This window comes from Shimia sp. (assembly GCF_041624275.1).
GTDB lineage: Bacteria > Pseudomonadota > Alphaproteobacteria > Rhodobacterales > Rhodobacteraceae > Shimia.
The window spans coordinates 1-42244 of sequence record NZ_JBFJVE010000003.1 but is presented as its reverse complement, the minus strand read 5'-3'; the positions used below and the strand labels follow the sequence as shown (position 1 = coordinate 42244).

General features: G+C 69.6%; 29 protein-coding genes. 16 read left to right on the top strand and 13 right to left on the bottom strand.

The genetic code is table 11. The annotated features are described in order from the left end of the window. Nucleotides 1–214: hypothetical protein (locus ABZD10_RS00670; RefSeq protein WP_372884172.1), on the top strand; the 214-nt coding region annotated here is incomplete at its 5' end. Beyond that, a complete protein-coding gene (locus ABZD10_RS00665; RefSeq protein ID WP_372884171.1) occupies nt 201–1088 on the top strand; it encodes a sulfotransferase in 888 nt (295 codons plus the stop codon). The genes ABZD10_RS00670 and ABZD10_RS00665, both read left to right, overlap by 14 nt. On the opposite strand, the gene ABZD10_RS00660 is transcribed toward ABZD10_RS00665, so the two are convergent. Then, nucleotides 1079–1984, bottom strand: a complete 906-nt coding sequence (locus ABZD10_RS00660) for a sulfotransferase (RefSeq protein ID WP_372884170.1) — start codon at nt 1982–1984, stop codon at nt 1079–1081. The genes ABZD10_RS00665 and ABZD10_RS00660 overlap by 10 nt on opposite strands. A 491-nt stretch (nt 1985–2475) precedes the next feature. Here ABZD10_RS00660 and ABZD10_RS00655 point away from each other — a divergent pair, with 491 nt between their 5' ends. From ABZD10_RS00655 to ABZD10_RS00645, 3 genes are read left to right on the top strand one after another with little or no spacing between them, the layout of a single operon-like run. Beyond that, nucleotides 2476–3339: a sulfotransferase gene (locus ABZD10_RS00655; protein WP_372884169.1), complete on the top strand. Its 864-nt coding sequence runs from the start codon at nt 2476–2478 to the stop codon at nt 3337–3339. Next, nucleotides 3339–4733: a hypothetical protein gene (locus ABZD10_RS00650; protein ID WP_372884168.1), complete on the top strand. Its 1395-nt coding sequence runs from the start codon at nt 3339–3341 to the stop codon at nt 4731–4733. The genes ABZD10_RS00655 and ABZD10_RS00650 overlap by 1 nt, the downstream gene beginning before the upstream one ends. A 57-nt stretch (nt 4734–4790) precedes the next feature. Then, nucleotides 4791–5345 carry a hypothetical protein gene (locus ABZD10_RS00645; protein ID WP_372884167.1) on the top strand — a complete coding sequence of 185 codons (555 nt, stop codon included), beginning with the start codon at nt 4791–4793 and terminating at the stop codon, nt 5343–5345. A gap of 39 nt (nt 5346–5384) precedes the next feature. Here ABZD10_RS00645 and ABZD10_RS00640 read toward each other — a convergent pair whose 3' ends face one another. Both ABZD10_RS00640 and ABZD10_RS00635 read right to left on the bottom strand, forming a co-directional pair. Further along, a complete protein-coding gene (locus tag ABZD10_RS00640; RefSeq protein ID WP_372884166.1) occupies nt 5385–7166 on the bottom strand; it encodes an HlyD family secretion protein in 1782 nt (593 codons plus the stop codon). Between the two features lie 235 nt (nt 7167–7401). Further along, nucleotides 7402–8280, bottom strand: coding sequence for a hypothetical protein (locus ABZD10_RS00635; protein WP_372884165.1), 879 nt, complete (start codon nt 8278–8280; stop codon nt 7402–7404). Between the two features lie 412 nt (nt 8281–8692). Between ABZD10_RS00635 and ABZD10_RS00630 the strand changes: the two genes are divergently transcribed. The 7 genes from ABZD10_RS00630 (at nt 8693) to ABZD10_RS00600 (ending at nt 26998) form a co-directional block, all read left to right on the top strand. Beyond that, nucleotides 8693–9106 (top strand): hypothetical protein, encoded by a 414-nt coding sequence (locus ABZD10_RS00630; RefSeq protein ID WP_372884164.1) that lies wholly within the window; start codon nt 8693–8695, stop codon nt 9104–9106. 77 nt (nt 9107–9183) lie between these two features. Then, the gene (locus ABZD10_RS00625; RefSeq protein WP_372884163.1) at nt 9184–17589 is read left to right on the top strand and encodes an SDR family NAD(P)-dependent oxidoreductase; all 8406 of its coding nucleotides are present in this window, start codon (nt 9184–9186) and stop codon (nt 17587–17589) included. Then, nucleotides 17586–21461 carry a type I polyketide synthase gene (locus ABZD10_RS00620; RefSeq protein ID WP_372884162.1) on the top strand — a complete coding sequence of 1292 codons (3876 nt, stop codon included), beginning with the start codon at nt 17586–17588 and terminating at the stop codon, nt 21459–21461. Before ABZD10_RS00625 ends, ABZD10_RS00620 begins: the two co-directional genes overlap by 4 nt. A gap of 126 nt (nt 21462–21587) precedes the next feature. Continuing rightward, nucleotides 21588–21869, top strand: a complete 282-nt coding sequence (locus ABZD10_RS00615) for an acyl carrier protein (protein WP_372884161.1) — start codon at nt 21588–21590, stop codon at nt 21867–21869. 37 nt (nt 21870–21906) lie between these two features. After that, complete coding sequence (locus tag ABZD10_RS00610) at nt 21907–23511, top strand: alkaline phosphatase family protein (RefSeq protein WP_372884160.1); 1605 nt, start codon at nt 21907–21909, stop codon at nt 23509–23511. A 108-nt stretch (nt 23512–23619) separates the two neighbouring features. After that, the gene (locus ABZD10_RS00605) at nt 23620–24525 is read left to right on the top strand and encodes an alpha/beta fold hydrolase (protein ID WP_372884159.1); all 906 of its coding nucleotides are present in this window, start codon (nt 23620–23622) and stop codon (nt 24523–24525) included. A 184-nt stretch (nt 24526–24709) separates the two neighbouring features. Then, nucleotides 24710–26998 carry a M10 family metallopeptidase C-terminal domain-containing protein gene (locus tag ABZD10_RS00600; RefSeq protein ID WP_372884158.1) on the top strand — a complete coding sequence of 763 codons (2289 nt, stop codon included), beginning with the start codon at nt 24710–24712 and terminating at the stop codon, nt 26996–26998. A gap of 45 nt (nt 26999–27043) precedes the next feature. Here the strand turns inward: ABZD10_RS00600 and ABZD10_RS00595 are convergent, their stop codons facing one another. The 8 genes from ABZD10_RS00595 to ABZD10_RS00560 all read right to left on the bottom strand — a co-directional run bounded on the left by ABZD10_RS00595 (nt 27044) and on the right by ABZD10_RS00560 (nt 35213). Then, nucleotides 27044–28075 (bottom strand): PHB depolymerase family esterase, encoded by a 1032-nt coding sequence (locus ABZD10_RS00595; RefSeq protein WP_372884157.1) that lies wholly within the window; start codon nt 28073–28075, stop codon nt 27044–27046. A gap of 11 nt (nt 28076–28086) precedes the next feature. Next, complete coding sequence (locus ABZD10_RS00590) at nt 28087–29577, bottom strand: hypothetical protein (RefSeq protein WP_372884156.1); 1491 nt, start codon at nt 29575–29577, stop codon at nt 28087–28089. Between the two features lie 17 nt (nt 29578–29594). Continuing rightward, the gene (locus ABZD10_RS00585) at nt 29595–29933 is read right to left on the bottom strand and encodes a hypothetical protein (RefSeq protein WP_372884155.1); all 339 of its coding nucleotides are present in this window, start codon (nt 29931–29933) and stop codon (nt 29595–29597) included. Between the two features lie 5 nt (nt 29934–29938). After that, entirely contained in the window at nt 29939–30895 is a 957-nt protein-coding gene (locus tag ABZD10_RS00580; protein ID WP_372884154.1) for a sulfotransferase, read from the bottom strand. Between the two features lie 127 nt (nt 30896–31022). Continuing rightward, nucleotides 31023–31607: a hypothetical protein gene (locus ABZD10_RS00575; RefSeq protein ID WP_372884153.1), complete on the bottom strand. Its 585-nt coding sequence runs from the start codon at nt 31605–31607 to the stop codon at nt 31023–31025. Between the two features lie 72 nt (nt 31608–31679). Then, a complete protein-coding gene (locus ABZD10_RS00570; RefSeq protein ID WP_372884152.1) occupies nt 31680–32903 on the bottom strand; it encodes a hypothetical protein in 1224 nt (407 codons plus the stop codon). A 291-nt stretch (nt 32904–33194) separates the two neighbouring features. Continuing rightward, nucleotides 33195–34025, bottom strand: a complete 831-nt coding sequence (locus ABZD10_RS00565; RefSeq protein WP_372884151.1) for a sulfatase-like hydrolase/transferase — start codon at nt 34023–34025, stop codon at nt 33195–33197. A 108-nt stretch (nt 34026–34133) separates the two neighbouring features. After that, nucleotides 34134–35213: a tetratricopeptide repeat protein gene (locus ABZD10_RS00560; RefSeq protein ID WP_372884150.1), complete on the bottom strand. Its 1080-nt coding sequence runs from the start codon at nt 35211–35213 to the stop codon at nt 34134–34136. Nucleotides 35214–35506: 293 nt separating this feature from the next. Here ABZD10_RS00560 and ABZD10_RS00555 point away from each other — a divergent pair, with 293 nt between their 5' ends. After that, entirely contained in the window at nt 35507–36799 is a 1293-nt protein-coding gene (locus tag ABZD10_RS00555; RefSeq protein ID WP_372884149.1) for a M10 family metallopeptidase, read from the top strand. 110 nt (nt 36800–36909) lie between these two features. Here ABZD10_RS00555 and ABZD10_RS00550 read toward each other — a convergent pair whose 3' ends face one another. Beyond that, entirely contained in the window at nt 36910–37569 is a 660-nt protein-coding gene (locus ABZD10_RS00550) for an ABC transporter ATP-binding protein (RefSeq protein WP_372884148.1), read from the bottom strand. A 5-nt stretch (nt 37570–37574) separates the two neighbouring features. Beyond that, nucleotides 37575–38798, bottom strand: coding sequence for a capsule biosynthesis protein (locus ABZD10_RS00545; RefSeq protein ID WP_372884147.1), 1224 nt, complete (start codon nt 38796–38798; stop codon nt 37575–37577). Between the two features lie 88 nt (nt 38799–38886). On the opposite strand from ABZD10_RS00545, the gene ABZD10_RS00540 reads away from it, so the two are divergent. The 3 genes from ABZD10_RS00540 to ABZD10_RS00530 all read left to right on the top strand — a co-directional run. After that, a complete protein-coding gene (locus ABZD10_RS00540) occupies nt 38887–39711 on the top strand; it encodes an ABC transporter permease (RefSeq protein WP_372884146.1) in 825 nt (274 codons plus the stop codon). 9 nt (nt 39712–39720) lie between these two features. Next, entirely contained in the window at nt 39721–40719 is a 999-nt protein-coding gene (locus ABZD10_RS00535; RefSeq protein WP_372884145.1) for a glycosyltransferase, read from the top strand. Nucleotides 40720–40832: 113 nt separating this feature from the next. Further along, nucleotides 40833–42244 (top strand): hypothetical protein (locus tag ABZD10_RS00530; RefSeq protein ID WP_372884144.1); only part of this gene is annotated, 1412 nt, incomplete at its 3' end.

The window sequence follows — 42244 nt, the reverse complement described above, 5'->3', positions numbered from 1 at the left end:
CTATGAGGGCGGCTTTCCGCTGTGGCGCAGCCGCGACGGCATCGACTGGCAGCTGGTCACCGGCGACGGGTTCGAAGCCAATCCCGAGACCGGCGGCGCGCGCTTCCTGCAGCCCTCGCCGGTCGGGCTGTTCCTCGGCACCGCCTCGAGCGGCAAGAGCGCGGAATTCGGCGGCGTTCAGGTCTGGTGGGGAGCCCAAGATGAGCCAGCATAGTGCCGGTAAACAGAACGCCGCCGCGCCCCCGGCGCCGATTTTCGTGCTGGCCCCGCCGCTGGGGCTGGGGGGGCATCTTGCCGCCTGTCTCGGCCGCCATGCGCAGCTGCAGAACCTGCCGGCCACCCAGCTGCTCTGCGCCGACAGCCCGGCGGCGCTGAGCGCGCGCTGGGAGGGGCGGATGCGCTTTGTCGACCACGGGCTGATCCGCGCCGTGGCCGGGCTGGTCTTCGGCGGCGAGAGCCCCGAGAACGCCGCCCGGGCGCAGGCCTGGCTGGCGGCGCGGCGGCAGGCGCCGAGCGGCGAGATCTTCGCCGCCCTCTGCGCCGCCGCGGCGCCGCGCCGGCTGGTCGACGCGAGCTTTCTCTACCCGGTGGACGCCGGCGCGCTGGCGCGTCTGGCGGCGCTTTACCCCGAGGCGCGCTATATCCATTTCCTGCGCCATCCCGGCGCCTGTTTCGACGGCCCCGAGGCGGCGCAGAGCCGCAGCGAGGCGCTGTGGCTGAAACCGCATCTCGCGATCCACGCCTTCCTGCAGGAGCGCCCGGCCGGGGCCTGGATCCGGCTGCGCCAGGAGGCGCTGGCCGCGGCGCCCGGGGCGCTGCTGGACGGGGTGCTGGCGTGGCTCGGCCTGGCCGCGCCTGACGGGGCGGCGGGCGCGGGGGAGGCGCTCACCGATCCCGGCCGGCCGGCGGATTTTGCCCGCAGGGGCCCCGAGCCGAGCCCCTATGGGGTCGACCCGGAACTGGTCGCCGACCCGGAGCTGGCGCGGCTGTTCGACACCGCCGATGCCGAGGCCGCGGCGCGGGGCTGGGAGGCGGCCGGCTTCGACAATGAGACCCGGCAGATGGCGCGCCTGTTCGGTTACCTGTAGCCGAGCTGGTAGCCGAGCCGGGCGATGGTGTCGCGATAGCCGCTGGCGCCCGGCGAGCTGGTGTCGAAGGAGATCGGCTTGGCCACCACCGGCTTGCCGGAATATTTCGGGTTCTCGATGAAGGAGCCGGAGAGGCCGCCATGGGCATTGTCGGGGCCGCGATGGGCGAAGGGGTTGTTCTCGGGGTGCATCATGCCCTCGATGATCGCGTCATCGGCATCGAGACCGGTCCATTCGCAGATCTGCCGCAGGTAGGGGGCGGCATCGGTGAGGAACTCTTCGCCATGCAGGTTCATGCAGCGGCCCTGGGGCAGGGTCTCCATGAAGTCGAGGATGGTGCTGGTGAAGCGCAGGTAGTATTCGTCGAGGCTGAACTTCTCCATCATCCGGCCGTATTTCTTGCCCTTGCCCTTTTCCAGGGCGTCGTCGATGCGGTTCTGCATCGAGTTCATGATGCTTTCGGGCTGGCGGGTGATATGCAGGTAATAGGCATCGGGCCAGGCCTCGCGGACCCGGTTCAGGGTGGTGGTGTCGCGGCAGGTCGAGATGCTTTTCTCGACGATGCCCTGCGGCGCTGCCTGTTCGGCGAGGTAATGGGCGATCTCGCGGTAGGACCAGTCGGCGCGGGCCTCGAGGAATTCCTCGGCGGCGGCGATGGTCTCGTCGGTCTGCGCGCCCTCGTGGAAATGGGCGATGCTGCGCAGCAGGCCGGCCAGGCGGCGGCGGTTGGGGCCGCGGCCGAAGCGTTTCAGCATCGCGCCCAGCGTGTCGTCGCGGAAGATATTGGTTTCCGGCAGGCCGATCAGGTCGGGGTGTTCGCCGATCATGCAGCAGATCACCGAGGTGAAGGAGCGGCCGGTGCCGAGGATGATGATGGGGGGGGGCGTGCTGGACAAATGAAATCTCCTGAAAAGGGGTGCGGCGGCGCGGGCGGGCGCGGCACCGGGCCCATTCTGGCCCATTCTGGCCTGTTGTGGCCCGTTGTGGCCTGTCGTGATCGGCGGCGGTTCGGGTGGTCAATCTCGAACCGGACTATGCCCCGGCGGGCGGATTTCGGCAAGCGCGCAATCCCCCGGCAATCCCCCGGCGATCCCCTGCCGCGCGCCCCGGCATTCTTGTGCACAGCCGGATTGAACATGACAAGCGTATTGGAGTAGGGTGGCCGGGGATTGTATTGAAGCAGGGTGTTCACGGGTCGCATCGGACCTGCGCCCGGATTGGGCCTGGAAGAGATTGCGAGAAGACCCCTGTCGACAAGCGGCCATGATCGCCCGTGCCATGCGACCCCACCGGGGTGCGGCACCGTGCTGAGCAGACCCCGTGCCCCCGCCCGAGATGCCGCCGCCCCGGGGCGGCCCCCCCGTTCCCAGCAGACACGGAGCCTGTGATGTCGGTTTTCATTCTCTGTACCATGCGCTCCTATTCCTCGCTGATCTGCGCGATGCTGGGCGAACACCCCGAGCTCTACGGCCTGCCCGAGATCAACCTCGCGGTGGCCGAGGATATCGGCGGCATGATGGATTTCTACCAGCGCCGCCCGCACGGGCTGCACGGGCTGATCCGCAGCGTGGCCCAGCTCAGGAGCGGCGCCACCAATGACGACACGGTGGCCGAGGCCGAGGCCTGGATCGCGGCCCGGCGCGACTGGTCGACGCGGCGGATGCTGGACTGGATCGAGGCCGAGGTGGCGCCGCGCCGGATCATCGACAAGAGCCCGGTGCTGGTGCGCGCGCCGGCGATGCTGGAGCGCCTGTACCGGATGCGCCCCGAGGCCCAGTTCCTGCATGTCGTGCGCCAGCCGGCGGCGGTCTGCCGCTCGATCGACCGGCTGAACGCGGCCATCGACGCCGAGACCGGCAAGTCGCTGAGCCGCCGGGTCGACGCCGAGCAGGTCTGGCTGAAATGCAACAACAACGTGCTCGAGTTCCGCAAGCGCTGCGCCCCGGGCCAATGCCTGACGCTGCAGGGCGAGGCCTTTCTGGGCCAGTTCGACCGCTATGCGCCGCAGCTCTGCGAATGGCTGGGCATCCGCAGCGACGCCGAGGCCATGGCGGCCATGCTGCACCCGGAACGCTCGCCCTATGCCTGCCTCGGCCCCGAGGCGGCGCGCTATGGCAATGATCCCAATTTCCTCAAATCGCCCGCCTTCACCCCGCGCCCGATCGAGATCGAAGCGGTCGCCGACGGGGTCGACGGGCGGGCCTTCAAACCGCGCACGCTGAAGATCGCGCGCCAGCTGGGGTATGCGTGATGCTGGATCCGACCACACTTGAAATCATCGGCGATCATGGCATCGGCAACCCGCGCAGCCGCGTCGCCCACAGCTGCGCCGTCTTCCGCGACCGGCTCTATCTCGGGGTCACCCACCCCAATGGCGAGGGCCCCGAGGACGCGGCGCGCATCCTGAGCTATGATTTCGCCGCCGGCGACTGGCAGGAGGTGCACCGCTCGCCGCTGCGCCCGGCCGACGAGCGCGCCTTTGCCGCCGATATCCTGCGCCCCGGCGGCGGCCGCCGGGTGGTGGCCCCCGAAGGGGTGCCGCGCGAGCGCGGCTTTCGCGGCATGTGCGTGTTTCAGGGCGCCTCGGACCCGGCGCCGGCGCTTTATGTCAGCACCATTTCCAACTGGGGCGGGCTGATCCTGCGCAGCGCCGATGGCGAGAACTTCGAGGTGGTCTCCGAGCCCGGTCTGGGGGACAGCCGGCTGCTGTCCTTCCGCGCCCTGGTGCCCTTCAAGGGGCGGCTCTTCACCACCCCGATCGGCTCGATTTCCGAGGGCAAGCTGGATCGCAACGGCACCATCGAGCCGACCATCTTCACCAGCGACGACCCGGCCAGGGGCGGCTGGCAGCGGGCCAGCGCGCCGGGCTTCGGCGACAGCCGCAACGGGGTGGTGTTCCAGCTGGCGCCGCTGGGGGATTATCTTTATGCCGGCACCGGCAACCCGACCCGCGGCTTCGAGATCTGGCGCACCCGCGCCGAGGGCAAGCCGCCCTTCAAATGGGAGCGGGTGCTGGCGCGCGGCGCCGGGCGCTTCTCGCTCAATGCCAGCGTCGCCTCGATGGTGCCCTTCAACGGCGCGCTCTATATCGGCACCGGGCTGCCCGGGCTGGGCCGCGACCGGGCGCATGACATCGGCCCCGCCGCCGCCGAGCTGGTCCGCCTGTGGCCGGACGGGTCCTTCGAGGTGGTGATGGGCGAGCCGCGGTTCTCGGACAGCGGCCTGCAGGTGCCGCTGTCGGGGATGATGCCGGGGTTCGACGATGCCGCCAATTCGGTGATCTGGCGCATGGCGGTGTTCAACGGCACCCTGATCGTCGCCACCCACCACTGGGGCATCTACCGTTTCCTGATGGGCAGCGACGCGGCGCCGCGCGGCGGCTTCCACCTCTGGGCCTCGACCGACGGCGAAACATTCACCCCGATCACCACCGACGGGTTCGACGACCCTTTCGCGGTCGGCATCCGGGCGCTGGTGCCGACCGAGCACGGGCTGGTGATCGGCACCGACGACCACGGGGTGCTGCGCCAGCGCGCGGCGCGGCAGGGGGCCGAGGTCGATCTGGGCGAGGGCAGCGGGCTCAGGATCTCGCTGTGCCAGGACCCGGCGCCCCACGGCGCCCCGGCGCTGGGGCCCTTCGGCTAGTTCGCGCCCGGCCCCGGCAGGGGGCGGGCCCCGTTCCACAAATCTGGAGAATGAGAGATGAGCGATCAAAAAGGCTCGGATGATGCAAAGAAGCGGCTCGACCGGCTGAAGGCGATGCAGGCGCGCCACGCCAGGCAGCAGCCGGCGGAACCGGCCCCGGCGGCAGAGGCTCCGGCCCCTGCACAGGCCGCCCCGGCCGCCCCGGCGGCTGCCGGCGGGCGGGCCCAGAACCCGATCGTCCAGAAGCTGCGCAAGGCGCTCTCGACGCCCGAGGGCGGCATCGACGAGCGCAAGGCCAAGATGCTGCTGCAGTTCATCCGCACCCAGGCCCAGGACCCGGCGGCGCCGCGCCACGACATGGCCAAGAAACTGCTGGATGTGGTGCAGAACATGGACCCCGAAAAGCGCCGGCGGCTGCTTGGCGCGCTGGGTCAGGGTGGCAAAGGCGCGGCCGGGCAGGGCGCGGGCAAGGGGCTGGGCGCCATGCTGCGCGGCCGCGCCCAGGCCGGCGGTGGTGCCAAGGCCGGCGCCGGCAAGACCGGCAAGGCAGGCGGCGGCGATGAGACCGCCACCGGCGAGCCCTGGTTCGACGATCTGGTGAACGGTCTGTAACGCGCCGGGCGGCGGCCCGGAGGCCGCCGCCTGCCGCCTTTACGGCACCCAGGACCAGACCTCGACGTCGAAGAAACGCACGATGAGCCGGGTGAACACCACCCAGGCCGGGAAGACCCCGGCGTCGATCTTGGCCTGTCCGGTCATATTGGCATTCAGCTTGCCATCGGGGTTGGGCACCTCGACATGGACCCGCACCACGCGGCCGAAATCACGCTCTTCGGCGCGCGGCGCCAGGCGTTTGACGCTGCCGTAGACACTGGTGCCGGTGTCCGACCACAGCCGCATCTCGACCCGGGCATCGACCCGCACGTCCTCGATCGAGGTCTCGGGCACCTCGATCATGGCGATCACGGTGCGGTTGTCCTCGAGCTCGGCGAACAGCCCGCCCTCGGGCAGGTAGGTGCCGATCGGCACCTCGGTCATGGTGCTGACCACCTGGCCGCTGACCGTGGCCCGCACATAGGTCTGTTCCAGCTTCAGCTCGGCGAACCTCAGGTCCTCGAGGTTGCGCGCGATCTCGGCCTGGGCCGAGGCAATTTCCTGCGGTGTCGCCTGTTCGCTGACCAGGGCGAGGCTGGATTCCTGCTCGGCCACCCTGGCGGCGGCGAGCCGGTGGTTGGCGCGGGCATCCTCGACCCGCGAGTCCGAGATCACCCCGGCCTCGAGCAGCTGTTCCTGGCGCTCGAGCGCGGTGGCGGCGATCTCGAGCTGGATCTTGGCGGTGGCGACCCGCTGTTCGGCGACCGCGATCTCGCTTGGCTTGGGGCCCTCGATCAGGGCGTCGAGCTCGACCTCGAGGCGGGTGATCTCGGCCTGGCGCACCGCGACGTCGCGTTTCTCGTCCCAGTTCGACAGCACCGCCAGCACCGCGCCGGCCTCGACCCAGTCGCCCTCTTCGACATCGACCTGGACGATCTCGCCGTCGGTGCGGGCGCGCACCTCGGCCCGGTCCAGCGGCTGGATGATGAATTCGCCGCCGACCTCCATCGCATAGGGGCGGGTGAGGGCGAAGATCAGCAGCCCCAGCACCGCCAGCCAGAACAGGCGCCGGAACCACGAGCCGCGGGCGCCGCCGCTGCGGGCCTCGACGCGCAGCACCCGGTCGAGATCGTCGCGGGCCCGGTCGGGGGCGCTCTGCCGCGGCCGGTCGGGAAGATCGGCTTTCTTCTTCTTGCGCCGCCGCGCCGGTGTCGCGGGCTCGGCGCGCAGGGCCGGGGGCGGGGGGCTGCCGGCCGGGCTGCCCTTGGCGCGGCCCGACGGGCGGTCGGCCTTGCTTTCGGCCCCGGTTGCTGCCCCGGTTGCTGCCCCGGTTTCTTCCCCTGTCTCGGGTTTGGTTTCGGCCCCGGCTGCATCTCCGGCCGCATCCCCGGTTCCGGCGGCGGTGTCGGCCCCGGTTTCGGCCACGGTTTCGGCCCCGGTGTCAGCCCCGGTGTCGCCGGTAGTGTCCGGCGGCGCGGCCTTCCCGGTCACTGTTTCGGTCTCTGCCCCGCTGTCGGTCTCTGCCCCGGTCTCTGTCCCTGTCTCTGTCCCGCTGTCGGGGCCGCTCTCGGGGGCCTCGGGGGCCAGCAGATCCTCGAGCGCCGAGGAGAGGTCGTCGATCTCCGCGTCTTCGGCGTCGAGGGCCAGCAGCGCCTCGAGCATGTCCTCGGCCGCCTGGTCGGCGGCGCTCTCGGCCGCCGCCTGTTCGGCGGGGCTTGGCGATGGTGTCGCCGGCGTCGCCTCGCGCAGCGGGTCGGCATTGGCCGCGCGGGGGGATTTGCGGCCCCGCCTGCCGGGGGGCTGCGCCTTGGCACTGCGACGATGATCGCTTGAAGTCATGTCTGTCTCGTTCACTTGATGTCGCGCCGGGAAGAGCCTGCTTGCAAAGACCCGCCCGGATGCGGACTGCCCGGTGCCGCCTCTACGGCTTTCGGGCCACTATATCGCATTTGTCCTGCCTGGTGTAACCGCCTGGCGGCGCTTTCGCCGCGATGACGCATTTTTACCCGTCTTCTTGCCCGTCTTCTTGCCTGTCTCCTCGCCCGTGTTCCCGCCCGTGTTCCCGCCCGCCGGTTCAGCCGGTGCGGGCCGGCTGGCGCCAGTTCCTGCGGCTGACCAGGAAGTGGATCGCCGCGGCCAGCACGAAGCAGAAGATCAGCACCCCGGCGCCCTGGAACTGCGCCTCGAGCGTGCCCGCCACCACCGACAGGACCGAATAGAGCAGCACCGCCGTGAAGACGATCGAGGCCAGCGCATAGAGCACCATCACCCGCTTCAGGCGCGGGGTCAGCCCGTCGGGGGCGGGGCGGCGCGTCGCCAGCATGTAGGTCAGGCGGAAGCTGTCGCGGTGCAGCGTCGGCCGGCCGAGCCGGGCGCAGAGCCAGTTGCTGCCGTCGAGCGGCAGCAGCGGGTTGGCGACGAAGACGAAGGAGCCGAAGCCGGTGATGCCGAGCGCCAGCAGCACCTCGGCGGCGCCGCTGCCGCTGCGCCGGACGATGGCCCAGCCCAGCATGCCGACGGCAAACAGCACCACCTTGGCCAGCAGGGTGGCGGCATAGCAGCTGCGGCGCTGCGCCAGCGGCAGTTTGCGGATCGGGCTGCGGTCGACGTAAAAGCGCGGGATCAGCCCGAAGCGCAGGGTGACGCCGAATTCCTGCGGATCGCCGCGGAAATGGCCCAGCACGATGCCGAGGGCCAGCTTGCTGGCCAGGTTGCTGCTCAGCATGCTGGCCACCATGCTCTGCCAGAAGCTCAGCTGGAACATCACCCGCTCGACATGGGCCAGCATCTCGTACCAGCTGAAGGCGGCGGCGAGGCCGGCAAAGAGGGCGCAGGGCCAGATCAGCCAGACCATCCAGCGCAGCGGCGCCAGGCCGTCGGCAAGGAAGCGGAACAGCCGCGTCGGGTTGAACCAGACCCAGGTATAGGGCCGGCTGGCGCCCTGCCGCGTCATCGCGGACCGGCCTTTGCGGCGCGGCCGACTGTGGTATTCTTGACGCCCATCAGGGAAACTTCCCCTCTCGTGTTGTGCCTGAAAAATGTCACCAATAGAAATCAAACGATACGGCAGGACCACCCTTTGCACCGGCGCTGTCGCCAGCGCAAATGATGTGGCAATTTTTATTAACGAATGTATAGTGTCCTATGACGCGGAACGATGGCTGGAGATTGTAAATATCGATATGTATCGGGAGGTTAACGCCTTCCGACGCAGATTGAATGTTGTTTGAGGTATTTTGCAACTTTCGAATATGCTGTTCATTATGCTGTTCATGTCGCCAGACATTTGTGAAGAGGGGTCGGCCAGGGGAGGAAACGCCGCGCCCGTCGAGGAAAGTGGAGCTTTGTGAAAGATGGTGGAAAAAGTGAAAGATCAGAACCGGGATGCGGCCGAAGGGTCGTCGAATTTCAAGTCGAAACTCAAGGGCCGCCTGTCGGATGCCGACAAGGGCAAGAAGGACCGGCTGATGCAGTTCACGCTGAAGCTGCGCGCGGTGCTGGTCAACACCCCGGCCGACAGCCAGGGCATGGTGCCCGACACCCCCTTCAGCCAGGCCGGCGTGGTGCGGATGATGGATCTGCTGAACCAGCGCGCCGGCAAGACCGACAGCAGCGGCAGCAAGGTGGCGGCGCAGCTGATCAAATACCTGCAGCCCAAGGACGACAAGGATCCGGCGATTGCCGGGGTCAGCATCGAGCGGCTGCAGACCCTGAGCCGGCGCACCGACAAGGTCTATGATCTGAGCATCGCCAAGAGCGTGCGCGGCAAGCGCGGCTAGCGGCCGCGCGCTGCCGCGGGCCGGGCGGCCCGTGGCGCGATGCCGGGAGAAGGGTGTCTCGGGGAGTATTGAGAATCATGGGTGTTTCGCAACCACAAGCCATTGCCGGGGCGCCGTCCGGCGGCGGCGACCGTTTGGCCTCGGACTGTCCGGTTCTGGACTGTCTCGTGCTGGTGCCGCGGGGGCTGGACGGCCGCCGCCTGCTGCGCGCCGCCGAGCGCGCCGGTGGCCTGGGGCTGCTGCAGCCGGGCGCCGGGACGGGCGCGGCAGAGATGGGGGCAGAGATCGCGGCGGCGGTCGCGGTCGGCGTGTCGCGGCTTGGCGTGCTTGCCGCCGCCGCCGCCGATCTGAAGGCCCTTGCCGGGCTGAAATCGCCGGCGCTGACCACCGCGCTGACCACCGCGATGACCACCGTGCTGGCCCCGGTCGAGGTGCTGCATGCGGCCCGCGCCGAGGCCCGGAAACTGCGCCGGCAGGGGGTGAGGCTGCTGGCGGTCGCCCTCCAGTGCGACGACCGCAGCCTGGCGCTGGCGCCCGAGATCGACGGCTATGTGCTGAAGGGTCATGAATGTGGCGGGCTGGTCAGCGAACAGACCGCCTTCGTGCTGTTGCAGGGCTTTGCCCGGGCCAGCGATCTGCCGCTCTACGTGATGGGCGGGGTGACCCCGGCCACGGCGGCGGCGGCGCGGGTCGGCGGCGCGGCGGGCGTGGTGCTGGGCGACGAGATCATGCTGCTGGCCGAGACCGGGCTGGCGGATGCGAGCCTGCGCAAGCGCATCGAGCGCCTGTCGGGCTCGGAAACCCTGCAGGTCGAACACCCGAGCGGGGATTATTACCTGCGCGGCCTCGGCGGGCCGGGCGCGCGCCAGGCCGATGCGCTGGTGCAGCGGCTGCGCGCGGCGCAGGATGAGGCCGGTGAGAGCGCCGGCGCGCGCGGCGGTGAGACGGGCGGGGAGGACCCCTGCCTGCCGCTGATGGCCGAGATCGCCGAGACCTTCTCCTGGCAGGCCGCGGCCGAGATCAGGCCCGGCGGCATGGGGCTGGCCCTGGCCGGGCCGCTGGCGCGCAAATATGCCACCCTGGGCCGTGTCATGGGCGCCATCGCCGCCGCCGTGGCCGATCTGCCGGGGGCCGCCGCCGCCCGCCGGGCGCTGGCCGAGAACGGCCCGCTGGCCGCGCTGTTCGGCACCCGCTATCCGATCGTCCAGGGGCCGATGACCCGGGTCTCGGAAGTCTCGGATTTCTCGCGCCATGTCGGCGCCGGCGGGGCGCTGCCGATGGCGGCGCTGTCGCTCTTGAAGGGGCCGGATGTCGAAACGCTGCTGGCCGGGACCCGCGATCAGATGCAGGGCATGCCCTGGGGCGTGGGCATGCTGGGCTTTGCCCCCAAGGAGGTGCTGGAGCCGCAGTTCGCCGCCGTCGACCGGGTGCGGCCGGATTTCGCCATCATCGCCGGGGGCCGCCCGGATCAGGTGGCCAAGTTCGAGGATATGGGCATCCGCACCTTCGTCCATGCCTCGACGGTGAGCCTGATCTGCGGCAACCTCGACGACGGCATGCGCCGTTTCGTCATCGAGGGCCGCGAATGCGGCGGCCATATCGGCCCGCTGACCAGCTTCGTGCTCTGGGGCGCGATCGTCGAGGCGCTGCTCGATCACCCGGTGATCGACAAGCAGGGCTCGAAAGTGCAGATCGTCTTTGCCGGCGGCATCCATGATGCGGCCTCGGCGGCGATGGTGGCCACCCTTGGCGAGCCGCTGGCGCAGAAGGGGGTGAAGATCGGCGTTCTGATGGGCACCGGCTATCTCTTTACCCGCGAAATCGTCGCCTCGGGCGCCATCCTGCCCGAGTATCAGAGCGTGGCGCTGGACTGCGACAGCACCCAGTCGCTCTGGGAAGGGCCGGGCTATGCCAACCGCTGCGCCCATACGCCGATCGCCGAGGAGATCCGCCACAAGCGCCGCGAGATGGAAGCCGGTGGCGCCTCGGTGACCGAGGTGCGCCATGCCATCGAGGCGATCTCGCTGGGCCGTCTGCGCATGGCCTCCAAGGGCATTGCCCGGCTCGGCGCCGGCAGCCCGATCACCGAGATCGACCAAGAGCAGCGCTATCGCGAAGGCATGTATATGATCGGCCAGGTCGCCGCCTTTCATGACCAGGCGATCACCATCGGTGAGCTGCACGACAGGGTCTCGGCCGGATCGGTGGCGCATTTGCAGGCATTTGCCAGACCCCTGCCCGCCGTGGCCGCCGAACCGGCACCGCCGCCGGCGGATATCGCCATTGTCGGCATGGGCACGCTGTTGCCCGGCTCGGACACGCTGGCGGCCTATTGGCGGCGCATTCTCTCTGGCGAAAGCGCGATCCGCGAAGTGCCCGAGGACCGCTGGGACCAGGAGGCCTATTTCGACGCCGACCGCAATGCGCGGGACCGCAGCTATTCGCGCTGGGGCGGCTTCCTCGAGGATGTGGAATTCGATCCGCTGGCCTATGGCATCCCGCCCTCGACCCTGGGCTCGGTGGACCCGATGCAGCTGCTGTCGCTGGAGCTGGTCTCGGATGTGATGAAGGATATCTCGCTCGGCGCCGAGGACAGCGGCGATCGGGCGCGGGTCTCGGTGATGCTGGGCTTTTCCGGGGGCATCGGCGAGATGGGCGGCGCCTATGTGGCGCGCACCGAGCTGCTGCGGCTGCTGGGCGCCGATCTGCCCGAGGAGCTGCTGGCCCGCCTGCCGGAATGGACCGAGGACAGTTTCGCCGGCACCCTGCCCAATGTCTCGGCCGGGCGGGTCGCCAACCGCTTTGATTTCGGCGGCACCAATGTCACCGTGGACGCGGCCTGTGCCTCGTCGCTGGCGGCGATCTACCAGGGGGTGATGGAGCTCGAGAGCGGCCGCGCCGACATGGTGGTGGCGGGCGGTATCGACACCCAGCAATCGCCCTTTGGCTATATGTGTTTCGCCAAGACCGGGGCGCTGTCGCCGCGCGGCATGTGCAACACTTTCGACGTCGATGCCGACGGTATCGTGATCTCCGAGGGTCTGGCCGCCATCGGCCTCAAGCGGCTGGCCGATGCCGAGGCGGCGGGCGACCGCATCTATGCCGTCATCAAGGGTGTCGGCGCCTCGTCGGACGGCCGCGCCAAGGGGCTGACCGCGCCCCTGCCCAAGGGCCAGAAACGCGCCCTGCGCCGCGCCTATGGCCAGGCCGGCTATGCGCCGACCACGGTCGATCTCTTCGAGGCCCATGGCACCGGCACCGTGGCCGGCGACCGGGCCGAGCTGGAGACCGTGTCGGACGTGCTGTTCGAAGAGGGCGCCGCCGCCGGCTCGGCCGCCATCGGCTCGGTGAAGACGCTGATCGGCCATACCAAGGCCTCGGCCGGGGTTTCGGGTCTGATCAAAGTGGCTCTGGGGCTGCATCACAAGGTGCTGCCCCCCCATGCGCTGGTCAAGACCCCGAACCCGGCCTTTGCCACCGAGGGCATGCCGCTGTTCATCAGCCAGGCGCCGCGGCCCTGGATCGCCCGGCCGGGCCTGAAACGCCGCGCCGGGGTCAGCTCCTTCGGTTTTGGCGGCACCAATTTCCACGTCACGCTCGAGGAATATGCCGACCCGCTGGCCGAACCGGCCAAGGTCGAGCTGGGCCGCGCCGCGGTGCCGCTGGCGCTGGCCGCCGAGAGCACAGAGGCCCTGCAGGCCGAGATCGCGCGGCTGATCGCGGCGCTGACCGCGGGCGAGGTCTCGACCCCCAGGGCGCTGGCGATGCGCGCCGCCGGGATGTCGACCACCGCGACCACCGGTGCCCCGGTGGCCCCGGTGCGGGCCGGTTTCCTGGCCGACACGCTGGCCCAGGCGCTGGAAAGGCTCGAAGGGCTGCTGGCGCATCTGGCAACCGGCGCCGCCCTGCCGCGCGGGGTGCATTTCTCGGCCGCGCCCGAGCTGTTGACGGGCGGCAAGCTGGCCTTCGTCTATCCCGGCCAGGGCTCGCAATATCCCGGCATGATGCGCGAGGGCGCGCTGCTGGATCCGGTGATGCTGGACCGGTTCGACCGCGCCGAGACGGTGCTGGCCGACACCCCCAGCTTTGCCGACAGGCGGCTGGCGCAGCTGCTGTATCCGGGCGCGGCTTTCGAGCGGGCGCAGAAACAGGCGCAGATGGCGGCGCTGACCGAGACCCAGATCACCCAGCCGGCGCTGGGGGCGGTGGAATCGGCGCTGACCGCGCTCCTGGCCAAGCTCAATGTGACGCCGGACATGGTCGCCGGGCACAGCTATGGCGAGTTCGTCGCCCTGCATGTCGCCGGGGTGCTGGGCTATGAGGATCTGATTCGCCTTTCCGAGGCCCGCGGCCGGGCGATGGTGTCGAACGGCGACCCCGCGCGTCCCGGCGCCATGGCGGCGGTGGCCGCCGACCGCGCCGCCACCGAGGCCGCGATCAAGGGCATGGAAGGCGTCACGGCGGTCAATTTCAACAGCCCCTCGCAGACCGTGATCGCCGGCGCCGCGGATGCGGTCGAGGCGGCGATGGCGGCGCTGAGCGAGGCCGGGCTCGATGTGCGCCGGGTGCCGGTCAGCCAGGCCTTCCATTCGCCGCTGATGCATGGGGCGCGCGATGATTTCGACCGGGCGCTGGCCGGCGTCAGCTGGCAGAAACCGCGGATCCCGGTCTATTCCAACACCCGGGGCGGGGTGCATGGCAAGACCCTGAAGGCGATGCGCGAGACCATGAGCGCGCATCTGGTGAGCCCGGTGGATTTCGTCGGCATGGCCCGGTCCATGGCCGATCAGGGGGCCACGGTCTTTGTCGAAGTGGGGCCGAAATCGGTGCTTTCGAGCCGGCTTTCCGAGATTCTCGGGCCCGAGGCGGCGCGCTATATCGCGCTGGACCGTTCGGGCGGCAGCGCCGCCGGGCTGCTCGACGGGCTCCTGGCGCTGTTTGTCGCCGGGGCGCCGGTGGATTTCGCCGCCCTCACCGAGGGTATGGCGGCGCCCGAGCCGCGCAAACTGCCGGCCCCGGCGCGCCAGCTCTGGCTGCTCAACGGCGGCTATGCGCGCCGCGCCGACCAGCCGCCGCGCAACGTCAGGGCCAGCGCCCCCGCGCGCCTGACCGGCCTGACCGGCCTGACCGGTTTGACGGGGCTGACGGGGCTGGCCCCCGGAACCGAGCAAACCCTTCCTGTGCCCGCTGCCTCGGGCACGTCACCCTCAACTGCAAGGACATTGGAGTTTATGGAGATACGACCAAAACACTTTCCGCAGTTCGATCACGGGGCCGGGAGCCCCGAGGTTCTTGCGAATTTCCACCAGATGATGAGTGATTTCCTGCGGGTGCAGGAAAACGTCATGCTGGCCTATCTCGGCCAGGAGGGCGCCGCCCTGCCGGCGCAGCCCGCCGCCGAGGCCATGGCCGCCGCACAGGTGGCCGCACAGGTGGCCGCGCCGGTTGCCATGCCGACGCCGCAGCCCGCACCGGCGCCCGCACCGGCCCCTGCACCGGCCGCCGCACCGGCCCCTGCACCGGCACCGGCCCCCGCTGCCGTGGCAGCCCCGGCGCCGGCCGCTGCTCCTGCTCCTGCTCCGGCGCCCGCACCGGCCCCGGCGGCCGCGGCGGAGGTCTCGGAAGAGGGGCTGATCGCCGCCTTCATCACCCTGGTTTCGGAAAAGACCGGCTATCCCGAGGATGCGCTGGACCCCGATCAGGATCTCGAGGCCGATCTCGGCGTCGATTCGATCAAGCGCATGGAAATCCTCGGCGCGCTGCAGAAGGTGCTGCCGCAGGCCAAGGCCGAGGCGATGCAGGCCGAGATGGAAACCATCAGCGAGCTGCCGACGATCCGCAACATCATCGAGTTCGTGGTCGCCGCCGGCGGTGACGGCGCCGCAGCCCCGGCGCCGGCAGAGGCGGGAGAAGCGCGCCCTTTTGACCTGGCCGGGGAGGCGGACGACCATGCTCCTGTGGTGCTTCCCCGGTTCGTACAGCAGGCTTTTGCCGAGCCTGCCGATCACGTCACCCCCGACCTGGCGCCCGGCGCCCGGGTGCTGGTGACGGAAACCCGTGACGATTTCCACCTGGCGGTCCTCGGGGCCCTGAGCGAGGCCGGGATGGAAGGGGTGCTGCTGCCCCGCAACATGATGGGCGCCGATGCGATGCCGGCGCTCGGCGCCTGGCTGGCCGAGAGGCGGGCAGAGAAGGCGCCGGAGGCGCTGATCTATCTCGAAGCGCGCGACGATGTCAGCGCCCAGGCGGTGGATTTCGCGGCCTGGCAGGCGCTGCACCGGCGCATTTCCAAGGGTCTGTTCCGCCTGGCCCAGGCGCTGGCGCCGGACCTCAAGGACCGCGGGCGGATCGTCGTCGCCACCCAGATGGGCGGGCTGATGGGCCGCAACGAGACCGCCGATCCGGGCCTGCGGGCGGGTTTTGCCGGCGGCGGCACGGTGGGCATCGTCAAGGTGCTCTCGCTGGAATGGCCGGGCTGCTCGTCCAAGGCGGTCGATCTCGACGTGACCCAGAGCCCCGAGGCGCGCGCCGGCCAGCTGGTGCGCGAGCTCTGTTTCCAGCCCGGGCGGCGCGAGGTCGGCTACCCCGAGGGGCAGCGCATGATCTTCCGCACCGAGCCGCGCTCGATGGCGCCGGCGCGCGCGCCGCGCCCGATGGTCGATGGCGACTGGGTGGTGCTGGCCACCGGCGGCGCCCGCGGCATCACCGCCGAATGCCTGCGCACCCTGGCGCCCTACAACCCGCGGCTGGTGCTTCTGGGCCGCTCGCCGGCGCCGGCGCCCGAGGCGCCCGAGCTGCGCGATCTCGATGTGGCGGGGCTGCGGGCGCATTACCTGGCCGAGGCCAAGGCCGCCGGCGACAGGCCCAAGCCGAGGGACATCGAGGCAAGGGTCAACCGCCATCTCGGCCAGCGCGACATGAGCCGCAACCTGGCGGATCTGGCGGCGCTTGGCGCATCGGTGGAATACCACGCGGTCGATGTCTGCGACGGCGCGGCCGTGGGGGCGCTGATGGAGGGGCTTTACGCGCGCCATGGCCGCATCGACATGCTGGTGCATGGCGCCGGGCTGATCGAGGACGGCTTCATGGAGAAGAAGAGCCCGGAAAGCTTCGACCGGGTCTTCGACACCAAGGTCGACGCCGCCTTCCACCTGGTGAAGAACCTGCGCCCCGAGACCCTGCAGGCCATCTGTTTCTTCACCTCGGTCGCGGGGCGCTACGGCAACCGCGGCCAGATCGATTATGCGGCGGCCAATGAGACGCTGAACCGCCTGGCCTGGGATCTCAGGCGGCGCTGGGACCATGTCACGGTGAAGGCGATCAACTGGGGCCCCTGGGGCCAGACCACCACCGGCGCCGGCATGGTGACCCCGGATGTGCGGGCGCAGTTCCTGGCCCGCGGCATCGGCATGGTCGAGGCCGGCCCCGGCGCCGATTTCTTCTTCAAGGAGATGTTCTGGGCCCCGGCGCGCGAAGTGGAAAGCGTCGGCTGGGTGGCCGATGGCGAAACCATGGAGGACGCGGTCTGCGCGCTGCCCGAGCGCCCCGAGCAGACCCGGGTCGGCGCCGGCCTGCCGCTCTTGTCGCGGGCGGTGAAGCGCGAGAACGGCAAATGCGAGGTGATCTGGCGCTTTGACGCGGTCAATGCGCCCTATGTCGACCATCACCGTTTTGACGGTCACGGGGTGCTGCCCTATGCGGCGATGATGCAGATGATGACCGAGGTGCCGCGCATCTTCGGCCTGACGCAGCCGGTGATCGAGATCCGCGACATGGCGATGCTGAACGGCATCACGCTGGAACATGGCGCCCGGGACCTGCATTTCGAACTGGAAGACGCCGGCGAGGATGGCGGCCGCAGGGTCACCGTGCGCAGCGCGCACCGGCCCGACCGGGTGGCCTATCGCGCCACGATCCAGCTTGGCGAGCTGGCGCCGGCGCCGGCCGATCAGCCGCTGCAGCCGGTGACCACCCCCTGGGACGGGCCCGGCCTGGGCGCGATCTATGCCGGCTGGCTCAGCCACGGGCCGCGCTTCCAGTCGCTGGTGGCGCTGGAGGGCTGCGAGGCGCAGGCCATCCAGGCGCGGCTGCGGCCCACCGCCCGCGCCGCCTTCGTGCCCCATGGCGAGGAGGGCAGCTGGGCTTTCGACCCCAGCCTGATCGACGGGCTGCTGCAGCTGGTCTGGATCTGGTCGCGCCGCTTCCAGGGCGCCTCGACGCTGCCGCTGTCCTTTGCCCGGGTGCGCCGCTTTGCCGGCGGCCCCGACACCGGCCCCGATACCGGCCCCTATACCGGCAGGGTGCAGATCCTCAGCGGCGCGGAGGATTCCAATATCCTCTGCGACCTCCGCCTTTATGACGGCAGCGGCGCGCTGGTCTGCCATTTCGAACAGTTCGCGGGCCTGTCCTCGCCGCAGCTCAACCGTCTTTCCGGCGGCTGGCAGGGCGGCATCAGCCCCGAGAGTCAAAGAGTAGGTGCATGATGAGTGGACTTGAGGATATTGCCATTGTCGGCATGGCGGGGCTCTACCCCAAGGCGCCCGATATCGACGTGTTCTGGTCCAATATCCTGAACAGGGTCGACGCGGTCACCGACAGCCCCGAGGGCTGGCTGGGCAATGGCGCGATCTACGATCCCGAAAGCACCGACATCAGCAAGATCTATACCCGCAAGGGCGGCTTTCTCGGCGACCTGGGGCGGTTCGATGCCCGCGCCTTCGGCACCATGCCGCTGTCGGTCGAGGGCGCCCAGCCGGACCAGTTCCTGGCCCTGAAACTGGCCCATGACGCGCTGGTCGATGCCGGCATGACCCCGGGCAAGTTCGACGGCAGCCGCACCGGGGTGATCCTCGGCATGGCGGTGCATGCCCATCGCGCCAATACCAACGGCATCCAGCAGTTCTGGTTCGAGCCGCAGATGCGCGAGATCCTGGCCGGGCTGTTCCCCGAACTTGCCGGGGCGCGCATCGAGGCGGCGGTGGAGATGTTCCAGAACGCGCTGCCCAAGATCGCCCCCGACGCGGTGCCGGGGCTGATCCCCAATATCCTCACCGGGCGCATTGCCAACCGGCTGGATCTGATGGGGCCGAACTACATCATCGACGCCGCCTGCGCCTCGTCGCTGATCACCATCGACCTGGCGATGAACGAATTGCGCTCGGGCAATGCCGACGTGATGCTGGCCGGGGGGGTCAACACCACCACCTCGCCGCTGGTCTACGCGGTGTTCTGCAGCGTCAACGCCCTGGCCCGCGACGGGCTGATCCGCCCCTTCGGCCGCGAGGGCTCGGGCACGGTGCTGGGCGAGGGCGCCGGCATCGTGGTGCTGAAACGGCTGTCGGACGCGCTGGCCGCCGGCGATCGCATCCATGCGGTGGTCAAGGGCTCGGGCCAGTCCTCGGACGGCAAGAGCACCGGGCTGATGGCGCCGCGCCGCGAGGGCGCCGAACTGGCGGTGCGCCGGGCCTATGAGGGCTCGGGCATCGACCCGGCGACGATCGGACTGGTCGAGGCCCATGGCACCGGCATCACCCTGGGCGAGAAGGTCGAGGTCGACGCCCTGCGCGCGGTCTTCGGCGAACGCCAGGGTCCGGTGCCGAAAGTGGCGATCGGCTCGGTGAAATCGATGATCGGCCATTGCATCCCCGCCGCCGGCTCGGCCTCGGTGATCAAGATGGCGATGGCGCTGCAGAACCGGGTGCTGCCGCCGACCCTGGCCGGCGAGGTCAGCGCCGCCTCGGGGCTCGAGACCACCCCCTTCTATGTCGCCGAGGAGGCCCGGCCCTGGATCCAGAGCAGCGGCCAGCCGCGCCGGGCCGCGATCAACGCCTTCGGCTTCGGCGGCATCAACGCCCATCTGATCCTCGAGGAAAGCCCGGCCGGGCGCGAACGCGATGCCACCGCGGCCTTCTTCCGCCCGGCGCCGGGCGCCGAGACGGGCGAACAGGTCTTTGCCTTTGCCGGCGCCGACCAGGCGGCGCTGCGGGCGCGGCTGGCGGCTTTCGAGATCCCCCAGGCGGCGGGTTTCGCCGCCGCCTCGGCGGCGCTTTGGGAGGCGCTCGCAGAGGCCGGCGGCGGTCCGGCGCGGCTGGCCATCGTCGCCAGCGCCCCCGGCGATCTGGAGAAGAAGATCGCCACCGCGCTGCAGAAGCTCGAGACCCCCGGGGCGGCGCCGCTGCGCACCCGGGGCGGGATCTATTACCGGCCGGCGCCGCTGGCGGGGAAAATCGCCTTCCTATTCCCCGGCGAAATGGCCCAGTACCGGGATATGCTGAAAGAGGCCGCCCAGGGCATTCCGGCGATGCGCAGCTGGTTCGGGGATATCGCCTCGATCTCGGAAGGGCGGCGGGACATCCGCCTGCAGGATGTCATCTACCCGCCCGACAACATGGTGACGGACGAGACGGATCGGATGCTTGACGGGCTGATGCATCAGGTGGACTACGGATCGGAAATGGTCTTTGCCGCGGATCAGGCGATCTGCGAGACCCTGCGCCATGTCGGCATCGAGCCGGAGTCGATGCTTGGCCATTCGACCGGCGAGAACGCCGCCCTTGTGGCCTCGGGCAAGATGGCCATCGACCGCGCCGGGGTGCTGAGCCTGATCGGCGACATGAACCTCGCCTTCGACGCGATCGCCGCCGACGGCGCGGTGCCCAACGGGGTGCTGCTGACCGTCGCCGCCCTCGGCCGCGACCGGCTCGAAGAGATCCACGCCCAGTTCCCCGATGTCCATTTCACCATGGACAACTGCCCCAACCAGGCGATTCTCTTCGGCACCGCCAGCGATATCGACGCGCTGCAGAAACAGGTGGTGGCCGAGGGGGCGATCTGCACCCGGCTGCCGATCTCCTGGGGCTATCACACCGAATTCGTGCGCCCGATGGCGGAACGGTTCCGCGCCCTGTTCACCGACATCCCGCATCAGGACAGCCCGGTCACGCTCTGGTCCTGCGCCACCGCGCAGCCCTTCCCGAGCGGGCGCGAGGAGATGATCGAGACCGCGGTCAGCCAATATGTCAGCAAGGTGCGTTTCACCGAGGCGATCCGCAACCTCTACGAGGACGGCCACCGGATCTTCATCGAATGCGGCCCCGGCGCCAATCTCACCGCCTTCGTCGGCGACATCCTCGGCCCCGGCGACTATCTGGCGGAAGCCGCCGACAACAAGCGCCGCGGCTTTGCCGCCCAGCTGCGCCACCTGGTGGCCCAGGTCTTCGTCGCCGGCCGCGACCTGCGCCCCGCCGAGCTGGCCCGGCCGCCGGAACATCCCGACGCGGCGCATCGCCGCGCCGCCAGCGCCGCCCATCTCGCGGCCCCGGCGCTGCCCAGCGAACTGCCCTTCTGGCACATGCCGCCGGACTTCGCCTCCGGGGTCCGCGAGGCGCTGTTCGACGGTGCGGCCCCGGGGGGCGCCAGCCCCTCGGCCACCGGCTCTCAGCCTCAGCCTCAGTCTGCGTCCGCCCCGGCGGTCCCGGCCGCCGCCGCGGCACCGGCCCCGGTCACGGGGGGAATCACGGGGGCAGCGCCGCAGGGCGGCCGCGCCATGCTCGGCCATATCGGCCTGATGGAACAGTTTCTCGCCGGCCAGGACCGCATCATGCGCGGCGCCCTCGGCGCGCCGGCGTCCGGGCCAAGCGCCGGCGGCGCGCTGCGCATCGAGATGCTCGACCTGGCGCCCTATTTCGACCTGCCCTTCGATTTCCGCGCCTACCTGATGCGCGGCCGGCCCGACCTGGCCAGCATGGCCCCCTATCTCAGCGCCGCCGAACAGGCCGAGGCACAGGGGCTGGCCGGCGGCCGGGCCGAACGCTGGCAGGGCTGGAGCCTGAGCCGGCTGGCGGTCAAGCGCGCCGCCGCCGAGATGCTGACGCCGCATCTGGGGACACGGCCGCCCGAGCGCCAGATCGACATCTGCAAGGGCCCCGAGGGGGCGCCCTTTATCGCCCCGCAGGCCGGCTGGCCGGTGCCGCATATCTCGATCTCGCATCACCGCGCCACCGGGCTCGGCGCCGCCTGCGCGCCGGGCTTTGCCATCGGGCTCGACCACGAGCGCGGCGACCGCATCCGCGATGCCCGCGGCTTTCTCGAGACCATCCTGTCGCCCGAGGAGGCCGCCCGCCTGGCGCCGCGCCCGGATGCGGCCACCGCGGTGGCGCTGTGGTCGCTGAAAGAGGCCGCCGCCAAGGCGATCGGGGTCGGGCTTCAGGGCCGCCCGCAGGCCTTCGTGCTCGGCGATCTCGACCCCGGCAGCGGCCGGGCGACGGTGCTCCACGAGGGCCATCGCGTGGCGGCGCAGCTGGCCCGGATCGAGGGCGGGGTCTGTACGATTGCCTATCGGGAGATAGTTGGATAGATGAGTAAAAATTTCCAAGAAACGCGCGCAGCCCGGGCCGCAAAACCGCATTGCCGGCGCGGTGTCCGAGGTTGAATTCGGCCCCGGCGGGGCCGATATGGGATAGTGAACGAAATGGAGCAACCGATGTTGCAGTCTGTAGATATTGAAAACCGTCTGATCGCGACGCTGCAGGATTTCATCGCCGACTGGGGGGTCGAGATCGACATCGACCGCGACACCACCCTGGTCGCGGATCTGGAGTTCGACTCGATCGACATCATTCAGCTGATCGTCGCCATCGAGACCGAGTTCGGCAAGCGCAGCCCGGGATTCCAGGAACTGCTGATCCGCGACGGGCGCTATGTCGACGATCTCGGTGTCGGCACGATCGCCGATTTCCTGGCCACCGGCACCATCCCCGCCTGAGCCCGGCCAGGCCCCAGATTTAAGCAGGAAAATTGACATGACGAAAACCGTGCTGATCGGCCTCGATGGCGCCACCTTCACCGTTCTTTCGCCCTTTATCGACGGCAGCGCCCCCGAGGGCGTGGTGATGCCCTTCCTCGCCGGCATGGTTGAAAACGGCTTCTCGGCCACCCTGGCCTCGACCGCGCATCCGCTGACCCCGCCGGCCTGGACCACGGTGGCCACCGGGCGCACCCCCGGCGCCCATGGCATCTATGACTTCGTGCGCTTCGAGGACATGGGCGACGACATGTATTTCACCCTCTATGATGCCCGCGACATCCGCGTCGACACATTGTGGGAGATCGCCTCGCAGCAGGGTTCGACCGTGGCCTCGCTGAACTTCCCGATGATGGCGCCGCCGCCGGCGGTCAATGGCACGCTGATCCCCGGCTTCGTGTCGTGGAAACACCTGCGCCGCAACATGTACCCGAGCACGCTTTTCGACCGTGTCGCCGCGATCCCGGGTTTCGACCCCAAGGAGCTGTCGTGGGATTTCGAACGCGAGGGGCAGATCGGCGAGCTGATGGAAGACGGCGAATTGCTGCGCTGGGTCGAGAACCACCTGCCGCGCGACCGCCAGTGGTACAATATCGCCAGCCACCTGATGCAGGCGGACAACCCCGACCTGATGGCGCTGATGCTGGATGGCACCGACAAGATCCAGCACCAGGCCTGGCATATCCTCGACCCCGAGATCTGGAACCCCGAGACCGCCAGCCCCGAGGCGCGGGCGGTGCGCGAGGTGGTGGTGCAGTATTTCCGCGACGCCGACGACTATATCGCCCGGCTGGCGCAGGCCGCCGGCCCCGAGGCGCATGTGATCATCGTCTCGGACCACGGGTTCACCGGCTCCAGCTTCGTGGTGCGCATCAACGCCTATCTCGAAGAGCTGGGCCATCTGAAATGGCGCCCCGCCGATGACAGCGCCGCCGGCAAGCGCCGCGACATGGCCAATTTCGCCAATCTCGACTGGACCGACACCCAGGCCTTCTGCCCGACGCCCTCGTCGAACGGTATCGTCATCCGCCGCCAGTCGGAGAAATGCCCCAACGGCGTGCCCGCCGATCACTACGAGGCCTTCCGCGACCGGCTGATCGAGGATCTGCTGCAGCTGCAGGACCCCGAGACCGGCACCCGTGTCATCACCAATGTGCTGAAACGCGAAGACGCCTTCCCCGGCGCCGCCATGGGCGAGGCCCCGGACCTGACCCTGGAACTGGTCGATCACGGCTTTGTCTCGGTGCGCAACCGCAAACCCTCGGTGGTCACCCGCCCGGTGCCCTTCGGCACCCACCACCCGGACGGGATTTTCATCATGTCCGGCCCCGGCGTCACCGCCACCCGTGGCCGCGCGATGTCGATCGTCGACACCACCGCGATCATGGCCCATTCGATGGGGCTCGAGGTGCCGGCCGAGTTCGAGGGCAAGATCCCGGCCACCCTCTATGATCCCGACTGGCGGGCCGAGAACCCGGTGAAGAAAGCCAAGCCGGTGACCGCGCCGGCGGCGGCGAAACCGCGCCCGGCCGAGGAGGCCTCGGCGGCCCAGAAGGAAGAGATGCTCGCCCAGCTCAGGCTGCTGGGTTACATTGAGGACTGATCCGTGGCAGCATGCCGGCCGGGCCCGGAACCGGGCCGGGGCGGGCTGACCGGGGCCCGCGCGGGATGGCCCCGGGAGAGGGCGGCCCGCTGGTGAAGTGAGGGCCGAATGAGCTTTGTTTCAGTCAACGGTGTCCGGCTCAACGTGGTCGAGATGCCGCAGCGCTCGCGGCGCCGCAAGCCGGGGCTGCCGATCGTGCTGGTGCACGGGCTCGCCGCCTCCTCGGCCTTCTGGTATGCCGCCGGGGCACCGGCGCTGTCGCTCCTGGGGCCCTGCATGGCCTATGACCTGCGCGGCCACGGCAAGAGCGCCCGCCCCGACAGCGGCTATTCGGTCACCGACATGGCGCAGGATCTCGAGGCGCTGATGGATGATCGCGGCATCGAGCGCGCCGACCTGGTGGCGCATTCCTTCGGCGGCATGGTGACGCTGCTCTTTGCCCTGCGCCACCCCGAACGGGTGCGCAGCCTGGTGCTGGTGGATGTCCGGGTGCGCCCGCTGCAGGCCACGGTCGACGTCAAGCTGCCCCGGGTGCCGCCCGGGGTCGCCCGCCGCCTCGAGGCGCTCGGCTTCGACCTCGAGGCCCTGGCCCGGGCCGACGACGGCATGGACTACCTGAATTTCGTCGCCCGCATCCAGCTCGAGGCCGGCCCCGAAGAGGCCGCCGGGCTGCTCAAGGCGCTTTACCGCCATTCGCTGCTGTTCCGCACCCCCAAGGCGGCGCGGCGCTGGATCGAACTGACCGAGCGCGCCTCGCTGGTGGCCGACATCCAGGGTGACGATCCTTTCGACAGGGCCGATCTGCGCCGCCTGCAACAGCCGGTGCTGACCCTGGTCGGCGGCCGCTCGACGACGCTGGCCTCGGCCCGGGGCCTGGCACGGATCTGCCCGCAGGCGACGCTGAAGGTGGTGCCCGATGTCGGGCATTTCTTCCCGGTGTCCAAGCCCAAGCTGTTCCTGCAACCGACCCTGCGCTTCCTGCATGCGGTGGCCCGGAACGAGGCCGACGGCTGAGCCCCGGCGCGGCGCCGGCCACCGCCTGTCCCGCACCCTCTTACCATAATACTGATTATTGGCCTTTCGATTTGCGGTGAATTCTCCGCAAGCTCCGCAATTCGGACACATTGCGGCGACCCGGTCTTAAACCCCGGCTGACAGGCTGAGCGGCACCGAGGAAACCGCGAACCGGGGGGTGCCCGTGCCGGAACTGGAACTGCAGGCCCATGTCGACGATCCCGCCGCCAGCTACCTGGCCGGGATCTGCGACCTCGAGCTTTACCACGGCCCCGAGGGGCTGTTCCTCTATGCCACCACCCGCGGCGGCGGCGGGCTGACGGTCTTCGAGATCACCGGGAGCGGCCTGGTGCTGCGCGACCAGCAGGCGCTGCCGGTCCAGGGGCTGCTGGTGCCCGGCAGCGATCTCGAACTGCTGGAGATCGGCGGCGCCACCACCGCCCTGGTCAGCGGGATCGGCCTGGCCAGCCCGCCGGCCTGGCAGCTGAGCGGCGATGGCGGCTTCGGCGCCGCTGGCGGCCTCGGGCCCGGGTTCGACGGCATGGCGGCGCAGTATTTCGCCGTCGAGGTGGCGGGCGAGACCTATCTCTATGCCAGCTGGGCCGGCAGCAGCCGGATCTCGGCCTATCAGCTGGCGGGCGACGGCAGCCTGACCCTGATCCACGACACGCCGGCGACGCCGGTGGCGGGGATCGGCACGGCGGATTTCGCCAGTCTCGAGGTCGCGGGCACGGTCTATCTGCTGGCCGCGATGAGCGCCGAGGACCGGGTGGTGGCCTATGCGATCGGCGCCGATGGCGCGCTGGTCGAGACCGGCAGCGCCGGCGCCGCCACCGGGCTGCCGATCGCCGACCCGGTGGCGCTGACCGCGCTCACGCTCGACGGCACCGGCTATGTGGTGACCGCCGCCGCCGGCAGCAGTTCGCTGACCGTGCTGCGGCTCGACGCCGAGGGGCAGCTGATCGCCACCGACCAGGTGATCGACGGTCTCGAGCAGCGGTTTTCCGGCGCCTGCCAGCTGGAAAGCCTGGTGGTGGACGGGCGCGCCTATGTGCTGGCGGCGGGCGATGACGACGGGCTGAGCCTGTTCCAGATCCTGCCCGACGGGCGGCTGCTGCATCTCGACAGCCTTGCCGACAGTGACCAGATGGGGCTCGCCGGGGTCAGCGCCCTGGCGATGGGCGAAAACGACGGGGTGCTGGAGATCTATGTCGCCAGCGGCGCCGAGGCGGGGCTGACGGTGCTGAGCTACGACCCCGGCCCGGTGGGGCTGACGCTGAGCGGCGGCGATGCCGGCGAGCGGCTGGCGGGCGGCGCCGATCACGACATCCTCTACGGTGCCGGCGGCGACGACACGCTGCTGGGCGGCGCCGGCGACGACGTGCTGATCGACGGCACCGGCAGCGACCTGCTGAGCGGCGGCGAAGGCGCCGACATCTTCGTCATGACCCATGACGGGGAGCGCGACCGGATCACCGATTTCGACCCCGCCGAGGACCGGCTCGACCTCTCCGCCCTGCCCCTGCTGCACGACGCCGATCAGCTGACGGTGATCCCGGTGCCCGGCGGCGCCGATCTCTATTTCGCCGACGAGCTGCTCGAGATCCGCACCCTCGACGGCAGCAGCCTCGAGGCGGCCGAGGTCGCCGAGTGGAGCCTGGTGCCGCTGGACCGGGTGCCGCTGGCGCCGACGCTGCCGCCGCAGCCGCAGCAGGGCACGCCGGGGCCCGACCGGCTGCTGGGCGGCAGCGGCGACGACATCCTCTATGGCCACGGCGGCGCGGATCTGCTCGAGGGCGGCGACGGCGACGACCGTCTCGAGGGCGGCGAGGGCGACGACACGCTGGTGGGCGGGCGCGGCAGCGACACGCTGCTGGGCGGCGCCGGCAGCGACACGGCAAGCTATGCCACGGCCCCCGGCGCGGTCACCGCGCGGCTTGACGGCGGCGCCGGCACCGGCATGGCCACCGGCGACAGCCTGAGCGGGATCGAGAACCTGATCGGTTCGCCCTATGACGACGCGCTGGTCGGCAGCCGCGACGCCAATGCCCTGTCGGGGGCGGAAGGCGACGACCTGCTGCTTGGCCAGGGCGGCGGCGACCGGCTCACCGGCGGCACCGGGCGCGACATCCTGCTCGGCGGGACGGGCGGCGACCGGCTCACCGGCGAGTCCGGGCGCGACATCCTGCTCGGCGGCAGCGGCGACGACCTGCTGGACGGCGGCCGCGGCGCCGATGTCTTCATCTTCCAGGGCGGCAGCGACCGGATCACCGATTTCGAGGACGACCGCGATCTCCTGGTGCTCGACCGCGCCGCCCTCGGGCTGGCGCCGGACAGCGGCGCCGGCGATCTCGCCGCGCTGGCGACCCCGGTCGCCGAGGGCCTGCTGCTCAGCTTCGCCGACGGCAGCAGCCTGACCCTCGAGGGGGTCGACAGCCCCGCCCTTCTGGCCGATGACCTGCTGCTGATCTGACCCCGGCGCCACAGGGGGCCGGGGGTGCCGGAGGCCGGGCGGCGGCTAATGGTCGAGGAAGAACCGCGCGATATGGCGGCTGGCGTCGAAATCGCGCGAGACATAGATGCCGCGCCGGCGCTGGCGCTCGGTGCGCGCGACCCCCGGCCAGGCATGGCCGCCGCCCTCGACCAGGCAGAACTGCACCCGGGTCTCGCCGGCGGCGTCGCGGAAGCTCTGGCAGGTGGTGTCCGGCGCCGGGCGCGTGGTCTCGGCGGGGCTGTCGCAGCCATTGGCGCGTTTGAAGATCTCCAGCCCCCGCGCCACCGGCGGCCAGTCGGCGCCATTGGCCGAATAAAGCCCGCGCCCGCCCTCGAGCGGCACGTTCTCGTCGTCGCTGCCGTGGATGTGCAGCAGCGCCACCGGCGCCCCCTCGGGGCAGAGATCGGTCGAAAACGTACCCGCCACCACGGCGATGGCGGCGATGCTGTCCGGGGCGGCGCAGGCCAGGCGATAGGCCATCATGCCGCCCTTGGAGACCCCCATGGCAAAGACCCGCCCCGGCGCGACGCCGGATTCGAACCGGGCAAAGCGGATCAGGTCGACCAGAAAGCCGAGGTCATCGACCTTCCTGACCTCGGCGGCGCCGAGCCGGGTCACGCTGTCGGCGTTCCAGCCGCCGCGCCGGGTCAGCCAGGACCAGGCGCCATAGCCCTGCGGGGCGACGATCACGAAGCCATGGGTATTGGCCATCTGCACCGCCCCCACCGCATGGGCGAATTGCAGCGCGTTGCCGCCGCCGCCGTGCAGCACCAGCAGCACCCCGGTGGCGCCGCCGCGTTTCGCCGCCGGCGGCATGTAGAAATGGAACCGCCGCTTGCGCCCGCCCGAGCGCAGGGTCAGGGTCTCGACCCCGAAGCCGGCGGCCTGTTTCTCCAGCGGGCTGAGCCCGCCGAGAAAGGGCGGCAGCGCATCGCCCACCGCATGCACCGTGAGCTGGTCGCCCCCGGGCGGCGGCCGCAGCCGCTGCCAGCCGGCCCAGGCGGCCAGCAGCAGCAGCGCCGTCACCAGTAACGCAAGACCCAGGGTTCCCAACACAGCGCTCCCCTTCATGCCCCCGGTTTCGACGGCGACCCGAGCCAGATCTCGCAGCCGCCGTCGGGATTGTCGTGATAGGCGAAATCCTCGCCGCTCCCGAGGCCGATGCGCGGCCCGAAGGGGTTGACGAAGCCCACCGCCAGCCCGTGCGGCGTCGATTGCAGGGTGCGGATGCCGTAATTGTACCTGTTGCCAAAGCCCCGGCGGTCGACCGGCAGCCAGTTCTCGCCATCGGCGCTGCGGAACAGTTCGGCGCCGCTCTGCACCGCCATGAACTCCTCGAGGCCGAAACGCTCGAGCCCGCGGCGCATGGCGCCGGGCCAGTTGCCCATTTCCGAATAGGGCAGCATCGTCGACCAGTCGAGCGTGCCCAGATAGAGCCAGCCGTCATGGCTGGCCATGCGCCAGAAATAGCCGTTGAAGATGCTGCCGAACCCGGGGCGGAAGGCCGATTTCGGCATTTTCATCCCGTCCATCGTGTAGCGCGGCGAGCCGACGATCAGATCCCAGGAACCGTCCTCCTGGATGCGGATCAGCTCGGGGCCGGCCGGGCCGGTGCCGGTGACCATGTCGACGCCGCCATGCTGGATGCCGCCGCCGGCGTAAAGCGCCCCGTTGTGGACGCAGAACGAGGCCACGCCCTGGTTGAGCGAGCCGCGGAAGGCGCCGTCGAAGATGATCCGCTCCCAGTGGTAGGGCGGCGGCCCCTCGGCGCGCGAGCGCCAGATCTGGAAGCCGTTCAGGGTCGCGGTGCCGGCATAGATGTAATCGCCAAAGCCGATCATCTCGAAGATGCCGAGGTTGCTGGGGTCGCCGAAGGCCGGCGGGTTGGCGATCTGCCACTTGCCGTTGACCGGGTCGTCGCTGACATAGATCGAGGCATTGCCCGACAGGTTGGGATCGCCGCCGGCGCGGCCGGTGGGGCTGGTGAACAGCTTGCCCTTGAAGGGGATCAGCAGCCGCAGGGTGATGATCGACTTGTCGAACCCCTCGGGCATCGGGATTTCCTCGAAGCTGCGGCCATCGAGCGAGCGCAGGATGCGGGTGCCATGGGCGCGCGCCGGGGCATAGGTGGCGACATAGAGACAGTCGTCCTCGTCCGAGGCGCCGCGGAACACGCACATGCCGCGATAGCCGAGCTCGCGCGGCAGGGTCTCGTCGCCGGACTGGATATGCGGCGAGCGCCAGTTCAGCCGCCAGCCGGCGTTCTCGCCGGTGCCCTCCTGATGCAGCGGGTCGTATTCCCAGATCTGCGCCCGCATGTCGAGGTCATAGACATAATCGGGGCATTCGATCGGCCAGCGGTCCATGCGTTTCTTGATCTTGGAGACCTTGAACAGGCACAGGTTCGAGCGGGTGGTGCCGACGATCAGCCGGTCGCGGAACCAGGCCATGGAATGGGGATAGGAATTATAGGCATCGCCGATGCCGTTGCGGGCGATACGGGTGAAATCGGCCCGGGCCAGGCCGGGGCGGGTGATCTGCTTCTGCGCCGGGACCATCGTCAGGGACCCCCGGCTCAGACGATGACGCGCGACAGGTTGGGGTCGCCGCCATTGAGCAGTTCCAGCTCGTCCAGCGTTTCCTCGAGCAGGATCTCGAGCACCAGGGCCATCTTTTCCAGCTTCTCGCGATAGGCCAGCTCCTCGGCATTGGCCTGCTGCTTGGCGCTGGGGCGTTCGGCGGCGAACTGGTCGCGCAGCTCCTCCCAGACCGAGACCGCCAGTTCGGACAGTTTGGGATGGGCCATGATGTCGGTCAGCTTGAGACCGGCGGCTTCGTCACTGATTTCGCCGGCGCCGAACTCGGGGCCGACAAACTCGCGGTAGGCGGGGGCTCTGAGCGGTTTGAATTCCATCGCGGTCAATATCCCAGGGCCTCGGCCAGCGCCACCACCCGGGGGTGCAGCGGCGCCCGGTCCTCGCGCCACGGCAGGGCGCTGTCCAGCGGCGGGCTCTTGACGTTGCCTTCGCGCAGCGCCGGCGCGTTGAGGAAATTGACGTCATTGCCCAGGGGCGCGTTCGAGGGGCCGATGTTGGAATAGGCCGAATCCTCGGGCCGGCGCATGGCGGCGATCGCCTCGGGGGCGTCGGAAATGCCCAGCCAGCGGCACAGCGCCGGCAGGCTGTCGTCGAGATTGCTGAGAAACGCCTCGCCGCGGATGGTGATGAACTGCTCATCGGGCAGACTGTCGAGAAAGCGCAGGATCTGGACCTGGGTGTCGTGCCACATGATCTGCGGCTCCAGCGCCGCCTTGGCGCCGCGGTGATCGACCGAGTTGATCGCCAGCAGCACCCCGACCCCGCCCTTGGCATTCAGCACCGACTTGCACTGCGACACCGGGTTGCGCACCAGATGGATGAAGCGCGCCCCGGGGCAGGCCTCGAGGATGCGCTGCATGTATTCCTGCTTGCGCAGCACCGCCGGGCTCTTCTCGACGATCTGCAGCGGCGCCACCTTGGCGCAGAGCTCGCGGAACACCTCGACCGCGCTCTGGCTCTCGCGCGCCTTCAGCCAGCGCTCGGCCATGGCCACCGACTGCACGGTCTGCTCGCCGGAATACAGCTCGGCCACGGTGCGCAGCAGCCCGTGGCGCATCGCCGCCCAATAGGGCGACTTCTTGCGCCCGTCGGCGCCCTGGCCCGAGTTGAACTCGGCAATGGTCTCGCATTGGAACAGGTTCAGCTCCGGCACCCCGTAAAGCTCGGGGTGCTGGCCGATCATCGCCGCCACCAGCGAGGTGAACGACCGCGGCGCCGCCAGGATGAAGACCGGCCGCGCCATGTCGGGGCCGGCATCGGCGATGGCTATCTCACTCAATTCAATCCTCCGGGGTTCAAAATCCGGTCAGCCTGGCGGCGTGGCGGGCGCGGGCAATATCCGGGCCCGATGATGCATTTAGGGACCGGGGCGGCGAAAACAACGCCGCCGGCGCGGTCCCGGCGGTCTACTTGCCCTTGACGACACGGTTGGCGGCGCCCGAGAGCACGCGCAGCTTGTCGAGGCTGGCGCCGGCGATCACCGCCTCTTCGCCGCCCTTGGGGGTCAGGAAGCTGAGCAGCATCTTGGCGACCTTGGCCCCCTTCTGCTCGGGGTGGGCGGCGCGGCGATGCAGTTTCTGCATCAGGTCCTGCACCCCCTGCTCGCTGAACTGGGTGCCCGGCACCATCTTGGTGTCGCTGCCCGCGCTCTGGGTCAGGATGCCGTAGATCTGGGTCAGGATCTTGCCGTGCAGCTTGGAGGGCGCGCCGCCGCCGAGAAAGGCCGCCAGCCCGCCGCCGCCGCCGCCCGTGCCGTCGTCACCGCCGGCGGCCGCCGGGGCCGGGTCGGGGATCGTCTGCAGCGCCGCGCGCCGCGCCTTCAGCGCCTTCAGCCGGGTGCGCGCATCGGCCGAACGGTCGGCCCGCGCCGCGGCCGGGGCCGGCGGCGTGGTTTCCGCCTTGGCGGCGGCCCCGGTTTCCGTCTTGGGGGCCGCCTTGGCGGCGGCCCTGGGCTTGCGCTTGCTGGTCTTGGTCGTCTTCTTCACCGCCATTGTCTCGGCTCCCTGATCTGCTTGCTTCCGGGCCACGTGCCGCGCCCCGCGATCGGCCTCATCCGGCCGGCGTCACGCCGCCACCGCGACAAGGGTCAGCGGCAGGCCCGCCCTGCCCGGCCCCTCGTGGCCGACCGCCAGCCCCTCGGGGGTCACGGCAAGGCTGGTGACCGCGCCGCAGGTCACGGGCAGCGCCATCTCGACCGCGCTCCATTCGCCGAGATCGCGCGAGACGAACAGCCGCGCCCGGCCCCGGTACTCGCGGAAATCGGCAATGATCGCCGCCCGGTCGTCGATGGTCTCGCCGGCGAAATCCTGCACCAGCGCATAGACCGGCCCGCCCTCCGCGTCCGCCGGCGCCGCGATTGCCTGCACGGCGCAGTTCACCGCCGCGTCGAAACCCGGCCCCTGCATCGAGGCCGGCACCTTCAGCCCGTCGGGCGAGAACCGCGGCTGGCCGACCAGCAGGTCCCAGCCCTCGGGCATCAGCAGCAGCATCTCGCCGCCCCAGTTGCCAAGCATCACCGAGCTGTCGTTCAGCGCCGCCGAGCCCAGCAGCAGCCCCGCGCCGGTCGGGCAGGCGGCGGCATAGGCGGCATCGAGGGCAAAGCGATGCGCGCCGCGCGCCAGCAGCGGCTGCGGCGCCGGGCTGGCCTCGGCAAGGTCGAGGGCGACGACATCGGCCCCGGCGCGCACATCCGCCACCAGAAGGCAGAGCCGCCCCTGCCAGAACACCAGCCCCGAGATCATCCGCCCGGCGCGCAGCTCCAGCGCCGCCAGGTCGGCGCGGCGCACCGCGCCGTCGCCGCCGGCCCAGCTCAGCCGCTGGCACAGTTCCTCGTCCGCGACATATTCCTCCAGCACCGCAAGGGTGCCATCCTGCGCGGCCAGCGCCGAGACATAGCCCTGGCAGGCCGCGCTCAGCGCCCCGGCCGCCGGTGCGAGGCCGGGGTCGATGGCCTCGATCCGGGTCGTCTCGAGCCCGTTGACCACCACCGCGCCGAGATCCCGGTCGCAGAGGCCGAACAGGGTCGCATTGCCCATCGCCAGCCCCGCTTCGCCCAGCCCCGCTTCGCTATGGTCGAAAACCGTCTCTTCGCCGCCATCGGCGCGGCGCAGCACCACCCGCAGCCCGTGGCGCGCCCCCTCCGGGTCGGCGCCCGGAGCGGACCATTGCAGGCAGCAGAGCAGCCCCTCGGGCGTGGCGCGCAGGCCGCGCATGATCACGGTTTCGGCGCGGGCCGCGAAATCTTCGCCCAATTCATTGAAATTGTCTGATTTATTCACTTTTTGCATACCATTCTGCAATTCGGACCATCGGCGGCGCCGCCGCGGGGCCGATCCATTTCAACTCAATCGGGCCCGCAAAGCGCCCTGCCCGGCGTACCAATCCCGGCGCGGGCATCCGTGCTCGCAGAGGGCGCGGCCGCGGCGGGCCGGCACTTTCTGCATTTCGCAAGCAATATGCGCGCAATGGCCCCCTGTCGCAAGCCTTTCCGTGGTTTGCCGGCGGCAGTCCGGGTCCGGGCCGGGTCCGGCCTGCTCAGGGTCTGCTCAGGGCCGGATCAGGGGCCGATCAGGGGCCGATCAGGGGCGGTGCGCCTCGAGGAAGGGCACTTCGAAGACTTTCTCGTGCATCACCGGCCCGTGGCCGAAGAAATCGCCCTCGCCGAAACATTCGCCGTGGTCCGAGGTGATGATGACATGGGTGTTGCGCGGGCATTTGGCCAGCAGCTCGGCGATCAGCCCGTCCACATGTTCGACGCAGCGCACCTGCTGCTCGTGCAGCATCGCCATATCCTCGGCCGAGAAGAACTCGGGCTCGCCGCCGCTGTCGTCCGAGCTGCGCAGCACCGCCCCGTCCATGCCCTTGACCACCCCGTGCACGCCCGAGATGCGCGGCAGCGACTCGTCCTTCAGCATATAGGGGTAATGGGTCTCGCCGAGGTTGAAGAAGTAATAGGAGGGCTGCTCGGCGGAAAACTCGACCAGATCGACCATGGCGGCGAAATCATTGTGATCCGGCATCAGCTGGTAATCGTCGAAAAAGCGCGAGAACGGGGTGAAGGGGTTGAGCACCGGCATCGAGACCCGGCCCACCGTGCGATAGCCTTGGCTCTGCAGCATCTTGGCCAGGCTCAGCTCGGGCACGAAAGAGGTGAACGACAGGTCGGGAATGTCGAGCCGGTCGACCCAGAGCGCATATTCCTGCTTGTAGACCTCCGAGGCCAGCACCTTGGTCGGCGCCTTATGGGCCACCTGGCCGAGAAAGATCGAATGGTGCGAGGGGGCGGTCCAGGAGGCATAGCTCCAGCGGCTCTCGCCGATGGCGAGACGGTCCATGTTGGGGGTTTTGGCGCGCGCGTAGCTGTCATAGCGGCAGCTGTCCATCACGATATAGACAAGGTTGTTGGGCATCTGAGGGTCCGATTGAGCGATCGTTGACACCGCGCGGCTCTGGCGCGGCCTTTGAGCCGGGGACGCCCGCCGCCGCAACAGGGCCGGCGGCGGGCGCGCCTGCCGGCGCTAGTCCGTGGTCCGGCGCTTGCGGCGCAGCTCCTTGAGGCGCGCCATGATCATCTTGCGGGCATGGCTGCTCCACAGCCGGGCGCGCTCCTCGACGCCCTTGCAGCGGGCCTCGGCGCGGGCCGCGACCGGCTCGACCCGGGCCGCCTCGCAGGCGGCGCGATACTGTTCGACCGCCTCGCCGGGGTTGCCCTTGGCGAGCGCGATGTCGCCGCGCAGCTTGCCGGCCACCGGGGTGACGACGCGGCGGTCGCCGAGGGTGGCGATCAGCGCCTCGGCCTCGCGCAGCTGGCGGTTGGCGATCAGCGCCGAGATATAGAGCACCCGGTCGTCGGGGCGGGTCGACCCCTCCTCGATGATATGGCGGTACTGCACCACCGCGGCCTCGGTGCGGCCGGACTGGAAGGCGATGCGGGCCAGGCGCCGGGCGCGGGCCAGATCCTCGGGGTGGTCCTTGGCATCCTGCTCGACGAAGCGATAGGCCTCTTCCTCGCGCCCTTCCGAGCGCATCAGCCGCAGGAAGGCCTTGCAGGCGGTGTCATGTTTGGCATTGCGCAGCAGCACCGATTTCAGCAGCGCGATGGCGCCCTCGCGGTCGCCCTGCTTGAGGTGGATCCGCAGCTTCATCTCCTCGGCCCGCGCGTCATCGGGCTTCAGGGTCAGGATGTGGTCGGCGACCTTCTGCGCCGCGTCATACTCTCCGGCGGCATAGCGGATCGACAGGATGCCGTGATGGGCGCGGCGCGAGGAGGCGTCGAGCGCGATCGCCTCGGCAAAGCATTTCTCGGCCGCCGCGTGGTCCTTCTTGCGCAGGAAGACCAGCCCCAGCCCGTTCAGCGGCTCGACCTGCATCGGTTCGATCTGGCGCGCCTTTTCACAGGCCCGCACCGCGTCGTCCAGCTTGCCCTGTTTCAGCAGGATGCGTGAGAGGACGATGAAGGCCTCGGAGGATTTCGGCTTGTTCTGCAGGAATTCCACCACCAGCTGCTCGGCGGCGGGGGCGCCGGATTCCCGGCCCACGGCGACGATCTCGGCCAGCCGGCGGCGGTCTTCCTTGTTTCTGACTTCTGGCTTGTTCAAGAAATTACACTCCGACAATTACATGGGACGGGTTACCATTTTCAAAATCGACCTTGCAAATTTCGCAACCGCGCCGAATGGGCCCATATGTACAGGCTTTGCCCCCGATGAGAACCGGGATTTTAGGTGGCACACAGAATCTTGTCCATAGGAGCCGTTCTGCCGCCCCCGGGGGCAATGGTTGACTTTGCCGGCAGGGCGCGCAAAGTGGGGGCAGCCGGTGCCGGCGCCGCAGGTGCGGCCGCGGTACCAAAGTCATTTCACGAAGTCATGAGAATTTAGGGGAGTGGAAAATGCGCAAGGCATTGCTCAAGAACAAGGCATCGCTCAGCACGATCATGGATGGCGGCACCTCCGATTACACGGATGCCATCGACTGGGGCGGCACCAGCGTCGACAGCGGCGAGATCAACGGCGACGGCGACATGGTCATCGAATATTACTTCATGCCCGGCACCGGCCTGTTCGGCGGTTTCATGCCGCGCATGGAGTGGACCGACTACGAGAAACAGCAGGTCGAGATCGCCTTCGACACTTTCGAGGCGATCATCGACGTCGAATTCGTCGAGACCGCCAACCCGGATGATGCCGAGTTCAAGCTCAACAAGGTCAATTCCTTCGGCCTCTTCCTCGGCGTCTTCAACCCCCCCGGCACCCCCGGCGCCGGCTCGGGCGGCTTTGCCGGCGAATCCGATTTCTGGGATGCCGGCGACGCATTCGGCAACCCGACCAACGGATCGCTGGAACAGGGCGGCTTCGGCTTCATCACCCTGATCCACGAGTTCGGCCACGGCCTCGGCCTGGCGCATCCGCATGATGACGGCGGCGGCTCGACGGTGCTGCCCGGGGTCTCCAATTCCGGCGATACCGGCACCGGCGATCTCAACCAGGGCGTCTACACGATGATGTCCTATGTCGACGGCTGGGCCACCCACCCCGACGGGCCGCTGAACCCCGGCACCACCCCGGACCACGGCTGGGTCGGCACGCCGATGGCGGTCGATGTGGCCCTGTTGCAGCACAAATACGGCGCCAATGACGATTACGCCACCGGCGATGACATCTATTACCTGCCCGGCTCCAACGCGGCCGGCACCTTCTACAGCTGCATCTGGGATGCCGGCGGCAATGACACCATGGCCTATGTGGGCAGCGACAATGTGGTCATCGACCTGCGCGACGCGACGCTGCAGCTGGAAGAGGGCGGCGGCGGCTGGATCTCCTATGCCGAGGGCATCCATGGCGGCTATACCATCGCCCATGGGGTCTCGATCGAGAACGCCATCGGCGGCGACGGCAATGACGCGCTGATCGGCAACGAGGCCGACAATGTGCTGACCGGCGGTCTCGGCGCCGACACTTTCATCTTCGACAGCAGCGGCGGCGGCTATGACGAGATCACCGATTTCACCCAGGGGGTCGATGTGATCGACGTCTCGGGCATGGGCCGCATCCGCAAGCGCGACGTCGCGGTCAGCCATGACGGCGACGGCGATGTCGAGCTGCAGATCTTCGGCACCCAGACCATCAACCTGACCGGCCTGTCCTTCTCGGATCTGTCGCTGTCGGACTTCGTGCTCGCCTGAGCCCGGCGCGGGGGCCGCACCGGCCCCCGATCTCCCCCCCGATCGCCCCCCGGCAGCCTCTGCCGGCAGGCTGGCCGCGGGGGGGGCTCTGCAAGCCCTCTGCGGCCTGTTCAACCGCCGCGCAGCATCTCCTGATGCAGCGCGATACCCTCTTCGACATCCTCGAAATAATGCAGGTTGCCGTTCTCCAGCACCGCCGCGGCGCTGCAGATCTCGCGCACCATGGGGATCGAGTGGCTGACGAAGACCACCCCGGCATTCTGCATCCGCGCCCGCAGGTAGTCGGTGCTCTTGCGCCGGAAGGCGGCATCGCCGACCGAGGTCACCTCGTCCAGAAGATAGGTGTCGAAGGGGATCCCCATCGAGACCCCGAAGGCCAGCCGCGAGCGCATCCCCGAGGAATAGCTGCGGAAGGGGCGGTGGAAGGCGCGGCCCAGCTCGGCGAAATCGGCGACGAAATCCAGCAGCGCATCGCTTTCGATCCCGTAGATGCGGGCCACGAAACGCACGTTCTGGGCCCCGGTCAGATCGGGGTGGAACGAGCCGGCGAAACCCACCGGGAAGGAAATGCTGCCATCCGAGAGGATCTCGCCCGAGGTCGGCGTGATGGTGCCGGCGATCATCTGCAGCAGGGTCGACTTGCCGGCCCCGTTGCGCCCCAGCAGCCCGACCGCGGCCCCGGTCGGGAAACAGGCGTTGACCCGGTCGATCACGGGGTTGCGCTCGCCGTTGACGACAAAGCTCTTGCACAGATCCCGGAAGACAATCATCGCCGCTAGCGCCGGTCCTTGAGACTGTAGGCAACCAGGGTCAGGATCGCCCAGATCAGCACCAGGAACAGCCCGATCAGGAACAGCAGCACCCCGCGCTGCGGATATTCGGCCTGCTCGGCCCGGGTCGGGGCGATATGGGCCGCCAGATAGCGGCTCTGGCGCCGCGCCTCGGCCTGGGCGGCATCGAAGGCGGCCAGCGCCACGGTATAGGATTGTTCGGCGAACTGCTGGTCGACATAGAGGCTCTCGTATTCGCCGACCAGGGTGGCAAAGGCCACGGCCTCGTCGCCCTCGCCGCCGATGCCGAGCTTCCTGCGCTCGGCCTCCATGCGGGTCTCGATCACCGCCACCTTGCGCTCGGCCTGGGTGACGCGCGGGTCGCCCTCATGGGTGGTCTGGCTGAGGATGTCGAGCTCGATCAGGGTCTCGGCCAGCTGCGCCTGCAACGAGGACAGCAGCCCCACCTGGCCCTGGATATCGGCCTGCGGATCGACGATCTGGGTGCGGTTGCGGAAGGCGGTCATGGCGGCGCGGGCGGCTTTCAGCCGCGCCACCGCGCCGGCCAGTTCCTCGCGCGAATAGTGGATCGCATCCTCGCGGGCGATCGCCGACAGCCGGTTGATCATCGCCGAGCTCTCGGCATAGACCGCCTCGGCGATCAGCGTCGCATCTTGCGGGGTGAAGGCGCGCACCTCGAGATCGATCAGCCCGGTGCCGGAATCATTGTAGACCTTGACCATGCGGGTCCAGTAATCCAGCAGATCCTCGATGGTGCCCGGCCCGTGATAGGCAAACACCGGGTCGCGGCCGGGGTCGGCCTTGGCCCAGAGGGCGCGCAGATCGAGCCGGGCGTCGATGGTCGCCACCAGCCCCTGGCTCTGGATGAACTTGTAGAGAATGTCGGTATCCGAAGAGCTCGAGCCCGACAGCGCCCCCAGCCCGCCCAAGAGATCCATCGCCGAGCTGGCCTCTTCGGTGCGCACCGAGAACCCGGCATAGGAGGCATATTGGTCGCTGGCCCGGGTCCACAGATACCAGGCGCTGAGCAGCACCGGCAGCAGCACCATCAGCGCGAAACTGAGCGCGACGCCGTGGTGGCGGCGGCGCATCCGGGCAGCGGGGGCCGGCGGCGGCACCGCGATGGGCGCGGCGGCGGGGCGCGGCGGATCCTGGTTGGCGGCCTTCTGGGGCGGCACGGGCGGTTTGGACGGCGCGGGCGTGGTCACGGGCAGGCCTCGAAAGGAACAATTGAATAACTGGGGGCAGTCCTACATAAAAGGACGATAAAACACCAGTTTGTCAATTTGGTCCCCAATGCATAGCGCCGACACCTCCACCGGCCCGGACCGGGTTCTGAAATCCATCGCCCAGCCGCGCCGCCTGGCCAGCCTGCGGGCGATCATGGCGATGATGCTGCGCGAGATGGCCAGCAGCTACGGCCGCTCGCCGGGGGGCTACCTGTGGGCGATCCTCGAACCCGCCGCCGGCATCCTGCTGCTGGCGCTGCTGTTTTCCCTGGCCTTCGACGCGCCGCCGCTGGGGCAGAATTTCTCGATCTTCTACGCCACCGGGGTGGTGCCCTTCTTCGCCTTCAACGAGGTCGCCAACAAGACCGCCGCCGCGCTGCAGTATTCGCGCCAGCTGCTGGCCTATCCGCGGGTCACCTTCATGGATGCCATCCTCGGCCGCTTCCTCCTCAACTTCCTGACCCAGATGCTGGTCGGCTATGTGGTGCTGAGCGGCATCCTGCTGCTGTTCGAGACCCGCACCCTGATCGACTTTCCCGGCATCGCCCTGGCCTATGCGATGCTGGCGGCGCTGTGTTTCGGGGTCGGCACGCTGAACTGCTTCCTGTTCCTGCGCTTCCCGGTCTGGCAGCGCGCCTGGGCGATTATCACCCGCCCGCTGATGATCGTCTCGGGGGTCATCTTCCTGTTCGCCACCATCCCCGAGCCCTATCGCGGCTATCTGTGGTACAATCCGCTGATCCACATCATCGGCCAGATGCGCAAATCCTTCTACATCAGCTACAGCGGCGATTACGTCAGCCCGGCCTATGTCATCGGCTTCGGCCTTTGCGGCGCCCTGATCGGGCTTTTGTTCCTGCGCCGCTACTACCGCGACCTGTTGACCCGCTGAGCGATGCCGATGCCTGCCGCCCCCCTGTCCGGTGCCCCGCCCGGTGCCCTGTCCGGCGCCCTTTCCGGTGCCCCGCATGTGCATATCCTGATGTGCACCTACAACGGCGCCGCGCATCTGCAGGAACAGCTCGACTCCTTCCTCGCCCAAGAGCATGCCGCCTGGTCGCTCTGGGTCAGCGACGACGGCTCGCAGGATGCCACCCGCGCCATCCTCGGGCGTTTCCGCGCCGCCCATCCGGGGCGCGACATCCGCCTCATCGACGGGCCCTGCCGCGGCCATGCGGCCAATTTCATGTCGCTGCTCGCCCATCCCGAGCTGCCCGCGACCACCACCGTGGCGCTGTCGGATCAGGACGATGTCTGGCTGCCGCACAAACTGTCACGCGGGCTGGCGCAGATCGCCGCCCGGCCGCAAGGCGCCGGCGCGGCGCCGGTCGTCTACGGCTGTGGCAGCCTGCGCGTCACCGCCGATCTGGCGCCGATCGATGCCGCCCCCCTGCCCCGGCGCGGCCCCGGCTTTGCCAATGCGCTGGTGCAGAACGTGCTGCCCGGCAACTGCATCCTGCTGCCCCCGGCGGCGCTGGCGCTGCTGCGCCGGGGCCCGGCGCCCGAGGCGCCGCCGCCCTTCCACGACTGGTGGATCTACCTCCTGCTGACCGGCGCCGGGGCCGAGGTCATCCTCGATCCCGAACCCGGCATCCTCTATCGCCAGCACCCCGAGAACGTGCTTGGCGCCCATCGCGGCCTGGCCGCCGCCGGGGCGCGGCTGACCCTGGTGCGCCAGCGCCGCTACCAGGGCTGGATCCGGGCCAACCTGGCGGCGCTGCAGCGCCGCCAGGACTGTCTGACCGCCGACAACCGCGCCCTGCTGGCGGCGGTCGTCGCGGCGCTCGACGGCCCCGGCGGCCCGGCCCGGGCGCGCGCCTTCCGCCGCCTCGGGCTGCACCGCCAGACGCCGCGCGAGAACCTGCTGCTCTACGGGCTGGTGCTGTGCGGCTGGGTCTGAGCGCCGCGGCGGCGCCACAAGCCGGCTGGATTTTGGCGCCCGGGCTGGGTAAAGACGTCACAGCACCGCATTGCAAACCGATCCTTTCCCCCCCTTTGTTCAAAAGCCGATAGATGTCCCCAGCCAAAGCCGATCCTGCCCCCGCCGGCGCCCCTTCCGCCGCCGACACCGGCCCCGACACCGGCCCCGAAACCGGCGCCGATCGCAGCTGCCTTCTGATCCTCGGCATGCACCGTTCGGGCACCAGCGCCCTGACCCGGGTGCTGAACCTTCTGGGCCATGCGCTGCCCGAGCGGCTGATCGGCGCCCTCGAGGGCAACGAGGCCGGCCATTGGGAGCCCGAGAACGTGGTCCTGTTCAACGACCGGATGCTCGCGGCGATGCAGTCGTCATGGCATGATTTCAGGGCCCTGCCGCCGGCCCGGCTGAGCCCGGCGGAGATGACCACCGCCCGCCGCCAGCTGGTCGACCTCCTGGGGCGGGAATATGGCGAGCGAAAGCGGATCGTGCTGAAGGATCCGCGGATCTGCCGCCTGGCGCCGCTCTATCTCGAGGCGCTGGACGCGCTCGGCTACCGGGTGGTGCCGATCATCGCCTTCCGCAACCCGGCCGAGGTGGTGCGCTCGCTGCGCAAGCGGCGCTCGAACTGGCCCGAGGGGCTGGGCGACTCGCAGGCCGCCCTGATGTGGCTGCGCCACGTGCTCGAGGCCGAGGCGGCGACACGGGGGCGGGCGCGCGCCTTCTGCGACTATGACGCGCTGATGAAGGACTGGCAGTCGGAACTGCCGCGCCTCGCCCGCCAGGGCGGGTTCGATTTCGCCGAACCGCTGACCGGCAGCGCGCCGATCATCGAGGAGTTCCTCAGCCCGCACCTGCGCCACGAGGAAGAGCGCGACGAGGAGATTTCCGGCCGCCCGGCGCTGCGCGGCTGGGTCCACGAGGCCCATGACGCGCTGCACCGGCTGGTGCTGCAGCCGGCCTCGGCGCCGGCGCAGGCGGCGCTGGACCGCATCGGCGCCGCCTTCGATGCCGCCGAGCTGCCGCTCAGCGACCTTTCCGAGGCCAGCGCCGCGACCATCCGTGCCGGCGCCGGCGCCCTGCGCGCCCAGTCGGAGGAGACCCAGGCGCAGCGTCAGATGCTGGAGGCCGGCGCGCAGCGCATCACCGCGCTGGAACAGCGCCGCGAGGGCCAGGATCAGCAGATCGCAGAGCTGAATGCCGCCCTGGACCAGACCCGAAAGCAGGCCCGGGAACAGAGCCGGGCGCACATCCGCGCCCTGGAGGATGCGGCCGCCGCGCACCGCGCCGCACAGGACGAGATACAGACCGCACACCGGGCCGAAGTGGACGCGATACAGACCGCGCACCGGGCCGAAGTGGATGCGATACAGACCGCCCATCGCGCCGAACAGGCCCGCATGCGCTGGCAGGCGGGCAAGATCGACGAGCTGAACGGGCTGTTTCACGACCGCAACCTGCGGATCGACCGGCTGAAGCTGGCGCTGGAGCATCAGCGCGCCGAATT

What these genes read in the sequence shown, in the direction of transcription:
- ABZD10_RS00665 (WP_372884171.1), top strand. Translation starts at nt 201, where the DNA reads ATGAGCCAGCATAGTGCCGGTAAACAGAACGCCGCCGCGCCCCCGGCG.
- ABZD10_RS00570 (WP_372884152.1), bottom strand. Translation starts at nt 32,903, where the DNA reads ATGCAAAAAGTGAATAAATCAGACAATTTCAATGAATTGGGCGAAGAT.
- ABZD10_RS00565 (WP_372884151.1), bottom strand. Translation starts at nt 34,025, where the DNA reads ATGCCCAACAACCTTGTCTATATCGTGATGGACAGCTGCCGCTATGAC.
- ABZD10_RS00650 (WP_372884168.1), top strand. Translation starts at nt 3,339, where the DNA reads ATGCTGGATCCGACCACACTTGAAATCATCGGCGATCATGGCATCGGC.
- ABZD10_RS00615 (WP_372884161.1), top strand. Translation starts at nt 21,588, where the DNA reads ATGTTGCAGTCTGTAGATATTGAAAACCGTCTGATCGCGACGCTGCAG.
- ABZD10_RS00655 (WP_372884169.1), top strand. Translation starts at nt 2,476, where the DNA reads ATGTCGGTTTTCATTCTCTGTACCATGCGCTCCTATTCCTCGCTGATC.
- ABZD10_RS00620 (WP_372884162.1), top strand. Translation starts at nt 17,586, where the DNA reads ATGATGAGTGGACTTGAGGATATTGCCATTGTCGGCATGGCGGGGCTC.
- ABZD10_RS00540 (WP_372884146.1), top strand. Translation starts at nt 38,887, where the DNA reads ATGCATAGCGCCGACACCTCCACCGGCCCGGACCGGGTTCTGAAATCC.
- ABZD10_RS00575 (WP_372884153.1), bottom strand. Translation starts at nt 31,607, where the DNA reads ATGGCGGTGAAGAAGACGACCAAGACCAGCAAGCGCAAGCCCAGGGCC.
- ABZD10_RS00640 (WP_372884166.1), bottom strand. Translation starts at nt 7,166, where the DNA reads ATGACTTCAAGCGATCATCGTCGCAGTGCCAAGGCGCAGCCCCCCGGC.
- ABZD10_RS00605 (WP_372884159.1), top strand. Translation starts at nt 23,620, where the DNA reads ATGAGCTTTGTTTCAGTCAACGGTGTCCGGCTCAACGTGGTCGAGATG.
- ABZD10_RS00635 (WP_372884165.1), bottom strand. Translation starts at nt 8,280, where the DNA reads ATGACGCGGCAGGGCGCCAGCCGGCCCTATACCTGGGTCTGGTTCAAC.
- ABZD10_RS00590 (WP_372884156.1), bottom strand. Translation starts at nt 29,577, where the DNA reads ATGGTCCCGGCGCAGAAGCAGATCACCCGCCCCGGCCTGGCCCGGGCC.
- ABZD10_RS00645 (WP_372884167.1), top strand. Translation starts at nt 4,791, where the DNA reads ATGAGCGATCAAAAAGGCTCGGATGATGCAAAGAAGCGGCTCGACCGG.
- ABZD10_RS00555 (WP_372884149.1), top strand. Translation starts at nt 35,507, where the DNA reads ATGCGCAAGGCATTGCTCAAGAACAAGGCATCGCTCAGCACGATCATG.
- ABZD10_RS00625 (WP_372884163.1), top strand. Translation starts at nt 9,184, where the DNA reads ATGGGTGTTTCGCAACCACAAGCCATTGCCGGGGCGCCGTCCGGCGGC.
- ABZD10_RS00535 (WP_372884145.1), top strand. Translation starts at nt 39,721, where the DNA reads ATGCCTGCCGCCCCCCTGTCCGGTGCCCCGCCCGGTGCCCTGTCCGGC.
- ABZD10_RS00550 (WP_372884148.1), bottom strand. Translation starts at nt 37,569, where the DNA reads ATGATTGTCTTCCGGGATCTGTGCAAGAGCTTTGTCGTCAACGGCGAG.
- ABZD10_RS00585 (WP_372884155.1), bottom strand. Translation starts at nt 29,933, where the DNA reads ATGGAATTCAAACCGCTCAGAGCCCCCGCCTACCGCGAGTTTGTCGGC.
- ABZD10_RS00610 (WP_372884160.1), top strand. Translation starts at nt 21,907, where the DNA reads ATGACGAAAACCGTGCTGATCGGCCTCGATGGCGCCACCTTCACCGTT.